Source organism: Limosilactobacillus portuensis (genome assembly GCF_014838735.1).
GTDB classification, from domain to species: Bacteria; Bacillota; Bacilli; order Lactobacillales; family Lactobacillaceae; genus Limosilactobacillus; species Limosilactobacillus portuensis.
The window spans coordinates 1-55,417 of record NZ_JABUXQ010000011.1 but is presented as its reverse complement, the minus strand read 5'-3'; the positions used below and the strand labels follow the sequence as shown (position 1 = coordinate 55,417).

The 55,417-nt window shown below is 33.8% G+C and carries 76 protein-coding genes and 2 pseudogenes (1 of these 78 cut by a window edge); 71 read left to right on the top strand and 7 right to left on the bottom strand.

Going from position 1 to position 55,417, the window contains the following annotated elements; all coding sequences use genetic code 11:
* Positions 1-104: pseudogene (locus HUK49_RS05105) on the top strand (IS256 family transposase); its annotated part reaches 61 nt to the left of the window's first position; the annotation flags it as partial.
* A 233-nt stretch (positions 105-337) separates the two neighbouring features.
* On the opposite strand, the gene HUK49_RS05100 reads toward HUK49_RS05105, so the two are convergent.
* The 4 genes from HUK49_RS05100 to HUK49_RS05085 are packed head-to-tail and all read right to left on the bottom strand — an operon-like array spanning position 338 to position 2,745.
* The gene (locus HUK49_RS05100; protein ID WP_191912920.1) at positions 338-703 is read right to left on the bottom strand and encodes a PX domain-containing protein; all 366 of its coding nucleotides are present in this window, start codon (positions 701-703) and stop codon (positions 338-340) included.
* 10 nt (positions 704-713) lie between these two features.
* A complete protein-coding gene (locus HUK49_RS05095) occupies positions 714-1,823 on the bottom strand; it encodes a site-specific integrase (RefSeq protein ID WP_191912919.1) in 1,110 nt (369 codons plus the stop codon).
* A gap of 31 nt (positions 1,824-1,854) precedes the next feature.
* Positions 1,855-2,334: an ImmA/IrrE family metallo-endopeptidase gene (locus tag HUK49_RS05090; protein WP_191912918.1), complete on the bottom strand. Its 480-nt coding sequence runs from the start codon at positions 2,332-2,334 to the stop codon at positions 1,855-1,857.
* A gap of 21 nt (positions 2,335-2,355) precedes the next feature.
* The gene (locus tag HUK49_RS05085; protein WP_191912917.1) at positions 2,356-2,745 is read right to left on the bottom strand and encodes a helix-turn-helix domain-containing protein; all 390 of its coding nucleotides are present in this window, start codon (positions 2,743-2,745) and stop codon (positions 2,356-2,358) included.
* Positions 2,746-2,884: 139 nt separating this feature from the next.
* Between HUK49_RS05085 and HUK49_RS05080 the strand changes: the two genes are divergently transcribed.
* Together HUK49_RS05080 and HUK49_RS05075 are read left to right on the top strand one after the other, a co-directional pair.
* Entirely contained in the window at positions 2,885-3,100 is a 216-nt protein-coding gene (locus HUK49_RS05080; RefSeq protein WP_191912916.1) for a helix-turn-helix domain-containing protein, read from the top strand.
* A 93-nt stretch (positions 3,101-3,193) separates the two neighbouring features.
* Positions 3,194-3,403 carry a toxin-antitoxin system HicB family antitoxin gene (locus HUK49_RS05075; RefSeq protein ID WP_191912915.1) on the top strand — a complete coding sequence of 70 codons (210 nt, stop codon included), beginning with the start codon at positions 3,194-3,196 and terminating at the stop codon, positions 3,401-3,403.
* Here HUK49_RS05075 and HUK49_RS05070 read toward each other — a convergent pair.
* Both HUK49_RS05070 and HUK49_RS05065 read right to left on the bottom strand, forming a co-directional pair.
* A complete protein-coding gene (locus HUK49_RS05070; protein WP_191912914.1) occupies positions 3,339-3,521 on the bottom strand; it encodes an Arc family DNA-binding protein in 183 nt (60 codons plus the stop codon). The two genes, HUK49_RS05075 and HUK49_RS05070, sit on opposite strands and share 65 nt — an antisense overlap.
* A 173-nt stretch (positions 3,522-3,694) precedes the next feature.
* The gene (locus HUK49_RS05065) at positions 3,695-3,841 is read right to left on the bottom strand and encodes a hypothetical protein (RefSeq protein WP_191912913.1); all 147 of its coding nucleotides are present in this window, start codon (positions 3,839-3,841) and stop codon (positions 3,695-3,697) included.
* 308 nt (positions 3,842-4,149) lie between these two features.
* On the opposite strand from HUK49_RS05065, the gene HUK49_RS05060 reads away from it, so the two are divergent.
* From HUK49_RS05060 to HUK49_RS05050, 3 genes are read left to right on the top strand one after another with little or no spacing between them, the layout of a single operon-like run.
* Positions 4,150-4,497 (top strand): DUF771 domain-containing protein, encoded by a 348-nt coding sequence (locus HUK49_RS05060; RefSeq protein WP_191912912.1) that lies wholly within the window; start codon positions 4,150-4,152, stop codon positions 4,495-4,497.
* Positions 4,498-4,531: 34 nt separating this feature from the next.
* Positions 4,532-4,795 carry a hypothetical protein gene (locus tag HUK49_RS05055; RefSeq protein WP_191912911.1) on the top strand — a complete coding sequence of 88 codons (264 nt, stop codon included), beginning with the start codon at positions 4,532-4,534 and terminating at the stop codon, positions 4,793-4,795.
* Positions 4,796-4,809: 14 nt separating this feature from the next.
* Positions 4,810-5,142 carry a hypothetical protein gene (locus HUK49_RS05050; protein ID WP_191912910.1) on the top strand — a complete coding sequence of 111 codons (333 nt, stop codon included), beginning with the start codon at positions 4,810-4,812 and terminating at the stop codon, positions 5,140-5,142.
* A 94-nt stretch (positions 5,143-5,236) separates the two neighbouring features.
* On the opposite strand, the gene HUK49_RS05045 is transcribed toward HUK49_RS05050, so the two are convergent.
* Positions 5,237-5,569 (bottom strand): hypothetical protein, encoded by a 333-nt coding sequence (locus HUK49_RS05045; RefSeq protein WP_191912909.1) that lies wholly within the window; start codon positions 5,567-5,569, stop codon positions 5,237-5,239.
* Between the two features lie 136 nt (positions 5,570-5,705).
* Between HUK49_RS05045 and HUK49_RS05040 the strand changes: the two genes are divergently transcribed.
* The 65 genes and pseudogenes from HUK49_RS05040 to HUK49_RS11205 all read left to right on the top strand — a co-directional run.
* Positions 5,706-5,870, top strand: coding sequence for a hypothetical protein (locus HUK49_RS05040; RefSeq protein ID WP_191912908.1), 165 nt, complete (start codon positions 5,706-5,708; stop codon positions 5,868-5,870).
* Positions 5,871-5,905: 35 nt separating this feature from the next.
* Positions 5,906-6,181 (top strand): hypothetical protein, encoded by a 276-nt coding sequence (locus HUK49_RS05035; RefSeq protein WP_191912907.1) that lies wholly within the window; start codon positions 5,906-5,908, stop codon positions 6,179-6,181.
* A 9-nt stretch (positions 6,182-6,190) separates the two neighbouring features.
* The gene (locus HUK49_RS05030) at positions 6,191-6,709 is read left to right on the top strand and encodes a hypothetical protein (RefSeq protein WP_191912906.1); all 519 of its coding nucleotides are present in this window, start codon (positions 6,191-6,193) and stop codon (positions 6,707-6,709) included.
* Complete coding sequence (locus tag HUK49_RS05025; RefSeq protein WP_191912905.1) at positions 6,675-7,598, top strand: DnaD domain protein; 924 nt, start codon at positions 6,675-6,677, stop codon at positions 7,596-7,598. Before HUK49_RS05030 ends, HUK49_RS05025 begins: the two co-directional genes overlap by 35 nt.
* Positions 7,595-7,855, top strand: coding sequence for a hypothetical protein (locus HUK49_RS05020; protein ID WP_191912904.1), 261 nt, complete (start codon positions 7,595-7,597; stop codon positions 7,853-7,855). The genes HUK49_RS05025 and HUK49_RS05020 overlap by 4 nt, the downstream gene beginning before the upstream one ends.
* A gap of 93 nt (positions 7,856-7,948) precedes the next feature.
* Positions 7,949-8,215, top strand: a complete 267-nt coding sequence (locus HUK49_RS05015; RefSeq protein WP_191912903.1) for a hypothetical protein — start codon at positions 7,949-7,951, stop codon at positions 8,213-8,215.
* A 2-nt stretch (positions 8,216-8,217) separates the two neighbouring features.
* Positions 8,218-8,568, top strand: coding sequence for a hypothetical protein (locus HUK49_RS05010; protein ID WP_191912902.1), 351 nt, complete (start codon positions 8,218-8,220; stop codon positions 8,566-8,568).
* A complete protein-coding gene (locus HUK49_RS05005; RefSeq protein ID WP_191912901.1) occupies positions 8,543-9,733 on the top strand; it encodes a coiled-coil domain-containing protein in 1,191 nt (396 codons plus the stop codon). The genes HUK49_RS05010 and HUK49_RS05005 overlap by 26 nt, the downstream gene beginning before the upstream one ends.
* A gap of 2 nt (positions 9,734-9,735) precedes the next feature.
* Positions 9,736-10,143: a hypothetical protein gene (locus HUK49_RS05000; RefSeq protein WP_191912900.1), complete on the top strand. Its 408-nt coding sequence runs from the start codon at positions 9,736-9,738 to the stop codon at positions 10,141-10,143.
* Between the two features lie 12 nt (positions 10,144-10,155).
* Positions 10,156-10,371, top strand: a complete 216-nt coding sequence (locus tag HUK49_RS04995) for a hypothetical protein (RefSeq protein ID WP_191912899.1) — start codon at positions 10,156-10,158, stop codon at positions 10,369-10,371.
* 27 nt (positions 10,372-10,398) lie between these two features.
* Positions 10,399-10,725, top strand: a complete 327-nt coding sequence (locus tag HUK49_RS04990; RefSeq protein ID WP_191912898.1) for a YopX family protein — start codon at positions 10,399-10,401, stop codon at positions 10,723-10,725.
* A gap of 12 nt (positions 10,726-10,737) precedes the next feature.
* Entirely contained in the window at positions 10,738-11,028 is a 291-nt protein-coding gene (locus tag HUK49_RS04985) for a hypothetical protein (RefSeq protein WP_191912897.1), read from the top strand.
* A gap of 13 nt (positions 11,029-11,041) precedes the next feature.
* Entirely contained in the window at positions 11,042-11,311 is a 270-nt protein-coding gene (locus HUK49_RS04980) for a hypothetical protein (protein WP_191912896.1), read from the top strand.
* 14 nt (positions 11,312-11,325) lie between these two features.
* Positions 11,326-11,610, top strand: coding sequence for a hypothetical protein (locus HUK49_RS04975; RefSeq protein ID WP_191912895.1), 285 nt, complete (start codon positions 11,326-11,328; stop codon positions 11,608-11,610).
* A 25-nt stretch (positions 11,611-11,635) separates the two neighbouring features.
* Complete coding sequence (locus HUK49_RS04970) at positions 11,636-12,265, top strand: hypothetical protein (RefSeq protein ID WP_191912894.1); 630 nt, start codon at positions 11,636-11,638, stop codon at positions 12,263-12,265.
* 25 nt (positions 12,266-12,290) lie between these two features.
* Complete coding sequence (locus HUK49_RS04965) at positions 12,291-12,608, top strand: hypothetical protein (protein WP_191912893.1); 318 nt, start codon at positions 12,291-12,293, stop codon at positions 12,606-12,608.
* A gap of 23 nt (positions 12,609-12,631) precedes the next feature.
* Complete coding sequence (locus HUK49_RS04960) at positions 12,632-12,931, top strand: hypothetical protein (protein WP_191912892.1); 300 nt, start codon at positions 12,632-12,634, stop codon at positions 12,929-12,931.
* A 22-nt stretch (positions 12,932-12,953) separates the two neighbouring features.
* Positions 12,954-13,604: a hypothetical protein gene (locus HUK49_RS04955; RefSeq protein ID WP_191912891.1), complete on the top strand. Its 651-nt coding sequence runs from the start codon at positions 12,954-12,956 to the stop codon at positions 13,602-13,604.
* Positions 13,604-14,122: a thioredoxin family protein gene (locus HUK49_RS04950; RefSeq protein ID WP_191912890.1), complete on the top strand. Its 519-nt coding sequence runs from the start codon at positions 13,604-13,606 to the stop codon at positions 14,120-14,122. The genes HUK49_RS04955 and HUK49_RS04950 overlap by 1 nt, the downstream gene beginning before the upstream one ends.
* A gap of 17 nt (positions 14,123-14,139) precedes the next feature.
* Complete coding sequence (locus HUK49_RS04945; protein ID WP_191912889.1) at positions 14,140-15,150, top strand: hypothetical protein; 1,011 nt, start codon at positions 14,140-14,142, stop codon at positions 15,148-15,150.
* A gap of 201 nt (positions 15,151-15,351) precedes the next feature.
* Positions 15,352-15,936: a DUF7679 family protein gene (locus HUK49_RS04940; protein ID WP_191912888.1), complete on the top strand. Its 585-nt coding sequence runs from the start codon at positions 15,352-15,354 to the stop codon at positions 15,934-15,936.
* Between the two features lie 751 nt (positions 15,937-16,687).
* Positions 16,688-17,050 (top strand): hypothetical protein, encoded by a 363-nt coding sequence (locus tag HUK49_RS04935; protein ID WP_191912887.1) that lies wholly within the window; start codon positions 16,688-16,690, stop codon positions 17,048-17,050.
* Complete coding sequence (locus HUK49_RS04930; protein ID WP_191912886.1) at positions 17,028-17,510, top strand: hypothetical protein; 483 nt, start codon at positions 17,028-17,030, stop codon at positions 17,508-17,510. Before HUK49_RS04935 ends, HUK49_RS04930 begins: the two co-directional genes overlap by 23 nt.
* Complete coding sequence (locus HUK49_RS04925) at positions 17,507-17,926, top strand: hypothetical protein (protein ID WP_191912885.1); 420 nt, start codon at positions 17,507-17,509, stop codon at positions 17,924-17,926. The genes HUK49_RS04930 and HUK49_RS04925 overlap by 4 nt, the downstream gene beginning before the upstream one ends.
* A gap of 10 nt (positions 17,927-17,936) precedes the next feature.
* A complete protein-coding gene (locus HUK49_RS04920) occupies positions 17,937-18,662 on the top strand; it encodes a class A sortase (protein WP_206705625.1) in 726 nt (241 codons plus the stop codon).
* A gap of 34 nt (positions 18,663-18,696) precedes the next feature.
* Positions 18,697-19,059, top strand: a complete 363-nt coding sequence (locus HUK49_RS04915) for a hypothetical protein (protein ID WP_191912884.1) — start codon at positions 18,697-18,699, stop codon at positions 19,057-19,059.
* A 10-nt stretch (positions 19,060-19,069) separates the two neighbouring features.
* On the top strand, positions 19,070-19,396 hold the full coding sequence (locus HUK49_RS04910) for a hypothetical protein (RefSeq protein WP_191912883.1): 327 nt from the start codon (positions 19,070-19,072) through the stop codon (positions 19,394-19,396).
* 278 nt (positions 19,397-19,674) lie between these two features.
* Positions 19,675-20,097, top strand: coding sequence for a hypothetical protein (locus HUK49_RS04905; RefSeq protein WP_191912882.1), 423 nt, complete (start codon positions 19,675-19,677; stop codon positions 20,095-20,097).
* A 16-nt stretch (positions 20,098-20,113) separates the two neighbouring features.
* Positions 20,114-20,506: a hypothetical protein gene (locus HUK49_RS04900; RefSeq protein WP_191912881.1), complete on the top strand. Its 393-nt coding sequence runs from the start codon at positions 20,114-20,116 to the stop codon at positions 20,504-20,506.
* 127 nt (positions 20,507-20,633) lie between these two features.
* Entirely contained in the window at positions 20,634-20,915 is a 282-nt protein-coding gene (locus tag HUK49_RS04895) for a type II toxin-antitoxin system RelB/DinJ family antitoxin (RefSeq protein ID WP_191912880.1), read from the top strand.
* Positions 20,905-21,099 (top strand): hypothetical protein, encoded by a 195-nt coding sequence (locus HUK49_RS04890; protein WP_191912879.1) that lies wholly within the window; start codon positions 20,905-20,907, stop codon positions 21,097-21,099. The genes HUK49_RS04895 and HUK49_RS04890 overlap by 11 nt, the downstream gene beginning before the upstream one ends.
* A gap of 223 nt (positions 21,100-21,322) precedes the next feature.
* Positions 21,323-22,057, top strand: a complete 735-nt coding sequence (locus HUK49_RS04885; protein ID WP_191912930.1) for a DNA cytosine methyltransferase — start codon at positions 21,323-21,325, stop codon at positions 22,055-22,057.
* Between the two features lie 200 nt (positions 22,058-22,257).
* On the top strand, positions 22,258-23,268 hold the full coding sequence (locus HUK49_RS04880) for a hypothetical protein (protein ID WP_191912878.1): 1,011 nt from the start codon (positions 22,258-22,260) through the stop codon (positions 23,266-23,268).
* Between the two features lie 302 nt (positions 23,269-23,570).
* Positions 23,571-24,596, top strand: a complete 1,026-nt coding sequence (locus tag HUK49_RS04875) for a hypothetical protein (protein ID WP_191912877.1) — start codon at positions 23,571-23,573, stop codon at positions 24,594-24,596.
* Between the two features lie 499 nt (positions 24,597-25,095).
* Complete coding sequence (locus tag HUK49_RS04870) at positions 25,096-25,629, top strand: type III toxin-antitoxin system ToxN/AbiQ family toxin (RefSeq protein WP_191912929.1); 534 nt, start codon at positions 25,096-25,098, stop codon at positions 25,627-25,629.
* A 73-nt stretch (positions 25,630-25,702) separates the two neighbouring features.
* Positions 25,703-25,843, top strand: coding sequence for a hypothetical protein (locus HUK49_RS11235; protein WP_235980992.1), 141 nt, complete (start codon positions 25,703-25,705; stop codon positions 25,841-25,843).
* 87 nt (positions 25,844-25,930) lie between these two features.
* Positions 25,931-26,083 (top strand): hypothetical protein, encoded by a 153-nt coding sequence (locus HUK49_RS11230; RefSeq protein WP_235980990.1) that lies wholly within the window; start codon positions 25,931-25,933, stop codon positions 26,081-26,083.
* Positions 26,079-26,681, top strand: coding sequence for a relaxase MobL (mobL, locus tag HUK49_RS11225; protein ID WP_326515789.1), 603 nt, complete (start codon positions 26,079-26,081; stop codon positions 26,679-26,681). The genes HUK49_RS11230 and mobL (HUK49_RS11225) overlap by 5 nt, the downstream gene beginning before the upstream one ends.
* Positions 26,682-26,908: 227 nt before the next feature.
* Complete coding sequence (locus HUK49_RS04860; protein ID WP_191912876.1) at positions 26,909-27,271, top strand: type II toxin-antitoxin system RelE/ParE family toxin; 363 nt, start codon at positions 26,909-26,911, stop codon at positions 27,269-27,271.
* A 2-nt stretch (positions 27,272-27,273) separates the two neighbouring features.
* Entirely contained in the window at positions 27,274-27,549 is a 276-nt protein-coding gene (locus HUK49_RS04855) for a helix-turn-helix domain-containing protein (protein WP_191912875.1), read from the top strand.
* Between the two features lie 123 nt (positions 27,550-27,672).
* Positions 27,673-29,700 carry a relaxase MobL gene (mobL, locus tag HUK49_RS04850; protein WP_191912874.1) on the top strand — a complete coding sequence of 676 codons (2,028 nt, stop codon included), beginning with the start codon at positions 27,673-27,675 and terminating at the stop codon, positions 29,698-29,700.
* Between the two features lie 33 nt (positions 29,701-29,733).
* On the top strand, positions 29,734-29,919 hold the full coding sequence (locus HUK49_RS04845; protein ID WP_191912873.1) for an LPXTG cell wall anchor domain-containing protein: 186 nt from the start codon (positions 29,734-29,736) through the stop codon (positions 29,917-29,919).
* Positions 29,920-30,034: 115 nt separating this feature from the next.
* Positions 30,035-30,262: a hypothetical protein gene (locus HUK49_RS04840; RefSeq protein ID WP_191912872.1), complete on the top strand. Its 228-nt coding sequence runs from the start codon at positions 30,035-30,037 to the stop codon at positions 30,260-30,262.
* Positions 30,262-32,640, top strand: coding sequence for a hypothetical protein (locus HUK49_RS04835; RefSeq protein WP_191912871.1), 2,379 nt, complete (start codon positions 30,262-30,264; stop codon positions 32,638-32,640). Before HUK49_RS04840 ends, HUK49_RS04835 begins: the two co-directional genes overlap by 1 nt.
* A 1-nt stretch (position 32,641) precedes the next feature.
* Complete coding sequence (locus HUK49_RS04830; RefSeq protein WP_191912870.1) at positions 32,642-32,824, top strand: hypothetical protein; 183 nt, start codon at positions 32,642-32,644, stop codon at positions 32,822-32,824.
* 12 nt (positions 32,825-32,836) lie between these two features.
* Positions 32,837-33,658, top strand: coding sequence for a DNA/RNA non-specific endonuclease (locus HUK49_RS04825; RefSeq protein ID WP_191912869.1), 822 nt, complete (start codon positions 32,837-32,839; stop codon positions 33,656-33,658).
* A gap of 130 nt (positions 33,659-33,788) precedes the next feature.
* On the top strand, positions 33,789-34,073 hold the full coding sequence (locus HUK49_RS04820) for a type II toxin-antitoxin system Phd/YefM family antitoxin (RefSeq protein ID WP_191912868.1): 285 nt from the start codon (positions 33,789-33,791) through the stop codon (positions 34,071-34,073).
* The gene (locus tag HUK49_RS04815; protein ID WP_413230865.1) at positions 34,054-34,335 is read left to right on the top strand and encodes a Txe/YoeB family addiction module toxin; all 282 of its coding nucleotides are present in this window, start codon (positions 34,054-34,056) and stop codon (positions 34,333-34,335) included. Before HUK49_RS04820 ends, HUK49_RS04815 begins: the two co-directional genes overlap by 20 nt.
* A 138-nt stretch (positions 34,336-34,473) precedes the next feature.
* A complete protein-coding gene (apf, locus tag HUK49_RS04810; protein ID WP_191912867.1) occupies positions 34,474-35,265 on the top strand; it encodes an aggregation-promoting factor in 792 nt (263 codons plus the stop codon).
* 448 nt (positions 35,266-35,713) lie between these two features.
* The gene (locus HUK49_RS04805) at positions 35,714-36,358 is read left to right on the top strand and encodes a hypothetical protein (RefSeq protein WP_191912866.1); all 645 of its coding nucleotides are present in this window, start codon (positions 35,714-35,716) and stop codon (positions 36,356-36,358) included.
* A 550-nt stretch (positions 36,359-36,908) separates the two neighbouring features.
* Positions 36,909-37,598, top strand: a complete 690-nt coding sequence (locus HUK49_RS04800; protein ID WP_191912865.1) for a hypothetical protein — start codon at positions 36,909-36,911, stop codon at positions 37,596-37,598.
* A 25-nt stretch (positions 37,599-37,623) separates the two neighbouring features.
* Positions 37,624-39,126: an SEC10/PgrA surface exclusion domain-containing protein gene (locus HUK49_RS04795; protein WP_191912864.1), complete on the top strand. Its 1,503-nt coding sequence runs from the start codon at positions 37,624-37,626 to the stop codon at positions 39,124-39,126.
* Positions 39,108-41,321: an SEC10/PgrA surface exclusion domain-containing protein gene (locus HUK49_RS11555; RefSeq protein ID WP_328797258.1), complete on the top strand. Its 2,214-nt coding sequence runs from the start codon at positions 39,108-39,110 to the stop codon at positions 41,319-41,321. Before HUK49_RS04795 ends, HUK49_RS11555 begins: the two co-directional genes overlap by 19 nt.
* Before the next feature lie 119 nt (positions 41,322-41,440).
* Complete coding sequence (locus tag HUK49_RS04785; protein WP_191912862.1) at positions 41,441-41,692, top strand: type II toxin-antitoxin system RelB/DinJ family antitoxin; 252 nt, start codon at positions 41,441-41,443, stop codon at positions 41,690-41,692.
* A 14-nt stretch (positions 41,693-41,706) separates the two neighbouring features.
* Positions 41,707-42,006, top strand: coding sequence for a type II toxin-antitoxin system RelE/ParE family toxin (locus tag HUK49_RS04780; RefSeq protein WP_191912861.1), 300 nt, complete (start codon positions 41,707-41,709; stop codon positions 42,004-42,006).
* Positions 42,007-42,225: 219 nt separating this feature from the next.
* Positions 42,226-44,583 carry a hypothetical protein gene (locus HUK49_RS04775; protein WP_191912860.1) on the top strand — a complete coding sequence of 786 codons (2,358 nt, stop codon included), beginning with the start codon at positions 42,226-42,228 and terminating at the stop codon, positions 44,581-44,583.
* 543 nt (positions 44,584-45,126) lie between these two features.
* The gene (locus HUK49_RS04770; RefSeq protein ID WP_191912859.1) at positions 45,127-47,493 is read left to right on the top strand and encodes a restriction endonuclease subunit M; all 2,367 of its coding nucleotides are present in this window, start codon (positions 45,127-45,129) and stop codon (positions 47,491-47,493) included.
* A 445-nt stretch (positions 47,494-47,938) separates the two neighbouring features.
* Positions 47,939-48,205, top strand: coding sequence for a type II toxin-antitoxin system Phd/YefM family antitoxin (locus HUK49_RS04765; protein WP_191912858.1), 267 nt, complete (start codon positions 47,939-47,941; stop codon positions 48,203-48,205).
* Positions 48,205-48,471, top strand: a complete 267-nt coding sequence (locus HUK49_RS04760; protein WP_191912857.1) for a Txe/YoeB family addiction module toxin — start codon at positions 48,205-48,207, stop codon at positions 48,469-48,471. Before HUK49_RS04765 ends, HUK49_RS04760 begins: the two co-directional genes overlap by 1 nt.
* A gap of 158 nt (positions 48,472-48,629) precedes the next feature.
* Positions 48,630-51,056 carry an N-6 DNA methylase gene (locus tag HUK49_RS04755; protein ID WP_191912856.1) on the top strand — a complete coding sequence of 809 codons (2,427 nt, stop codon included), beginning with the start codon at positions 48,630-48,632 and terminating at the stop codon, positions 51,054-51,056.
* A gap of 280 nt (positions 51,057-51,336) precedes the next feature.
* A complete protein-coding gene (locus tag HUK49_RS04750; RefSeq protein ID WP_191912855.1) occupies positions 51,337-51,615 on the top strand; it encodes a hypothetical protein in 279 nt (92 codons plus the stop codon).
* A gap of 438 nt (positions 51,616-52,053) precedes the next feature.
* A complete protein-coding gene (locus HUK49_RS11550) occupies positions 52,054-54,045 on the top strand; it encodes an HsdM family class I SAM-dependent methyltransferase (protein ID WP_191912854.1) in 1,992 nt (663 codons plus the stop codon).
* A complete protein-coding gene (locus HUK49_RS04740) occupies positions 54,032-55,033 on the top strand; it encodes a restriction endonuclease subunit S (RefSeq protein WP_191912853.1) in 1,002 nt (333 codons plus the stop codon). The genes HUK49_RS11550 and HUK49_RS04740 overlap by 14 nt, the downstream gene beginning before the upstream one ends.
* Before the next feature lie 69 nt (positions 55,034-55,102).
* A complete protein-coding gene (locus HUK49_RS04735; protein WP_191912852.1) occupies positions 55,103-55,306 on the top strand; it encodes a hypothetical protein in 204 nt (67 codons plus the stop codon).
* Positions 55,270-55,417 (top strand): annotated as a pseudogene (locus HUK49_RS11205) (RNA-guided endonuclease TnpB family protein); the annotation flags it as partial. The gene HUK49_RS04735 and the pseudogene HUK49_RS11205, both read left to right, overlap by 37 nt.

Here is a 55,417-nt window from a genome sequence, read left to right as displayed (position 1 = left end):
AAAAATGGGCTGCTAGTCCACGGTACTTAAACATGACCGTTTACCACGGGATTGAAAAAGATGACAATTTAGAAGAAGCCGGTATGCTTAAGCTTGTGAAATGATAAATTCGCGGAATTTAATTTACACCAACATTTTGGACTTGACCCTGCATAATATAATATGTTTTTTTAGTAATTGCGAATTACATTAAATAATTCTAACCTAGCAATTTAGAACTATGGATAATACAAAAAAACAGGGAACATCGGTGATGCTCCCTGTCAATCAATACTTAACACATAATTATAATATCATACAAATATGTGATTTACAATTGTTGGTTGTTGTGCATTAGTTAGTAGTTCTTATTAATTACAACATCATCTCTAATGATGAAGCTGCCAAACTTGTCTCGCAAGCTATTAATTACCTTTTTGGGAAAATCATGAAAAAGAATTGGCATATGTGGCCATGACTGATGAAGTTGGTTAATAACCTTTAAAAACTCTTCGGGATCTAGTTCATTAGTATCTCTGGATAAAATTTCAAAAGAAGTAATTGCACCACCAAAATCATGAACAAGTTCTACACAGATAACATAGTGCGGATCAATTACAGACTTGGTAACCCATAAGTTAATGGCAGAAGAATAGTGTTCATAATAGTGTTTAATTTTAGTGTTAGTTTCATTAATTAGTCGATTTAACTGAATGTTATTCATAGGTTGCTCCTTATTTAGATTCTGAATCAACGTTATTTAGGATTTTTTCAATTTCATCATCGGAACGAACTCGATACTCGTCGATTAAGTATGAGTAGACCTTACTAGTGGTTGTTATATCAGCGTGACCGAGCCGTTTAGCAATAATATATAGATCGATATGATGGGCGAGTAAGAATGCTACATGAGTATGGCGTAAGCTGTGAAAGTGGAATCCTTTTTTCTTAATATTTAATTCTTTTAATACCTTGCGTAAGACTTTATTAACTGCTGATGATGAGGGAATGGTATTAAATTGTTGGAGGAATACTTGATCTTCGGGTTGAGTATTCTCTTTTTTTAGTTGACTTAAAATTCTTAAAAGCTTTTCATTAACCCGGATAATTCGTTTTGAGGATTCATTTTTAGTTGATTTAAAAATATTCTTTGTTTCTAACCAGGCACGATTGATCGTGATGGTATGGTGAGCAAAATCTATATCTTTCCATTTCAAGCCTTGAATTTCTCCAAGACGAGCACCGGTAAATAATGCAGTTATAATCATGTACTTAGACGTATAACGTGGATTCAATGAATTCTCCAAGTAATCAGTTAAGTGTTGCATTTCTTTAATATTTAGATACTCGATGTGCTTTGTACGTGATGCGTCATAAACAATATCAGTATTTCTGATAAAATCTCTTTTAACGTCGCCATCATAGATTGCATCTTTAATACAAGCGTGGTACAGGGTGTTGTATTTTCTAACTGTCGATTTAGCATGGGATTTACCGAAGTCCGCAATGAATTTACGGTATAATCGACGATCCATTTGGGCTATTGGGACACCATCTAAGTATTTCTTTAGATTATGACAAGCGTTCAAATATGTGTTATAGGTACGATCAGCTACATTAGCTTCCTTATACGTTTCAAACCATTTCCAAAAGTAATCTGGGAATGGTTCATTTCCCCTCGTTGACAACATGTTCTTAGATTTATCAATTTGCATCTGCGCTTCATATTGTAAAGCTTCTGTCTTAAGACGGAATGATTTACGTTTGAAGTGCCTTTTTTTGGAACTGTCATACCAGGTAACTGTTACTTGCCATTTGCCGGATTTTAATTGTTTAATTGACATTTAATTACCTCCTCAATAAACATACGTTCGGTTAGAAACTTAAAGAAAAACGGCCGTCATTATAGAGCTTGGTCGAGTTAGGTAACAGGTTTATTTGTGCTTGATGCTTTACTACTAAGTCTAAGTCATGAAGCATGTAATCAGGAATAGCAAACGTTTCGGCCAGTTGCATTTCCGTTTCAAAACGTAAATCATGAAGATTAATATACTTTAATATTAACTGAATAGCAATTACATCAGCAGCATTTTCAATCTTAAGATTAAATGCTTCAGCGTTAAGTTGATTATAATCCGGTGATTTAGTAATTACATGGCCCATTTCATGAGCAAGTGATATTGGTAATTCATAACGTGGATTCCAGTTTGGATTGTAATAAATAAGTTTAAGACTAGCAAGGGAACGAGAAGGCCAATCGTTGAGCCATGAAGGCGAAACCATGACCTTTATATTTAATTTCTTGCAAACTCCAAGTAGCCAATCGACTACGTCATTCATTTGAGCATTATACATACAATCACCGCCTTATTGGTTTTAATTATCCATGCCTTTTAATATACCTTTCATGGAGGCTCTCAATGCAGCTCTTTGTGCTTCTGAAATATCACGTCCCTCAAAGGAACGCATACCATTGATAAGTCTATCTAAATCTTCATCACTTAGGTTATCAAATTTTACAGAACCATTTTCATCAGAATTCATCTTATGTTGTCGTTCTTTTTTTGAGCTAACACCCATTAGCCATCCTTCGTCAACATTAAGAACTTTTGCTAAATTATATAAATTGGTTTGCTTTGCTTCATATTTACCATGAATGTATCCACTGATGACTGAGCGGTCAATATGAGAACGTCTGCCTAATTCTGATTGGGAAAGTCCGGAATCTTTTAGGGCTTGATTGAGTCTTGATTGAAAGGTAGCCATTAATTACTCACTCCTTGGTACTAGTTTATCACATTTTCTTTTTTGTGGATCTTTCTCTACAAAAAATGTTGACAAAACTACTCAAAAGTTTTAATGTTGAGTAAACTAAACAACTAAACAATATAAGTGAGGTGATATTTTGGTTATTACTAAATTTCATTATGTTCGATTGCGAAAACAAATGAAAGAACAACGATACACAATAAAAGCTTTAGCCGCAAAGATCGGAATGGATAGAGGATCTTTAAGCGACAAACTAAATAGTAAAGTTGATTTTACACAAAAGGATATGATCAGCATTGCTACAGTTTTAGGAATTAATCTTGAAGAAATATCTAATTATTTTTTTGAATAATTTGTTTAGTTTTCTCAACAATATAATAAGTAATTTTACTGGAAAAAAGTAATGTCAGCAAATTTATTCAGGTACTAAAGAGGTGAATTCTTAATGCAAGAATTTCAAGAAATGCAATTGATTAATGGAAAACATCGCAAACAAACAACGCTTCGCTTACCGCTTAATCTTTATAAACAGATTGAAGTGGAAGCAAAGCGTCAAGGCATCAGTATTAATGCTTTTACAGTTTCACTATTTAATCATTATGTTTCTCAGTATCAATGGTTCCATGATGACTCTCAAAGGATTCAACATGTTTGATGATTAACTGTTCGATTTCTTTGTTAGCTGAGCGTCCATTGTAAGAAGCTATATATTTAAGCTTATTCATCAAATCAACAGGCACTCTTAGTCCAAACATTGGCAATTTGGATGCCATATAAATCACTCCATGTTATATGAAAGAGGTATGTTCTGTGAAAAGTAAACTTCTTGAAAATAAAAAAAGTATTAAGCAAGTTACATTACGTATTCCTATCAGTCTATTCAATCAGATTAAACGAGATGCTGAAACTGTTGGTGTAACTCCTTCTGAAAAAATTAGATCGCAACTTACTTTTGATTACCAACATAAAGCCTAAGAGCATATTCGATTTCTTTATTTACTGAACGAGCATGTTCATGAGCTAAAGACTTAATTTTCTTCATTAACTTTTTATCTATTCTCAAAGGATATGGATTAGCTTGATTTTCGGACATGAGATACAACTCCTAATAGTTATTTACGTTAAATAATATCAATCTGATATCATTTATTCAAAGATACAATTAGATATCAAAGAGATATTGATGAGCTCAGACTAATATGATATAAAGATATAAAGAGATATCAAATAGAATCTAGGTGAGAAGATGAAAACAACAAAGAAGCCTTTCCTATTCCGCCCTCCAGAGTACCTACTAGAGTACTCAAAAAGTGAGGCTAGAAAGAACGGAGAAACTATTTCAGGATTTATTTCACGTCTAATACGAGAAGACTATATGAAAAAGAAAGAGGTGAATTCTTAATGCAAGAATTTCAAGAAATGCAACTACCTAATGGGATCAAGGTTCAATTCCCTGAAGACGTTATTTTGATTTCTAAAGCTACTTTACGTGATTTAGAAGATCAGGCGTTGATGGGAAAGATGTGGTCGATTAAAGATATTCAAGAAAAACTTGGTGTTAATCGTCAATGGATTCTGGATAATATTCTTGCTAATCCTCGATATAGCAACGAGATTGAACGATTAAAGCAAGAAGGCATTGTCCAAAAAGGACCCGCCAAAAACAGTCCTTGGCATTTTAAGGCTCGGGAGTTCTGTGAATGGCTCGACCGTCATGAAACGGCATTCGATTTCACTAAGCGACGATAATGCTAGTAATTCTAAAGAGAAAGGAATGATTCCTATGATTACAGAGAAATTAACGTTAGAACAAGCCAGCAGTATTTTAAAAAGCTACCAAGAGAATGGCTGGCTGATTGAACTAGACGCTAATCCTAGTCGAATCGACTGCTTATATTGGGCTTATGTCTATCCTGCGGGTAAATGGCACGAAGAATACATTAAAAGGTTATGCAAGTCATTCTTCTCAACCAACGAATTGATTGTTTGGTTAGCAAGTCATTTAGTTGCTAACTATCCATTGAAAGAGATTAAGTCAAAAATTTAAGGAGAAGTATTTGTATGGATAACAACATTTCACGAGAAAACGAAAAAACCATTAAACGGGTTCAAAATGAATTAGACTATTTTGATTTTCAAGCCTATTTCTTAGTAGCTCATGCTGAAGGCGGTAAGAATTACGTGCTTTCTAAAGGGTATGTTGATGCGGGAATTTTGATGTCTGCAATATTAAAAAATGCTGAAGCTGGGAATGAAGCTAACAGTCTAGTTATTGCTCGTGATCAAAATAAGCTTTCGTTAGAAGAACTTTTAATCTTGACAGCAATTACTGCTACAAATTTAAGCCCTCGTTACTTGAAAAAGCTTCTACTGGGTATTGCTAATGGCCTTTAGGAGATTGCTATGAGTAAACAAAATAAAACAACGCTTCGTCTACCAACAGAGGTAAACGAAGCGCTTAAAAAGATTTCAGATGTAACTGGAATAACTATTTCAAACCTAGTTCTGCTAGCAGTTTTGAATAGTATTCGTAAGTTTTATTCGTGGCGTAAATTATCAGGGAATTAACGGATACTCCTCGACTTTTAGCTTGTTGCTGTAGAAGTTGCTTAAAAGTGCTGTTAAAACGAATTCCAGTCCGTTTGAAATCGCCACTTCCAATTTTAATTTCTTCAAAATTAGATAAATTATTTGTTGCTATTTGGCGCAATAAGGCAGCCTTAATTAGTTCCGTTTTAGTAAATCCTAATTCAGAACCAAGTTGAGTTATTTGATCGTCTAATTTACTGGGTAATCTAACTGTTGTTGGTCGAGAGCGCATTATTAATAACCTCTTTTTGATAGTGATAAGCCACATTTATACTATCAAAACACTCTATTTCTGTATTGACTACCAATGGCGGTCTGAACTATATTTAAAGCATCCAATGGTAGTCATGTATAAGGAGATCTAGAAAATGAAGCATAAAACAGGAATTGCCTTCCCCAAGAATATTAAGGGAATGCTAGAAGAAATCAGCAAGGTTACTGGTAAATCGGTTAACAGCATTGTTACTGATAGCTGTATTGATTATATTCGGACCTTTCGGGAAAAGAACAGCTTTTTATTTGATAAGAAATGATTGAAAAATACTAGGTATATATGAGGAGTGATAACGTGCCAAGAATTATAAAGATTAAGCATAAATCAGTTAGTACGAATCATACACGAATTCCAAATCGAGTGTTTGAAGAAGGACTAACCCTTGATGCAATTGGTTTATATAACTTTTTACTTTGTCGAAAACAAACAGAATTTAGTGTAGAAGATGTTAATAACAGGTCGAGTGATACCCCTGAGCATAACTTAAAAGTACTTAGTGAATTAGAACAACACCATCTAATTACTAACTCTCAGGCTAATTCTGCTTGGAAATTATGTCCAATAAAGTAGGTGCAACTTATGGCAAGGATTAAGCATCGAAAACATCAAGGTTACTCAACTGTAAGTAATGTTCCATATGATGATCGAAGATTGGAATTGGAAGCCATGGGAACTTTTCAACTTTTATGGCACCTACCTGATGATTGGTCATTTAATGAGATTGATATTGTTGGACGGTCGGCTTCTGGAAGAACCAAACTACGAAAAGCATTAAATCAGCTTGAAAAATATGGCTATCTAAAACGAAGCCGAGTACGTAATGAAAAAGGACAGTTAACATCGGGTGACTGGATATTAGATGATACCGGAACCCTTGGTGATAATTCTGTTAAAGCAAAAAAGCAGAGAAAATCTTCCGAGAAAAGTCAAATTAATAATTATTGGTTATGGGTTCAAAAACCTATGTTTGATTTTGTAACATTGGCTTATTTTGACTCAAAAACCTATGTCACGTTTTCCAAACATAGGCTTAATTTACCAAAAACCTATGTCACGTTTTCCAATGTTGGTAAACGTCCCACTACTAATTACTCATAGCACTAATTACTCAGTAAGTAGTAGTAAGCATGCTAGCAAAGCGTCGCTGACCGACGAAAAAATTCTTGCAAAGAATCAGTCGGAACATTCTCTTGATGACCCCGAAGGCATCTCTAAAGCATATAATCTTTGGAACGATATCTGGGGTAAGCCTTCTGCGTTCGTTGAAAAGCAAATAAGTCAATGGGTATCTGAGTTTGGCCTTGACGTTGTTCTACACGCCTTTAATTACGCTAAATGGAAAGTGGAGCGAGCAAGCAGTGCTGGCTCCTACCTAGCAAAGGTATTTAGCAATTATCGGCAAAATAACGTGAAGACTGCCACACAAGCGGATACTGCAGACAAAGACAATCTTAATCAGTCCTCGCAAAGAACTGGTAAAAATAAGCCAACAGTGCCAACTGTTGCTGAACCGTCTAGCAAAGATGATTCAGGAGCGCCTGATACTGGTACTAAGAGCACATCTAGCAAAGATGAGCTTGATCCGCTAACCCAGACTTGTTACGCCAAAGCGGTTGAAGTCGGCATAAAACTAACCCCTGCAGACCGGGCGCAATTAGCTTTTTACGTTCACAAATTAGGCAAAGAAGTTGTTTTATACGCAATTAGCGTTGCCAAACGGGAGACCCGATACGATCACCCATCGTGGGGATTCTTAAATTCGATTTTGAATCGTTGCTTAACTCAAGGTGTAACTAAACCAGAAACGAAAAAAAAAGCAACACCTACTTACAAGAAGCGAAAGGTAATTGAACACACTCCCGATTGGCTTTATAAGGACCCGACTCCGGCTGAGCTAAAAAAAACGAGTCCTCAGGACTTAGCAGCGCTTCACAAACGACTAGCAGAATATAAAGCAAAAAAACTAGCAGGAGGAAGTACCACATGAAAGAGATTAGTTTAGATCAGGCTAATAGCAGACTTATTGCTGTTGCAAAAAGATTAGCTAAGGAGAATCACTTTGATATTAAACGTGATAATTTCACGCTTGTTCAGCCGCTTACTGATCATCAGGCAATTATCTTGATTGCTTATGGACAAGGCAAACATCGAGAAATCAAGATCTACGGCAATGACTGCACGTTTATTTTGCCGGCTAAAGATGAATGGCTGGATATTTTTAAAAAGGAGAGTGAAGCCAAATGATGTGGTTGGGCTTATATGCAATCATCTCGCTATCATTTTTGGGCGGATATATCTGTTGTGGACTCTTTTTAGTTAATCGCAAGGATGAAAGGAATGAGAAACAGCATAATGACGACCAACGAGCTAGTTAAAGCACTTAAGAAAAATAACAAATTAATTGTTTCGGCTGATGACCAATATATTTACATTGGCCGGTTATCTTTTAACTATGGGAAACCATTTTTGTTTGTTCCGGTTAAAGCAAGCAAATTAGCGCAATGTGAGTTTAATGGTGGCTTACCAGAAGTCGACTTACAGAAATTCATTTGGTCTAAGTTAGATGCTTTCTTTACAACAAATATAAGCCAAGGAACGCAATAAAGATGGTACCAGTAGTTAAATTCTATTTTGTTCACGCTAAGCATGTAAACAAGAAGCCGTATTACTTGATCATTCCGTCAGCAAGCACCTTTCAGCGAATGGCTCCAGGTTCAACTTGGAAGTACGAAGGACAGACACTATACGGTCCAAGGTGGCAGTCGATCGTGATTGTTGAGCGATTTAACTATGACTGGATACCACGGTTTAATAAAGCGCCTGATAGTCAGTTGCAACCCAAGAAACTTAGTCGACGAGGGAACAAAGCTTGGCAGAAATTTATGCAGAAACACTGTTTGACTTATTTGGACGATACGAGGGGGGATCGAAATGAAGAAGAATCAAGTACCAGTTGATAACGCTGAACACAAAGAGCTTTCAGAACCACTTGATAATTTTTATAATCGCTTATCTGCTCAGGATCGCAATGATTTCCTGAAGATCGAAGCACAATGGGGAGACTATGAGCGTGATTTTGCAATTAAGTTTGGGGAGTTATTACGTCAGGTTCGTGACTTAGTTAAACGACCAGGGGTTCGTGATGGAATCACCTTTGAAAAATGGGTTAATGCTCATAATTTATCTCGTTCAGCTGCTTACCGAGCTATCAATGTAGCTAACGGTTACTTCAGAATCAAAGCGAAGAATGCTCCTGATGAAGAGCTTATGCTAGAGAATTTCATGAGTTTGCCGCAAAAGGTCCAAGAAAAAATTGGAACAGGTAATCTTGAACCAGAAAAAGAAGAAATTTTGCTACACACCAGTGAAGAAGTTCGAGAGAGTCCAATCTGGCAAAAAATGCTGAACGATATCTCCAAGAACCGCAAGACACAGCAAGATCAAGACGAAAAAATTAAGTCACTACAAGCCGAAAACCAGCGATTAAGCAATCAATTAGCTAATTCTGAAGGGCAACGAGCCGATTTAGCTACTCAATTAGATGATGCTAATAGTCAACGGCATCACCTGGAATTGCAGCTCGAAGAAGAGCAGAAGAATCAGCCTGAAGCAGTAATTGTTCCACCTGATGACTATGACGAATTAGCTGATGAAGTACAACAAAGTCGGAGTAAGTTAGCCGCTAAGGAAAAGCAGATTGAGGAGCTGAAGTTAGCAATTAGCAATGCCCCTAATGAAGATGATGTTGCTGAATATGAACGGCTAATTAACAAGCTTCAAAAACAAAATGAAGCGTTAGCTAAGCAGATTAACTCAATAAATGAGCAAATGGTTTCCAAGAAGGATCAACATGAAACTCATCGAAAGTCATACCAAAAAGTGGTTTCCATCACTTCACAGTGGAAACAGGCAATCAAACACCAATTGGATGTTCAGGAGTTATCTTCTGATGTTCAGCTCTTATCTCACGAAGAGTTGAGCCAAGCTGGGCTATTAGATGTGGCGGACTTGCTAGAAAACAAATCAAAGCAGCTTCGTGCTGAAGTAGGAAAGAAAGTGAAAGCTGGCTCAGGAAACGTTGTTAAGGGCAACTTTAATGATGATCTGAGGAAAAGAGGGTAAGAATGTTTGTCAAAGGTAAATTTGTGAATGCAGATGGCTTGGAAGAACATGATTTATTCTTCCTCCTCGAAAAGAGTAAACAACCTGATTTCTACCAAGCAATGGAGATAACCAAGCGAGCGAAAAGCAAGCAAGATCGACAAAGCTTTTTAGCGGTCTGCAGTGATCCTAAAGGATTAATTCGAGTAGTTAGTGTAGAACCAAGGATCTATCATCATTTGGCTGGTATTTCAGAAGAAAGCATGGGGACTTATTTTAATTCTCTTCGTCAGGATAATGGTATGCCGTTAAAGATGATTGATTTAGTTAAGCGACTTCCTGGACGAGTGACTGATGCCGAAATTATTAAATTAGCTGAGCTTCACTTAGCTGAAAACAATGGTAGTGTCATTGGTCACCGTAAAACTTAGGAGGGCAAGCTAATGATTATCCATTCACGACCAAGTAGGGAAGTTCAACGACACAGAGACTTAAAAAAGCAAATTAAAGGGAACTGGGGCAGTGAAGGAACCTCAGTTGATGATGAACGCAAGAATATCTTGGGTTACCAAGTAGTTAAATTCTTGATTATCTTAGTTGGTATTCTTGCGTTTATTGTCATGATAATTGGCTTTTGTCAGCCATTAACTAGTCCCTAATAAAAATAAATGAGGAGGGAATTTAATTTGAAGGTTATTAAATTTAGAAAATTTGATCAGTTACAGATAGATTTTTCTTATTCTCATCGGGTAGATGGTGATACTTCAACGGTCTTTGACTTTGAACCATCTGACGATACTGAAAATTGGGTAGGAGCTCGCAAGAGTCATGAACTGATGCAATATACCGGAGTTCATGATTGCGTTGGTAAGCCAATCTATGAAGGCGATATTGTGCAGATTAAAGGGTTAAACAGTGACGAGAGACCAGTTTACTTTGATCATGGAAAATTTGTTCCGGTTTATCAGTATTCGGCTAAGGACCTAAAGATAATTGGCCATGTTTTTCACTAAACGGAGGAAAAAATGAAAATTAATGAAGCAATCGACGAGATAGACAAAACGAAATATTGGAGAGCACTGCTTACGGTTGAAGATCATAACGGCAGTAATCCTCACTTAACGATTATTGAAAAAGCAAGTAATTTCATTGTTCTTAACTTTGATTGCACTTATCACAATGGGCACGCTATGACCTTATTTACCTTTCCCTTTGAGGAGAGTAATCAAATTGGCAAATCAGCATGGCAGGAGCTACAGAAAGTACTTGTAATTATTGGAAAACTAGTTAATACCCCAGCAGAGGAAAGAATTTAAGGAGCTGATGTCTATGCATTCGAGCCTTTATTCAAGTCTTAATGATCAAGAACAGATTTTATATAATTTCTTCATAAACTTTGGAACACCGATGAAAAGTATTGAGTATCCACTATCAATTCTAAATATTTGGGAAGAAATAGATGAGGGTGTTGAAGATGCAACTGATCCAGGAATTATGTATGAAAAAAGAGAAGCAGTGCTAAAAGCTTATCATTCCATTGGTAATTTAGATAAACCACTATATTTGGCAATTGGAAAGATAAAAGGCTGGAACAAATAAAGGTGGAGTAAGGTATGTGGATTTTTAGCCTTATATTTAAGGTAATTGCTGAAGCAGGAAATAAGGTTTCTTTTATTAAACTACTCAGATTATTAAAATGTCACGAGCAATTACTCAATAAGCAAATCATTATAACTTTAGACTTAATTAATAATATAAACATTTTGGCTGGTATCAGCGCTGTCATTGTTGTTCTCATAATTCCAATTAAATATGAACCTTTAGTTATGCTTTCCGTAACGGTTCTTATTGCCGTTTTGTGGCATATAGTTTGGAAAATACGGATAAAAAGTCAATAAACAAATAGTAGGGAGAAATAGAATCGTGCTTAGTAATAAAGAAGAAAAAAAGAGAGCTATAGCAAAAAGTCGAGACGAAGTGTTATTTTCGCTTGATACATTATCAAGTAGTATTTGGAACTTACAAGATCAATTAACTAAATTAACTGGTAAAGCAGTTAGTCAAGAAAGGCTTATGGATTTTGATATGTTTACTGAATTAGAGCCATATCTTGGTCACAAATCGGTGAATGTAAAAGAAGTCAATCAAGTCATTAGTAAATTTTTAAGTAGCTACTCCCTCTGGATAATCCAAATGACTAAGGAGTTAAGAAAATACATTAAGTATTCTGATAGCCCGTCTTCAAAAGTATTACCAATAAAAGATTTTCTTGAGAGGACAGTATTGTTTATTAACAAGTCTCCTGAAACCCGAGATTCATCATTATCATTAGGAATTTATCAGAGTGGTGCAATGTACTACGTAATAATTGAAAATTTGCCAGTACGGGAAACAAAAATAGATAATCTTGTTCTTTCAATTCATGAAGACACAAGTAATTTTAATGATATTCAATTAGGAAATAGTGCAACGTTATTAAAAGCAAAAGCATTAAATCAACTATTGAGATCTATAAGTTTGTATTTAGAAACCAAAGCTGAAAATTCAAAATAAGATATTTAGAAAGAGTGACCTGTAAATGACGACATCATATATTGTTGAAATTAGAGAAAGCAGTATTGATGATAGAGAAATTACGACAACTGAAAATTGCTTTCATAATACACATGAAGCAGTAAAAAATTGGATGAATTGTTTAAAAAACAACATTAATTTCTTTGTTGAAAACTCTAATGGAAATACTCATAAAGAATTTCTATCTTTTATGTTAAATAAGAAGTCTATTTTCAATAATGAAAAACAGATTGAATATGAACTAATAAATACTGGCTTAGTTTTGATAGGCACTAACAGTTCAACTAGAAAAATTGAAATCAGGATAACTCAAATTCCATAAATAAGTTAGACAGGAGATAGGATATGTGGATTATTGGTTTCATATTAATGATCATCGCAGAAACGAGATACATAAATTCTCTCGGTGTAATAGATAAAGAGATACGAGCAGCTAAGGACAATAAGCATTTTATTAGTAGATCCATTCTGAGGTGGAGAAGAGTAATTGATATTTTCTTTTGGTTAGGAAGTATTTCTTTTTGTTTTTCAGTAATGATTGTACCTGCAGCTTATCAGCCATTAATGCCCTTTTGCATGGCACTCTTTATGGCTATGTTATGGCAGGCTACTTGGAAACTAGTACAGAGTCAAAAAGATAATTGAATAAGAAGGAGAAAATAGAAAAATGTTTAATAAATATTCTAAAGCAGAAAAGAAATCTATAGTACAAAGCCAGGATGAGTTATTAGTTTATCTTGATGGCTTAACAAATCATTTTTATAATTTACAAGCACAATTAAATAAATTGACTGGTAAGGAAAATGAACCTGGCCTAGAAGAACGCATGAATCTTGATAGGTTTACAGATTTAGATTTTTATAGAACGAAAAAAGTAAACTTTGGTCATGGACCAATTGATGAGAAAGAAATTAATCAAGTTATTATTAGGTTCTTAAAGACTTATTCAGAATGGATAGGACAAATGGATATGGAGTTACATCGTTATATAAAAGATTTTGCTGATCCATCTTCAACACCGGTACCAATGAAAATATTTCTTGAAAAAACGGTAATATTGCTAAATAAGTTACCAGAAACTAAAGATTCATTGTCGTTAGGAGTTATTCAAGATGGCCCTACGTATTTTATCGTGATTAATGCACTTAATAGTCCATTGACGACTATAGATAATTGTGTTCTTGCCATTAAAGAAGATTCAAGAAATTTTTGTGATATTCAATTAGGGAACAGTGCAGTGCGATTAAAGGCGACTACATTGAAACGATTATTGGAATCTATAAAGGCATATCTAAGTGTTAAGGGGGAACAAAATTAATGAATAATTCAAAGTATGATCCAGAACGCATTCATCAAAGGAAACTAATTATTAATAGCTCAATTGCCATTCTCGTGCTCATATTAGTCCTTTGGGGTTGGATTCATGTAACACACCTACATCGGACTTCAACAAGCCAACAACAGGCTATGATGGCTTCTAATGAACCGGTGGTGGTAATGTTTTATTCTAAGACCTGTCCTGACTGTCATAAGGTAGCTTTTACAGCTAATAAAAGTTCCAAGCAAGGAGAATTAGATGCAATGTTAAAGAACGTTGCTGGTGACTCCTCAAAGCAACATAAGGTAATGTTTGTTGAATATCAGAACAAAGATGATCAGAAATTATTTGATAAATATAACGTTACGCAAACACCAACTTTTATGATTCTAAGGAACGGACAGCCTCAAGTTGTTAAGAATGAAAATGGGGTGCCATCTTATCAATATGCTGGAAATAATAAGACGCAAGTTAAAGCAATTTATCGTAATTTACAAGCTATTCCTTTTGTTAAATAGACCAAGGAGATCGACAAATGAACCTATTAATACAATTCATTAAATGGCTATGGAAATACCTTTCACTTTTGTTTAATTGGATTCGTTATCACATTGTTAAACCATTTAGTTCTTGGCATCAAGAAAACTTATTAAAGTCAAAGTTGCTCATTGTAGCAGCCTTTCTTTTTGTTATGACATTTATTTTTGTTGATGCTCGAATATCTGCTCCAATGCATTCAAAGTTTGAAAGTACTAGATTAAATGAGCCACAAACTTTAGGGCAAAATAGTCAAGCGGCTATGGCAATTACTTCTCGTGAATATAACCCTAAAAAAGATTTCATGGTTGTAAAAATGCACGCAAGCAGTACTGACTCAAAGCCATTGGATCCTGATAATGTAAAATTTAAAGCTCAGGCTTATGGAAAAAAGAAAATTCCAGTTCAAAAAATTGCTTTGACTAATAATGATTACGTCCTGCTTCTGAATGATTTAAAGCCTGGTTATCGTGCTATTCAACTTAGAGTAATTAACACTCAGGCTAGTACAAAAGCTTCATCAATTGATACTGGTGACGATACTGATGATGAAGATTCAATGAGTACAGCAAGTAGTAAATCATCTTCAGCTAAGGCCAACGGTGCTGGGCCAAATTATTTCAATTTTATTATCAATGAAGACGAAAAATTTGTTAATAATAAGCTAGCAAAACGGAGCCAATCTGATTACATGATTGAAGATATTGAGACACAGATTGCTCGGTTAAAGAGGAAAATTAAACAAAACAATTCAAGTATTGATTCTGATATTAAGCAGGCCAAAGCCGATCAAGTTGCTATCGATCAGATCAACAAACAAAGTCAATATTCTACTAACAAAGAAACTGATAGTAGCAAGATTCAAGATTATCAAAGTGATTTCCAAGAACAAGAAAATGAGATCACTCAACTGAATAAGGATAACGAAAAGAAGCAAGAACAAATTAAACTTTATCAAAAACAAATTCACGATATTCGGAATGGTCACTATCAATTTGATAATGACTAAAGGAGAAAATTAGCTTTGATAATCAGACAAGAAAATTTTAGAGAATTGGAGAAAAAGAAAGAGAGAAAGAAGCAAATACCTGTAATTCTTTTTGAAGATTTATTTATAGTGATTGGTTCGGGTTTAATTCTTTTCTTTCTTTTTTGTTTATGTTTCATGATAAAAACGATTATTCATTAATGGGTATGGGGTGAGATATAAATGGATGGTAAATTGCAAATTGATATAAGAGAACTTTCCTTTAGGGATCGGGCCTTATATGAATTAAAAGTTGCAAAAGTAACAGAAAAACGTACCTATTATTGGGTACAAGTTAGGTTAGTAAATGGTAAAAAAAAGTGGTTTCAATTACCAAAAGATTTACAAAAAGCAATGCATACATCAACGTTTGAACTGAATGAAAAACGATTAGTTGGTGCATTAATAAATGTTCCTATTTCAAAGTATAAGGAGAACGGAAAAGTAAAAATTGATTGTGGCATTATTTGCAAATTAAGTTTAAGAAATTATCATGCTAAGAGACCAAACAAAATTACCAGAAGCCAATTTAAGCAACCAAATCGTCGATTTGGTTTTGCCAATACTTCTGAATTATTTGGTTACTTGAAACATGATTATGACCAAGAAAATCAACAAAGAATTCGTAAGTCTATTCATGAATTAATGGTCCCTGGTTTTGTTAGTTTTGTTAGTTTTGTTACTGAATTTCTTGTACTTCTTTGTGTGCTCTTCTTTGTCTTTTATTTGCTTCATTATGTTTCAACAATTGATTACCCTTTTCCCTAAATACATTACTAATTTGAATTTGTTACGTAATCAAACTGGAATATAGGTAATGGGACAAACGTAAACATTTGTATACAAACGTAAACATAATATGTAAACAAATGTATACAGCAGTAAACAAATAGGCGACAGCCGATAGAATTTAGGGCCTTTGGGAAACCCCGCCGTTGGTGGGTCGTCGGCTTGCCGATGACAGTTTCCCCTTATGCTCATTCATCAATATTAAGTAGAAAGGGTGGATTATAGGTGATTTTAACTTTGGGTTTAATATTATTTAGTGTTTTAACTACAGTGTTTTTGCTTCTTTTTATTTATATGCTAATGAGATTATGATATACAAATGCTACTAAAAAGTGGAGGAAAGTGACAGCTCTTCTTGAATGGTTTTACTGTTAGATATTTTATAAGTTTTTTTGTCACTTCCCTTAATTCCATTTATAAAAATGTTACAGATAGGGATACATTATTTTGACAAGAGAGAAAAAAGTGAAATGAATAATGTTATTTTAAGTGTAATTGGATTCGTTGGTGCGGGTGACATGTTGGTATGTTTTGTTTTCTTTTCATATTTTTTCTATCAAAGAATAGAGAAAAGACTAAAAAAGAACCAGCATTATGATAAGAAATTTTTGGATATATTATTTTTAACTATCTGTGTTAGTTTTATACCTTATTCAATTTTTCTTTTCCTTAAAGACTTAAGTATATTGACCGTGAATGTTGATAAATTATAAAAAATGAGGGATTTATTTTGGCAAGTAAAGTAAAAAAAGTTTCAACACATATTGAATTAGACGAACCAGATAATATTGAGTTAGTACAACAAGCAAAGGCAGAAAATATTTCAAAAAAAGAACTCATTCAAAATATTATTCATTCATATTTACATGAACAAAGAGTATCAGAGCTGTTACCAAATATGATTGATCAAAATCGTCGACTTGCAGAATTCTTAAATGATGTTAAAGAACTCTTAGTAACTAATTCTTTATCACTTAATCAAATAAAATCTCTGCTTTATGAACAGACAGGGTTGGATAATGATTTTACTAAAGAAGCTAAGATAATATTGAATGCAAAGGAGAATAACGATGACTCAAAATTCGATGATTAGATTAAATGCTACTAATGCTGAAAAAGTGGATCAGTTGTTTGCTTTCTTAAAAAACAATACGTATTTGATGGATGAAAATGTCAGAACAAAATCAGGGTTGGCTAATCAACTTTTAGGTGATTATCTATCAATCCTAATTCAAAAATGGAGCGATGATCCTAAATTGATGTACTCCGATTTTAAGAAGCTGTTAATCAATAAAAAAGTTGCTGATCGGAATAAAGAAGTAATTAAGTTAGAACGCGGCAATCGAGATTTGCTTAATATGATTTTCTACTTATTAATGGATACTAACCAAAGTATGATTCGTCGTGATATGCGGAGTTACGAGAAGTTAGATTCAATGTTTCATGCGGGAAATGCTCAAAATGAAATTTATGCCGCACTAGCTAATTTGGTTAAACAAGATAATCAAGAGTTGTTCAAAAAATTATCTAAAAATGGAAAGGGGCTTTTATGAAAAATCTTAAAAAGATCGATGGCTTTTATGAAGCTCTGCATGAACTTTATAAAACTGATCCGTTATGGTATCAACATGTTGGCGATGAAACTTCACCAGGAAATTATGTTGATGATGGTTCTTTAGAGGTTTCAGGTCGGTTAATCTTTAAGGAGCGAAAGCAACTTGCCAAGATAAGAGAAATGCTTGGGATTACTAAGAAAACTTATCGGAGTCTATCACAACGAGATGCGGTTAGACTGTTAGTAACTTATTACAGAAACTTTGGCTTAAATAACAATCAAATCTCTGGACTATTAGATTTCTCCGAGAGTACTTTACGGCATGATTACCCACCATTAAAACCAGACGATAAACTACATCCTGCATTTGTCCTAAAACTGCGAGATCGTCACGGACGAGTAATTCTTAAGTAGGTGAGTAATTTTGATTTTAAATACAAATGAAGATTCAAAATGGAAGAGAGTTTGGAAACAAAAATGGGTTAGGATTACTACTTATATTTTTCTATCATTAGTTGCAAACTTCTTAGTTTTTAATAAGCCAATCACTAATTATCTTGTTCGTTCTTACCAACCAATTATTAATCGTTCTACTATTCAAAATGCAAATAAAAACAATGGTAAGAATGATTATGCTTCGGTAAAAAGATTAACTCTTGCTCAGATTGCAAGAGCAAGGGTTAATGCTAAAAATATTCCGATTGTTGGTCAAATATGTGTTCCTGATGATGGTATTAATTTACCAATTGCTAAGGGTATTAATAATACTAATTTGGCATTTGCAGCAGGAACCTTTAGAAATAATATGGAGATGGGGAAGGGGAACTATGCATTAGCTGGTCATAACATGAGTAATCTAGGCCCTAAGGTTTTATTTAGCCCTTTATACTATCGAGCAAAAGTTGGTCAGAAGATTTATTTAACCGATATGAAGAATGTTTATACTTATAAGATTACTTCCAAGAAATTTGTTTCCAAGTATCGAGTTGGTTTAGTCAAGAACACTAATAAAAAACAAGTCACTTTAATTACTTGTGATGCAACTGGAGCTAATCGGTTAGCTGTTCAGGGCACATATATAAACTCAAGAAAATACCAAAAAACTCCTCAGAACGTGAGAGAAGCTTTGAGTCAAAAGTTTAATCAATAAGGAATATCTAAAAAGTACTAATTGGAGGGAAAATATGGAAGAATTTGTTTATGTAGTTGTGCATATAAAAGGAGAATATGATTCAGAAGTATCAACTACAATTGGAATTACTTGTGATTTGACTTTAGCAAAGAATTTTGCTGCCAAAGCAGCAGAAGGAATTAATGCTAAGAAGGATTATGATTTTGACCAAGATGAAATTTTGTTACGTCAATATAAGTTTAATTGTTATTTAGCTGAGGGTGATTCCAAATGGGATAGTTCTAAATTGGAAAGCAATGCACTAAAAGAAAAGACTTTATATCACTTGAAATATGATGTTGATGATTATGACTGTCTTACTTCGGGTATATTAAAGTTCTTAGAAGAAAATCAAAAACTAGTAAAGAAAGGATGAGATGATAAAAATGTCAAATACAAGTTTAGAAGGATTACTAGGTGTTATACTACTTTTTGTTATGCTCATAATTATTATTGGAGCAGTTATCTTTGCTGATAAGTATGGTGATGAATCTTCACCAATCAAGATCATGGGTGGAGTATTTCTGATGGCGCTCGGTTCACTTTCGTTAGTAGATGGATTTAATAAGTTGTTAAATACAAATGATATAGGAACTGCATTTGCAAAATGGGGCCTTTTTATTATCATGATTATTGGGCTTGGCATTGTTTTAAATGGTGTATATGAGGCTTACAGTGGCTTTAGAAATAACAAGCGGTCCCTCAAAAAGTAGAAGTTTGTCTCCAAGTATCGAGTTGATTTAGTCAAAAATACTAAAAAAACAAATCAATTTAATTACTTGTGATGCGACTGGGGCTAATCGTTTAGCTGTTCAGGTCAAATATATAAGTTCAAGAAAATATCAGAAGACTCCTCAGAAAGTGAGAGAAGCTTTGAGTCAAAAGTTTAATCAATAGAGGTTAAAGATCAATCAAATCAAGATTCAATATGATAATTATGCAAGAATAATAAAGATGATATGATGGAAATATAGAAAGAGAGGATAATAAAATGACTAAAAGGAGAAAGAAAAAGTTAAATAATTATCTGGAATTTTCCGGTAATGTTCCTTTAAAAACATTTAAGTCTAATTTAAATAGAATAACTGATAATGATAAATTATTAGAGTTAGAGTTAAAATTTGAATCAAAAAAAAGAAATATAGATTTAATTCAAAAAATATATTGGTGGGTTCTTACAGTTCTTTCCGCTGGTATTGTTGTTAGTGGTCTTTATTCACTTAGATTACTTTCCGAAAATTTTGGTTCCTTTTTCCCAAAAATTATTGGAAATTGGTTTATCTTTTTATTCGCATACTTTGTATTGATGGTAGTTATTGAGATAGTCATACAGACAGAAAAGAACACAATATATACGCACTTATCATTAATTAAAGATAAGGTTAATAAAGATAGCAATGAACAGGGAAAATGATGTTAGGGGTATTTGTATGAAGCACTGGTGGAACAATAATTGGGGAAAAACAATAACTTTATTTTGTTATTTAGTTATATCTTTTATTTACAGTATTTGTTTGGTTGAATTTAATAAGAAAATTGCTGGATGGTCATATTTCTCTATAGTAACTGATTCAGGTGCAATTTATTTTTTACTTGAAGCAGCTATTTTATTAAGTGTAGGATTACTGTATCTCTTTTATTTGTATAGAAATTTATGGCGAGTAGGAACGGAACCATATACGTTGGTGACGCTAGTTACGTTTGCAATAATTACTTTGATATGTATGATACTGATTATATATTTTATTCAAAATCCAGTACTGCGGGCGTTCTTTAGTCTCTATATAATAGGCGGAGCTGCAATCTATGCTTATAACAATTAAACATATAATAAGGTGCTCGCTTATGCGATCACTTTTTTTATTTACCAGGATAACGAAACTTTCGTTGCTATTATAATATAACAGAGCATAATAGAGTATGAAAGATGAGCTGATAGGAGGAATTTACATGAGTGGAAAAGCGACAACTAAAGTCCAAGTTAATGTTGATCAAAAAGTTGTAAATCGGGTTAATCTTATTTTAAAGTCAATAGGACAGTCACCGACTAGTATTATTAATAGTTTGTATCATGCTATTGATAATACAGGGAAGATTCCATTTGAAATTGGACTAACAGCTAAGCAAAAGGCAGCACTTGATATTCAACAGATAGCATCTAATCAACCAACAAAAGTAATCCATAATGCTAAGAAATTTGAAGAGATATGGGCTGACGAAGATGAGGATTAACGATATTTATTTAGCCTATGTCTCTTGGGGTAAGGCTGGTAAGCAACGACCAATTTTAATTGTTGATTATGATGATCAAACACTTACTTTTTATGCAATTACAAGCAAATATCATCATAAGTCTAAAGCAATGCAGGCAATTCGTTATCCTCTAGTAGACTGGCAAGGGGGAAGGATTGGCTAAGCAGTCTTATGTAGTAATTGATCCTAAGTACCAGATGTTAAGGTTTGGGAGTCATTTTACCCGATTAAGTTCCTTATCAGCACGAGATGTAATCGAATTACGTAACTTTCTTAAACAGCAGAGAAAATAACTAATTATAATAATAAAAAAGTTCCGATCTATTCGGAGATTTTTTAGTCGTTCGTATTAATAGATTTAATTCCACGGCTCGATATAATAGCGCATATTATCAGGAGTAGAGATTGATCCTCGTAATTTTTTGTATATTCATTATATTAGAGCTCTACTAGATTCTCAGGCTAAGTTCTTTATTGCAGAGAACGTGAAAGGCTTGATGACTATGGCTAAAGGTAAGGTTTTACAACAGATTCGAGAGGATTTCACGGCTGCTGGGTACCATGTTGATATTAACTTAGTAAATGCTAAAAATTACGGAGTTTCACAATCTCGGGAAAGGGTCTTTATTATAGGAATTCGGAATGATATTTATTCGCATGGAACCAAATATACTCTACCGGAAATAACAAATAGTGAGGTTGATAAAAGCAAGAAGCCGCTAGTAACACTTAAAGAAGCTATTTCAGATCTTCCCAAATTTCCTAATGATTATTACACAGGATCTTATAGTTCAATGTACCTTTCTCGAAATTGCAAAAAAAATTGGAATGATGTTTCATTTACCATTCAAGCATCAGCAAGGCAAGCACCTCAATATCCTGGAGGTTTACCAATGAAGAAAATTGATAAAGATCATTGGAAATTCCAGGGGAAAATTAACAGGAGATTATCGGTCAGAGAATGTGCCAGGATCCAGTCTTTTCCTGATTGGTTTGAATTTTCTGATAGTGGTAAAGATACCGTTAGTCGTGCTAATCGTCTTAATGAAAAATACAAACAAATTGGAAATGCAGTTCCAGTTATTTTAGCTGAAAAAAATAACTCGTCCAGTATTATGTAATCTAATTACAGAACTAATGTCTAAAAAATTAGATAAGTGAGTTTAATCATTCCATTTACTCTCAAAGGTAATACTAGAACTACAATAATTTTACCTAAATATAAAGGTGATCGTTTTTGGCGGTCACCTTTTTTTATTTTGGCAAATGTTGAATTTAATGAAGCAAATGTAATAGTCATGGTAAGTAGGAAGGTGTAATTATGGGTAGGATAATTTCATATACAGGATACCAAACTAACATTGAGCATTTTAATAATAACAAGCACTTAACAGAAAACCAGCGTCAAAAAATATTTAATCAATTAACGCCTGAGCAAAAGAAAGTACTAGAAGAATTTAAAAAGTATCAAGTAAATTCAAGGCTATTAACGAAGATCAATGCAGAGGGCGGTAACTTTGAATTTATTGGCTATGATGAATTCACAGATTTTGATAAGCACAATCCTAGTGCTTCACCACTCAAATGTGAGTGTGGGAAGCATGTTAAGTATTTATATTATTGTGTTTCAAAAGATAATCACAAAAAGTATAAATTTGGCATTAATCATCTGAAGCAAGAGGCAGGAATATCACCTGAAGTAATTAACGAGATTAAGAACGGTTACCATAAAATCGACCTTGGAATTGACGAGATATTACAGAATATTGAATACGGTGAGTTATTTCCAACAAGTGCTTATGAATTATGTGTTCAAAAGAATTTATTGAAAGATATTTTTAGCAAACCTCAAATTCGGTATCTTCAGAGTTTTTACCAGGTTAAGCTTCCGCTTTATGATAGAGATCGTGAAAAGGTTCTAAAGATTGCTGAGTGGTACCTTAGTGGTCAAATTGAGAAAACTAAAGAAGAACAAAAAAAGCAATTACGAAAAAGACAATTATCTAAACAGAAAAGTGAAAAAAGAAAACTCCGTACAAAGATTAATCAGCGTAATAAGGTATATAAAGATTGGTTTGGTAAACTTGATTACCAAAAAAAGCTTAACTGGCGGCATAAAAAAATGACTTACGAAAGAGTATTACGTTACTTTCCTAAGTTGGCAGCTAAGGGAATCTTGGATTCAAAAAGTATTGTACAAACCTTAATTGTGTCTACTGTTTTTGATGATGGTCAATTAAAAATGGGAGCTGAGATAGATAGTAAGTCATTAACAATGCAAAAGATACAACCGATAATTCAGAAGTACCCTAAATTCAGACTTGGATATTAATAAATATCGTGAATTGCCTAATAATGGGACGAGAGAGCATCAAATTATTTCTGATATTAGAAAAACTAAAATTAAGGAGTTACTTCAATAGGGGTACTGTACCCTGTTATTTAGTTATATCTTTTATTTACAGTATCTGTTTGGTTGAATTTAATAAGAAAATAGCTGGATGGTCATATTTCTCTATAGTAGCTGATTCAGGTGCAATTTATTTTGGCGGATCTTGCATTTCTTTAGTCAAACTTCATAATCAGTCACAAATTGGATAAAATATGTAATCTTATTTAGGAGGATTAGAGATAATGATTGAAAATGAAATAAACAGTAAGTCTTATATAACTCGAAAGGCCTTGGATTCTTTAGGATTGGGAAAATATTACTTATTAGAAGAAAAACCATATATTAAAATTTATCATTTGGATAACTATAATAAAGCAAGATATTTTTATAAGATGAGTGAACTATTGATTGCTCCAGTATTTAGAATAGCATTAGCCGTTAATTGGGAAAGAATTAGTTTTGATCCATCAATGGAACCATCATATAAAATTACACGAGATCTTATTGAAAAGCTATTAGCTCCTTATGAGAATGAAACCAGTAGATGGATTTACTCGTTAAACTTAAGATCAGTGGGACAATTAGTTAAAGTAATTAATGATTTTAATCATTTTGATGAATGGTTAAATCAATTTCTAAATATACTAAACAAGGCTGATCAGACCATCATACCTGAATCCTTAGCTGGTATTATTGCTTACCTTAAGCGTGCTTATTCTATGACCAGTAATTTAACTAATAGCTCAACAGAAAGGACACAGGATAGCATAGTTATAAAATTTGCGGAAAATTCAAATAAATTATTAACACAAATGGCTAACCAATTCTTTAATGATTTGGATGATGCAGTAAATAAAACTAATGATTTTGGAGAAGAATTAGCGAGAAAAGCTAACGATTTTAAACGATTACTAGATTATCATGCTAACTTAGAACGAAGTGAGTTGATTTCAATTAGTTTAAAATCAACAATAAAGCCATCTTCCGACGAGGAGCTATCGATTACATTATTGAAAAACCAAAAGACTTCTAGTTTACTTTATGATAAGGTTAAAATTAGTGATCTAAAGGAAAATGAATGTAACCAAAATACTACTGACTTTAGGAATCGTGATATAGTAGATGATTCGTTTGACAGACAATTTACTGATAAAGAGACTGTCAATGATGAGAAAAAAGATACAAATTTACCATCAGATGCAATAGACATTGACCCCGAAGGATTGTTTGATGATACGGCCTTTAGCGATCCTTATGCAAAAGGTTAATAACTGCTATGATCAGTTAATTCAACTATTGATACGGAATTGGGTCATTGTTTATGTAAATAATCGCTATGTATCAAATATCCGTTTAACAAAGTAGATTTAGACCAAAGTTTTTATTATGCTACAGGGTCTATTTTAAGAAATACTAAATCGTTTTCTAACATTCAATAACCTAGTTCTTTCAGGGTTAACTGACTTTCCATCCATTTTTTCTTTTAAAATGCTATGAATGGAGGATTTATTGTTAATAATATGGAGAAGTATTTAAGTGGCTTTTTTATTTGGATTATATATATTGAAACTACTTTTCTATTTTGTTAATATATGAGTGTAGGATATGAGGTTGCAGAGCCTATCAAAACTGTTTTATATAGAGGTTAGGGAACCTATCAAAACCCTTTTATATAGAGGTCACAGAGCCTATCAAAACTGTTTTTCCTACAAAAAATATTTGCTTGGCTGGTGCAAATAACTAGCCTTTTTTTTGGAGTGAAAATCTATTCATTGGTGTCAAATCTATAAAAGTTACTTAGATTATTTAAGAAACCATGAGAAGCGGATTCCTTATTCGGATTATGGTTCAGAACACTATAAGCCTTTCTTTCATTCTCTGTTAAAACTCGATAATGGACTTGAGTATGTTGCACAATTGAATCATGCACAGCGAAGGCATCGTAAGATGAGAGACATGCCAGACTTTAAGCGGATCTTTATACCTGTTAGAAGGAGAAATGGTGAAACTACTAAGCATTTGGCAGCTGTTGTAAACCTTAATTATATGTTTCCCGTTCCAAGTAAACTTCTTATTAATGTTTATCCTTCAAATATTGAAAAATTTAGAGAATTTAAAAATGAAAAAGTTAAATCAAAATACATTGATTTGCTAAATAAGGAATTAAAAGTATTAAATAACTCAGGTTTAGAAAACAAAGCACAAAAATTATATCAATTGAGATTAAATTATCCTGATAATAAAATTTGCAAACGATGCTTTGATTTTAAGGAACTTGAATCGCTCGCTCAAAAATATTAAATAGCATTTAATCTAGTGCATAGATAAGGGGAAAGTATTGAGTTACTCTCCTCTTTTATTTTGAAAAAAATAAATGGGACTATTTACTAAGACTGGTGAAGATTCTCCAGATATTATCTATACGCAAGAATTTCGGGTTGCTAACGGGGTTCGCTATCTTGGATATATGGAACGAGAAAATGCAGTTTCTCCAGAACAAGAGAACGATTTATAAAGAGAAAGAAATATTCAGAATGATCCGGATGTTGGTAAAAACTTTAAGGGGTACTTAGGTTACACAGATCGTAAAGCAGCTACCAAAATGGAAGATGATCTGACAAATGAAGAAAAGGGTGATTATCCAACTTTTACTCAAGGAAGTTACGAGTTAAGTGAAAAGCAACATCAAGAGTTAATCAACAACTTAAGACAGGCACAAAAGAACAAATCATTACTTTGGGGCGGGCGTTATTAGTTTTAGTCCTGAGTTCATTGAAAAATCTGGATTAATGAATGCTGATGGCTCCGTTAACCAGAAAGCAATCAAAACGGCCGTTATGAATGCCATGCCCGATTATCTTAAAGCAGAAGGGCTAGATAATCCTCAGACTTTCTGGTGGGGCGATATTCACTTAAACACTAATCACGTCCATGTTCACTTGGCAATTAGCCAAAAGAAGTTAAGTTACGGTAATAGCATTAAGGATACTGTTCAGCCACGAGACGATAAGCTAAGAGATCAATTAGTAAACCTACTATTTGCTAATCTAAGGGACTATGAGTCAAAGAGAAAACTATATAAAAAAGATCGGTTACAGATCCTTAAGGAACAAGGACCAGAACTAAATAAAAGGATTATGAAAGCCGAAGAAACAGCATTAAAGAGTATGGATGGCTCTTCTGATGTTGCTAGGGAGATCAGGATGCGCCTAGGGCTTCGACGGTACTACTTGAAGCTCTATAACCTGGATCGACAAATAGACGATTTAACTAAAAGGATCGATGGTTTATATAGCCTAGGTGAATTAACCAAGTTAATACGCAAAAGGTTAATAACTGCTATGATCAGTTAATTCAGATATTAATACGGAATTGGGTCATTGTTTATGTGAATAATCACTACGTATCAAACATTCGTTTTCAAGAGTAGAGACGAAAATATTAGCATCAGAATTAAAGAGCTAAAAACTACTAAATGAAAGTGTTTTAGAATATTTCGCTATAAATAAGTAATAATTTAATAATTTCTCAATGATAGCATATATTGATATATTCCTATATATATGCTATCATTTAATATATGGAAGAACTAGATTTTGAATTTTACACTCGTCCAAACGGGCATACAGAGTTTTTAGAATACTTAGATAGTCTTGATGTTAAAAGTAGGGCAAAATTATTGGCTCGTATCAATATCATTTCTGAAAAGGGAATTAGTATTAGCATTCAACATAATTGGGTTAAACCTCTTGAGAAAAATTTGTATGAGGTTCGTTCTAGAATTAGTAATAATCAACAACGAGGACTTTATTTTCATGTTGATGGAACTCATTATGTAATCACTCACGGTTTTACTAAAAAAACACCGAAAACCCCTTTAAGGGAAATTAAACATGCTAAAGCTTTACGCGCTGAATATTTTACTAATCGAAAGGAGCAATAACTATGAGTAATATTGATTTTAAGGACTACTTAAATGAACAATTGCAAGATCCTGAATTAAAAAAAGAATTTGAAAACGAAACTACAAAATTAGAAAGTGCCGTTGCATTAGCAAAAGTTAGAAAAGCTTCAGGACTTTCTCAACGTGATTTGTCTTCTATTTCTGATGTTCCACAATCAACAATTGCACGAATTGAAAGTGGCTCTAATACCAGTATCGATACTTTAACAAAGATTGCTAATGCGTTAGGAAAGAAATTAACAGTTACATTTTTATAAGACTATTAAGTTGAATTAAGAGAGTTACCTAAATAAAGGTAGCTCTTTTTTTTGGCGAATCTTGTGCAAAATACATAACTCTTTTAATTAAGTAATAAAGACTTAATTAGGAGAAAAAAATAGATGGGACTATTTACTAAAACTGGTGAAGATTCTCCAGATATTATCTATACACAAGAATTTCGGGTTGCTAACGGGGTTCGCTATCTTGGATATATGGAACGGGAAAATGCGGTTTCACCAGAACAAGAGAACGATTTACAAAGAGAAAGAAATATTCAGAATGATCCGGATGTTGGTAAAAACTTTAAGGGGTACTTAGGTTACACAGATCGTAAAGCAGCTACCAAAATGGAAGATGATCTGACAAATGAAGAAAAGGGTGATTATCCAACTTTTACTCAAGGAAGTTACGAGTTAAGTGAAAAGCAACATCAAGAGTTAATCAACAACTTAAGACAGGCACAAAAGAACAAATCATTACTTTGGGCGGGCGTTATTAGTTTTAGTCCTGAGTTCATTGAAAAATCTGGATTAATGAATGCTGATGGCTCCGTTAATCAGAAAGCAATTAAAACGGCCGTTATGAATGCTATGCCGGATTATCTTAAGGCAGAAGGACTGGATAATCCTCAGACCTTTTGGTGGGGCGATATTCACTTAAACACTAATCACGTCCATGTTCACTTGGCAATTAGCCAAAAGAAAAATACCCGCCCGTTAAAGGAGAATGGGGAACCTAAGGGAATGTTCCACACCAAATCTATTCGTAAATTAAAATCAATTCTGCATCATGAACTGGCTAACGAGGAGAGCCGGACCAGAACGATTGCCCTGGAGAAATCATTAGATTATCACAAGGGCGTAATGAAGAACTTGGAAAGTCGGTTAATAAAGCAGGATCAACATTTAGAGAAGCTATTAGTCAATCTTCAACAAACGTTACCTGATTACAAGGATAAACGGAAATGGCGAGCTTCTAACCATAGTGTTGATTTTAAGGAATCAAGAGAACTAGCTTATGATCTAGTCGATTATCTACTTGATCATCAATTAAGCAGTTCCTATGCGTTTTATACGAACAGTTCACAGCAATTAGATGAGGTGGCCAAAGTAAGTTACGGTAATAACATTAAGGATACTGTTCAGCCACGAGACGATAAGCTAAGAGATCAATTAGTGAACTTACTATTCACCAACCTCAGGGACTATGAGTCAAAGAGAAAACTATATAAAAAAGACCGGTTACAGATCCTTAAGGACCAAGGACCAGAATTAAATAAAAGAATTATGAAAGCCGAAGAAACAGCATTAAAGAGTATGGATGGCTCTTCTGATGTTGCTAGGGAGATCAGGATGCGCCTAGGGCTTCGACGGTACTACTTGAAGCTCTATAACCTGGATCAACAAATAAACGATTTAACTAAAAGGATTGATGGCTTATATAGCCTAGGTGAATTAACCAAGTTATCACCATTTATTCATTACTATCAAGAGCAACAAGTATTATTAAAAATTGAAAAGAAACCGCAGAGAGGACTGACTCAACAGGAGAAGGAGCTGCAAGCTGTCCTTAGAGGTAAATACCAAGATGTTAAGAAACTGTCAATAGAGAAAGCTACTCCTGATAGAATCAGTAAACGATTAGAGCAACTAAAAAAGGAGCAACAGCTGCTAAAAAGCAATCGGAAGGATCCGGGAATTAAATATATTACTTCTGATTTAAAACAGCTATTAAATCAGTATCAAGATGAAATAAAGGTGCTACAGCTCAAAGGGCAAATTCATAAGAATAATAACTTACCGCTGGATGAAAGAAAAAGAGTGAATGGTCCGCTTTTTCAGGAATTAAAGAAGATTTACTTAAGAATTGAAGATCCGGCAAATCATCCAAATAGACCAGTTATTGATTACCTGGATAAACACTTGTTTAATAAGCAGTTACCGAAAAGTAAAAAATCAACCAAACGAGAACCGCCAAAGAAATCAGCTGTCTTGGCACAAGGGATTACTCGTAGCCTAAGTAATTTAATTGAATCTTCAAAATCGAGTTCTAAATATCGCTCCAAACGAGCATTACGTGAACGTTTGGATAAAGATGATGATCTTGAACGTGAAGATGAGAAGGAACGGCGGAGAGAAGAAAGATAAAAAGAGCCTACAGAAAAAGCAGGCTCTTTTTTTATGGCAAAGAATGCTAATTCTGGATTGAATACTGATAACCTGCAGGAACGGCTTTTTGGAAATGACGGTTATGCAGTTCAAGAACTACCACAAACTGGTAATAATCAAAAGACTGGATTAATACTTTCATTTGCAGGCTTGCTAATGATTATTGGTGCTATCGGAGCTCGTAAGAAAAAACATTAATTAGAAGAAAAGACTGCAAAAATGCAGACTTTTTTATTATGGCGAAAGTTGCCCCACGTACTCTTTTAATATATTTTGCCTAAGAAACCACTTGAAAGGAGTGCACAAAGTGTAAATGGAGGGTAAAAACAGACAGTTTGATCTGGGAATCATTACCAAGATAAAAAGTGGGGTTGCTGAAGGGGTGGTTCTCACGAGTAAAAATCGAGAGAAATTCAAAATTAAATTTAGAAGTGAAGTAGGTACGTCCCTGCGAAAGTATATGGTGCTTGGGATTACCAAAGATCATCAAAACTTTCTCTATGAAAAGGGAAAAAAGAAAGTGAAGGGTAGGCTAGAGTAATGAGCGAGGTTCAAAATCCTTTAACGACTTTAATGAAAAAGAAATTTGGCATAACTCGTCAAAGTTCGCTGACAATTACAGAAAATGATACACCATTTACTACCTTTAGAAAGGTTGCTAATTACATCTACAAAAATGGTGACTGGTCAGAAAATGATATTACTGAATCAATCAAAAACTATTTAGAATTATCACATTTAGAAAATGAAGTCCTTACGGTAAAACGAACTACTCTCGGTGAAAGTAAGATTGGTGGTAGTGCCAAAGGAAAGGATATCTTTGAACTTCAAGTCAAGGATGAACAAGGCAAGACTAAAACTAAGTATATGGCTTTAGATATGGACAATAAGTCTTGGAGTACTCAAGGGGATCAATGGCAACATAGACATAATGATGGTGTGAGTTGGTATACTGGTAATCTAAATTACACCGTTGGTTATGCTAAGTTATTGAAGAATATGTATCAAAATTGGCAATTTGACACAATGGCAAAGGCTGAATTTGATACGCCTCGGGATATATTTACCTCACAAATGCAAAAATTTGTTAAGCATACTTATAGTGGCAAAAAGTGGGAATTCCTTTTTAAGCCAGATTTAATCGGTACATTAAATCATGATGAATTTCTTAAAGCTACTGAACCAGTAGATAATACATTTAGAAAACTAACTGATAGGTTTCTTAAAAATCATCCAGAATTTGCCGCTGAATATGGACTTGACCGTAAATTTAGTGATAGTGAACGTTCTTACGGAATGTTCAGAAGAGATACTTATGTACTGAATTTTGTTAATAAGTACTTACGAAATACCTATAATATTGTTCGGCAACAGCGCTATGAGCACGAGTTAGGTAAAGAGGTTCATGCAAAATCGTGGGAAACCAAGAAAAATATTAATAAGGCAACCCAACAAATTATGGATAAGACTGTCCTACATCAGTATTTCAATAAGATTGAATTAGATAATGACGTTGATTTGGCCCTGTTTAAGAAATTTGAAGATGAAGCAATGCAACTGATGGCTAAAATGCCAGAAAATAAGGAACAGCCGGTATTACGGTTACGCAAGTTAGGTAATCATAAAGCAGCTGGAATGTATGTCCCGATGCTTAACACCATTATTGTTGACTTCCGGAAGCCTAGTGAAATTTATGCTAATCGCCGGGAAAGCAAGAAAGAAGAAGCTAGTTTTTCTTCATTTATCCATGAATATGGTCACTATTTAGATCATCAATTGGGTTTAAGGAAAAATTTAAGTCTCGATTATCGGAAACCACAAAATTTTGTTGAAGCTCCTACTTTATCTTTACAACCAGATTTTGCTAATATCTTGCAGAAATATACTGATAATCTAAAAGCAATGGGAGTTAATAGTAAAAAATTGGAATACTTCAGTACCCCTTCTGAGGCTTTTGCTCGGGCGTTTGAAGTATATACTTACGAACAGTGCGGTCTAAGAGGCAATTTGAATCATAACCAGGACGACTATAAGACTGTTCAATTTACCGCTTTTAATCCAAAACTAAGAAAACAGCTAACGGAATATTTTGATCATATTCCAGCAATTAACCACTTGCGAAAGGCTCTTAATGTTGATACTTCAATTAGTCAAAAACGCCATATTAGTGATGAACGACAAAACCAAGAAATCCTTAAAGATCGAACCCAATTAGCTAATTTCTCAATTGATTTATTACGAAAGTGGACGCAAGATGCCCATCAAGTAGAGAATCTAATAAGCACTACTGGTAAACAATTAAGTGTGTCTAACCCAACAAGAGTAATTGCTTATGATAAATGGGGAGATAATTTACCTGAGTTGGTAAGTCTTCATGCTTTACATACTAAAGGGATTGCAATTAAGAAGTATCGAGAGGTAGACCATATTCAAGCTTACTCACGACAAAATGGTCATTGGTACCCGGACAAAGTATATAGCGTACCCGATCTAAAAGAAGCCATGATTAATAATAATCATGACTTAGATTCACTTCATGAGCTGCAGAAAGCTAAGGAGTTTGCTAAAGGTGATGATAAAAAACTAGAGGAAGTGGTATCAAAGCAATTAGAACAGGAACACCCTGAGAATTCAGAAGATCAAATTCAAAATAAAATTGCAAAGTATATTCTGATAAGTGCTCACTCATTAAAGGAAGAACAACCGCCGTTCAAGTTTACAGATGAGGAACGAAAGGTAGTTAACGGGTTAGAAGAGCATTCACGATCTAACCTATATGCACAATCGTTTAAATTAGCGCAAAAGTATGAACCAAAATTACAACAAGAAATTAAATTTGGTATTAATCATGTTGCTAGTAAGAGCTTAGAAGTAGGTAAACAATTAAGCTTAAGCTTTAATAAACCAAAGGAGCATTAATATGACAGGAATAGTTGAAGATAAGGATTTAGCATTAGTCGAGTTTATCTTATATGGTGTTGCTCAAGTAAAACTTTTTCCTTCTAATGAACGAACCAAGGTTATTCTTCCTCCCAAAAATAATGTAAAAGTTGGGGAAATCTATAGTATTAGTAATGACCATTCACAATTAATTTTGAACTAGGCGAGAAGATAAATGAGATTTGTAAAAAGAGTTGGTGGCTTCCTAGCAATTATTTTAGGAATTGGATTATGGGGAGCTTATTATAAACAGTCAAAGGCAGACTTACATTACTATCCAAAACGGATTGAAAGAAACTATCATCAACAGCCCCAAGCTCAAAGCTTCCCTACAAAAGGGCGAGCTGATAGCGTTCTGAGTGATAATGTCAGAAAACAAGTTGGCAATCAGATCGTATGGAATGGTTACGGTGCATATGTTGTTAATAACAACCAGACTAATCTAAACGCTAATATTAACAGTGCTCCTTACGCGGTTAATCATTTAGATAGTCGTGGCCGAGCTTGGCAAGGTGATAGCTGGTTAAATAAAACTACCCGCCAGTACCAAAATCGGAACCAAACGGGTAATGGTGTTACTAATTGGAAGCCAGCCGGATTTAAACAGGTTTACCATTTAACTAATGGTTATTCACATGCGTATGACCGTGGCCACTTGTTGGGATATGCACTAGTTGGTGGCATTAAAGGTTTTAATGCATCTGAAGCTAACCCAGCAAATATTGCTACGCAAACCGCTTGGGCGAATGAAGCAAATAATCCTAAGTCAACTGGTCAGAATTACTATGAAGGATTAGTGCGGCAAGCATTAGATGAAGGTAAACAAGTACGTTATCGGGTAACTGATGTGTATGATGGTAATAATATTGTCCCCTCAGGTGCTCATATCGAAGCAAAATCAAAAGATGGCAGTTTAGAATTTAATGTTTTTGTCCCAAATGTGCAGAACAACATCTTGATTAATTATGCTACTGGGAACGTAAAACCAATTGAATAAATAAGATCCCCGTTGAACTTTGAGTAAGTCAACGGGGATTAATTTTGATGATAGTATAAGATTGTTAATATTTGTACACAAACGTGTACAAATATTAACGAAACTGATATACTATTGTTGAGGTGATACTATGATCCAAGCAGTTACTACCAAAGATTTTAGAAAATCATTTAAGAAATATGCCGATGATGTGGCAGAGTATGGTGAAGTAATTATCGTTGCCCGACCAGAAAAGAAAAACGTAGTCATGATTTCAGAGAAAGAATACAATTCTTGGCAAGAAACTAATTATTTATTAGGATCCAAGGCAAATCAAAAAGCATTATCGCATTCAATTAATCAGTTGGGTGATCCCGAAAAAAATCATTTGTTGACTCCTGAGGAGTTTGAAAGGATTGCTAACACAAATGACTAGGCTTAATATTAGTTTTACACAAGATGCTTGGCAGGAATATTTGGCTTGGAAAAAGGATGATAGAAAAATGGAAAAGCGAATAGATAAGATTATTAGCGACACAATTCGCCATCCATTTACTGGTATTGGTAAGCCAGAACCTTTACAGCATAATTTATCTGGCTTTTGGTCCCGTAAGCTAAATAGTGAGCATCGTATGGTATATGGGGTAACAAGTAAAGAGATACAAATAGTGCAACTTAAATATCACTATGATAAATAATTATAAGGAGTAAGAGGGCTGTTAATAAAAAGCCCTAATTTTATTTATTGTATTAATTTTCGGGGTGGCAGAAGTTGATCTTTTCTTTTCGGTAGAAATAATACAAACAGACTACTAGAAAAGGAAGGTACTAAATTTATGGAAAGAAGTAAGTCAAAGTTCAAATATTTATTATCAACAGCAGCCTTAGCTGGTATGCTATTAGCTCAAAGCGGTAATGCATTAGTTGCACATGCTGATCAGGTTCAACTGAAACCAGGCGACACTTTATCGGCTCTAGCACCACGCTTCAAAACAACTGTTAATGACTTGGCTTCTCGGAATCATATTGATAATCCAAACAAGATCATTGCTGGTCAAACGATTGATACCAGCAATCAAGCACAAAATACTGATTCAGCTACTAAGATTGTTGTGGTTAAAGCAGTTGATACAGTTAGTTCTTTAGCTAAACAATACAACACGACAATTAAGCAAATTGCTAAAGATAATGGACTAGATGCTAACTATACAATTATTGTGGGTCAGCAATTGAAGATTAATCCAGATGACGGACAAAATAACGATACCGGATCATCAACTAATAATGCTCAAGCTGCAACTACCTCAACGACAACTACTAATTCAACCACAGTAAATCAAGCTACCACGAGTGCTCAAACTACTAGTGTAAGCAGCAATAGTAGTTACAGTTCACCAGTTCCAGGCAACGAAGCAGCAGCCAAGGCATGGATTGCTGGTCGTGAATCAGGTGGCAATTACAATGCTCGAAACGGTCAATATATTGGTAAATACCAATTGTCATCTGCTTACTTAGGTGGTGATTATTCACCAGCTCATCAAGAACAAGTAGCTGATCAATATATTCAAGGCCGATATGGCTCTTGGACTGCCGCTCAGCAATTCTGGCAAGCAAATGGTTGGTATTGATTATGAAAAACTTTATACAATTTTTGCATGACAAGAGAAAAGTAATAATTCGATGGTTTTTTACCATACTATTGCTTATAAGTTTTCTAAGTTGTTGCGAAATAATAATTAACTATTCTGCCTTTCTAAAGTCAATAGAACCGCAATTAAAGCAAGTGTCAAAAACTATTGATAATATAACCATAACTAATAGTTTTATGTATTGGGTTGAAGTTTGGTTCGTGAGCTTATCGACTTATCTTATTTGGTCGATTTGCTATATTTGGGATACTACCGCAAAACATAAATCAAGCAACCAAGACAAAGAACACTAGTATTTTAACTATTATTAAGGATGCATTTCCGGTGTTTAATAAAAGACAAGGGGATATATTCTTTGCATAACAGCTAAGCAGCAAGCCTTTCGTAGCCTGCTGCTTTTCTAATACTTATATAAATAAGCACGTGTATGTTGAAAAAAACGTTTATATTCTATATAGTTGTTATAAGAAATGACTTTGGGGATTTCTTTATTTATAGCTTAAGTGATTTTAAAAGAATTTATAGTATAGCATCTTTGATGTTAGCAGGATATAACATATTTGATTTACAAAAGAGCTCAAGTATTGACTTAATCGTTTTAATGTTTATGGTATCTAATATACTTACCGTAGTAGGTGCAAAGTTTTCTAAGAGATGGAATACAAAACGTAATAATAGAATTAGAAAGTTTATAGAATATACTATTGCTGTTTTATTTTTTGCAATACTAATTGATGATAGTAATAGTATTTTAATTAATTATGTTTCACTAACAACTTATCGAATTATATATTTTTTAATTCTTTTATCTACCTTTCTCTACTGTATAATTATTTCTTTCTTCTTGGTTAATCAACAAGAATTAGAAAAAGAAATAAAAGAATCGGCTAAAACACTTGTCAAAAGTTTTGATGATGCGGTAAAACAATTTTCGAACGAGGTTGATGATCTTGGAGGTTGGTCTGAATTTATAAAAACTGATGTTGGCCACCAATTTGCTGAGGAGGTAAAAGCCAGATCGAAGATTAAAACTCCTACGGATTATAGGAAACATAAGAGAAAAAAACGTTGACGATGGTTGAAAGTTAAAATGGAGTTGCTCTTATTATGATATTTATAGTTATATTATTGAGTTGTATAATAGCTTTTGGATTGAGAATTTTCGATGTTTTAGTAGTTTTTGCTGAAAATAATATCTACCTGAATTTGAAGGAATCCTTTCAAGTATTTTGGATGTTAAATAAAAATTTTTTTGACTTAATAAAAAAAGATTATTCCAAGAAAGAATGGAGTTCAATTAAGCTCCTATTTAAATCGTATATATTTCACTATAGATTACTGTTAGTATTATTAAGCTCTTTAACGTATGAAATAATTAGAGTGAAAGGAATCGAACTTTCGAGTAAAACAAAGAATACTAGTATTTTAACTATTATTAAGGATGCATTTCCGGCGTTTAATGAAAGACAAGGAGATATATCCTTTGCATAACAGCTAAGCAGCAAGCTTTTATTGCCTGCTGCTTTTCTTTTAAACAAAAAATACAAATAGATACAATAAAATCATTGAATTAATATCAAAGTGTGATATTATAATAAGTGTAAACGGAACGAGGTGATAAGGTGTTAACTAAGGGAGGTAAGGCACGAAGAATTCTGAAGTATCCTGATGGATTCTTTAAGGACGATTTCCGTGTTTTGACCGAAAAAGATCTTGCAAAGTATTTAAGAATTTCAGATCAAGAGCTTTCACATTATCAGAAACATACTTCTGAGTTGACTGACGCAATGATTACTAGTTTAGCTGAATTATATGATGATTTGGCCGGTAATGGAGTTGCCGTTAGCGAAGAGAATGATGCGGACGATATAGAGGAGAAAGCTATTGGATTACTCAATAATTGGAAAGGCTTTTTAGATGAGGAAGGAAAAGTTTTGACTGGTGATAAGTTAGCCGAATTATTAGGAGTAAAAAGGCTACAAATATATCGGTGGAAAAAAGACTATTCTAAAATTCCTAAGGCTATGAAGTCTAAATTGGCAAAGCTTTATGATACTTTACTAAGGGTTGACGACATTCCAACTCCTCACGATGACTTTCTTCAATTACTACGGAACATTAGAACCGAAGACGAAATGTTTGAAACTGTTCAAGGTGAAATTGCAGAGGTGGTTAAACAAGGACTAAAACAAACAGAAGTAACCTATTATACTCGGCAGGTATTAGATACTTTTACCGAAGGGATAAAAGCCAAGCAATCGACGCTGTTAAGGATTATAATTACTAAGATGAACGAAAATAATAGGAATTAGGTAGTTTATTATTAGGAGGGTATTAATGATGACTAAAAAAGTAGATTCTAAAAAGATTTTAAGTTTAACTGGAGTTGGTCTTGCTACTGTAGCTGGGGTTTCTGTTGCTAATGAAACTGTTAAAGCTGATACAACTAACAATAGTGTTACTATTCAATCACAAGCTACTGATCATGCAGCTAAGCAAGCAGCAGTTGATCAAGCACAACAACAAGCTAATCAAGCAACTGTAGACGTTAACAATGCACAAAATGATGTTAACAACGCTCAAGCTAATGTTACTAGTGCTCAAGGAGCTGCTGATACTCAACAACAAGTAGTTAACAGTGCTCAAGCAACCGCTAACTCTGCACAAGGTCAATTAGATACTAACAATGCTACATTATCACAAGCTCAAAAGAACGCTGATAACGCTACACCAGAAAATATTCAAAAGGCTAAGGATGCAATCAGTGATCAACAAAAGACTATTGATCAAGATAACCAAAAGGTTACTGATGCTCAATCAGATGTAGCTACTAAGACAACCGCTGCTGACCAAGCTAAGAACGATGTTACTGATGCTCAAAATAAGGTTAACGATCAACAGAAGGCTGTTAATGATGCCAAGACTAACCTTAATAATGCTAAGGATGTTTTGAACAACAGCAATTCTGGTAAGGCTCAAGAAGCATTGGATAATGCTAAGGCTCAAGTAAGGGCTGACCAAGATACTATTACTAATGACCAACAAGATATTGCTGGGAAGTTTAATGCTAAGAATCAAGCGCAACAAGATTTAACTGATGCGCAAGGTAAGGTAAAGCCTGCTGAAGATGCGGTTAAGAATGCTCAAAATGATGCTCAAAAGGCTCAAGGTACTCGTGACCAAGCCCAAAAGAATGTTGATAATGCTAAGGCTGATCTTGATGCTAAGAACAAGGCCAAGAGTGATGCTCAAAGTAACTACGACAATGCTAAGGCTATTCTTGATGGTAGTGATTCCGGTAAGACTCAAAAGGCTTACGATGACGCTACCACTCAAGTAAATAATGATCAAAAGTCTGTTGACGCTGCTCAACAAATCGTTGTTCAAAAGCAAGGTGCTTTGGACGATGCTACCAACAATCAAAAGGCAGCTGAAAAGACTGCTACTGATGCTCAATCAGATGTAGCTGCTAAGACTGCAACTGCTGATCAAACTCAATCAGCACTTGATTCTGCAACTACAGCTAAGAATGATGCTCAAAACAAGGTTGATGACTTGAATGATCAAATCAGTAACTTCAATACGATTACACTTCCAGCCGGTTATAAAGAAGCCTTAACAAAGTACAAGGATACTACTACTCAAACTGATGCTAATGCTGCTAGTAAAGAACTTTCAAGCATTGCTAGAGCTGGTCTATCAAGTAACAGCTATAAGCATAACGCTGCTGAAGCTAAAGAAAGCGTTGACTATAACCACTTAACTGCAGAACAACAAAAAGAATTAACTATTTTTGCTACAGGATTAGTTAACCAGATTCAATCTCAAATGGGGGGGTAGATAAGACCAAAGCTACACCACAGGCAATTGAGCTTACTAATTCCATCATTAAGAATGGTTATAATGATCCTTCATGGGATGCGTTTGGAGAAGACATGGAAAGTGGCAAGGGTCACAATAATGATGCACTTCAGCAAGCAATGAATGATTACCAAGCCAATGGTATTGGTGAGAATATGGGTTCCTCTCTTCATAATTATCAATTTGCTGAAGATGGAAGTAATAAACTTATTTCAGAACCAATTCCTGCTCAGACCATGGATTCAATTAAAGAAGCTATCTATAATACAATTTCTCAAATGATGTTTGATGATAGTGATTCAGGTTGGGGACATGCAAAAAACTTTGTTAACTTTCCAGGTAACGTTGTTTCTACTATAGACAACAAAGTAATGGGTGTAGGCTTTGATAAGTATGGTTACTCACACTTTGATTTTGCTGGTGCTACTTCAAGTAATGGCCTTGGTGACAATGCCTACACTGTTCCTGATGTTGAAGCATTAAAGAATCAATTAACCACTGCTCAACAAGACTTAACTGCTAAGCAATCAGCATATGATCAAGCTAAAACAGCTAACGATCAAGCTCAACAAGACTTAACCACTGCTAAGAGTACCTTAACCGATGCTCAAAATGCTGCTAGTGCTGCTCAACAAGCTGTTGCTGATGCTCGAAATGACTTGAGTAATGCTCAATCAGCTCTTGATCAAGCAACTACTAAGTTGAATGATGCCAAGACTACTCAAAGCCAAGCTAAGCAAAACCTTGATGCTTACCAAGCCGACCTTAAGACTAAGCAAACTAATGTTGATAATGCACAAAAGACTTTAGATAATGCTAAGGCTGCTGCTAATGAAGCAGAAGGTAAGCTTTCAACTGAAACTGATGCCTTGACTCAAGCTCAAAGTGTCCTTGATGCTAAGAACCAAGCCGTTACCGATGCTCGATCAGCTCTTGAACAAGCTAATGCTAATGTAATGACTGCTCAAGATAATCTTGACTCTGCTATTACTGCATTAACTAACGCCCAAAATAAGCTTACTAATGACCAAGCTAAGTTAGCTAATGACCAAAAGTCTCAAGAACAAGCACAAAAGAACGTTGATAACTTTGCTGCTGACTTACAAACTAAGCAACAAGCGGTTAAGGACGCTCAAGCTAGCTTTGACAACGCTAACCAAGTATTAGTATCTCTTAATAATGACTTGACTACTAAGCAAGCTAAGGCTAAGGAGGCTAATGATGCCTTAACTAAGGCTCAAGCAAATGTTAAGACTGCTCAGGATCAAGTTACTAAGGACACTAATAAACTAACTAACTTGAAGCAGAACTTAACCGACTTGCAAAATGCTCCAGCATTACTTGCGAAGGCTCAACAAGCGGTTAAGGACGCTCAATCTCAAGTTGATAGTGCTAACCAAGCATTAGCAGATGCTAAGACAAAGCTTGCTCCATTAGCAAGTGCCGTTCAATCAGCTAATGATGCTTTAGCTGCAGCTCAAACTAAACTTGCTAGTGCTAAGGTCAAACAACAAACGGCTGAATCTAACTTGGCCGCTGCTAAAGAAGCTCTGAAGTCTGACGCTGAAAAGTATGCTAACAAGGTAGTTATCAACCAAGTTAACTTAACCGAAGGTGATCAATTACCAGAACCACAAATGGCTAATAGCCTTGTAATTCCCGTCAATCTTCACAGTGCCGCTAATAAGACTTTGATGGTCTTAGCTGCAACTGGTAATGGCTCTGCTGCTGATTTACCAGCTGGAACCACTGCAACCTGGGCTAACCGGGCACAAGTCCTTGCTGATATTCAACATGCTGGTAACTACACTGAAGATGTATTAGTAACCTTCCCAGATGGTTCTTCAGCTATCGTTAAGGCTAATGTTAAGGTTGCTGCTAAGAATGCCGCTTCATTCGTAACTCCAGGTAACGACAGTCAATCAGCTGGTAAAACGGCTACTAATGGTTTAACTACTAATACTGTAAATGGCAAGGTTGCCTTTAGCGGTAATGGAACTTCAAGTGTCGTTTCCAACAATGCTGAAGGTACTACTAGTAACCAAACTTCTGCTAAGCAGAATGCTGATGCCAAGGCATTACCACAAACTGGTAACAACAACTCAGCTGCGATTATTGGTTTAGGTTTAGTATCAGCCTTCGCTGGACTTCTTGGCTTACGTAAGTTTAATTAAACTTCTTAGAATCCATCAATTATTTACCAAGCCAAGCAAAAAGACTCCCATTAGGGAGCTTTTTTATTCACTTTGTATATTTTCTGTATTACAATGTAAATACAGAAAGGGTGATAATTATGACAAAACCATATAGTTTACGGCTTGATGAACAAACCCACGATGATGCCCAAGACGTTTTTACTGATTTGGGAATGGATTTTTCGACTGGTATCAAAATTTACTTAAAGAAAGTTATCAAAACTAATGGTATTCCATTTAAGGTCACTAATGAAACAGCAAGTCTTGATCGTTCGATAGAGGAACTAAAAGATGGTAATTACAAATCATTTAACTCTGTCGATGAGCTATTTGATGACCTTGATAACTAGGAGGAAGATTAACATTGATTATTAATCGAACTCCTGAATTTAAACGTAATTACAAACGTCTTAAGCGAAAACATTATGATATGGATAAGCTAAAACATGTTATTAAGCTTCTAATTGCCGATGATAAGGAAGAACTGTTCAAAAAACATAAGGATCACAAACTACACGGTAAATATAAGGATTTACGTGCATTACATGTTGATCGTCAGTATGATGATAATTGGGTTCTAGTTTATCAAATTCATAATAATGAAATTGATCTTCATATTTTAGATTTAATCCGTACTGGAAACCATGATAAGAGCTACCGTTAAGACTATATATTACGGTAGCTTTTTATTTTGGATTAAGCATGTTAGAATTTCAGATGATTTAACATTTATGAGGTGTATAGAAATGAACCATAAAATCGTATTTATGAAAAATCTGATGGGGGGGGGGTAAAAGTCCGCTCCTAATTACTGGTAAGACTTTGTCTTTATTACAATTTACTTATAGTAAAGTCATCGCTTATCGAAAGGCGGTGGCTTAAAATGTTGAAAAAACATTATGAAATCGAACGTGATGGGCAGATTGATTTCTTTGATAACTATCAGATTCCTTGGCAAAATGATAATTCGATACTTGTAGATAATACTGACGGTATATGGCATGGTAATTTACTTGAATTTAAGTTAAATATTAATAATACAGGTAAAGTCCTTTTCCAAGCAATTAAGTATTTATCATATATTAGGATTAAAGGGGAATCTGTGCCTGCAAGGATTATGCTTATAGATTTAAACGCTACTAAAGTCTATGTATATAATTCATCTGATTATCTTGATGACATTCAAAAAATCTATATTGGTGCTGCTTCCAAAAATGATGATAACTTTAATAAAAATGTAACGGCTAAGGCAGAGTATGATTATAGTGATATGTTTCAGTCCGCTGAGGTTAAGAAACTGCTTATAAACAGAGTTAAAGATGAGACAAATTGGTTTGTTCCGATTGATCTCGATGAGAACTGCATAGTTGGTTGGGCAAAAAGGTACTATAAAGAGCTTCCTAATGCCTCTAAAGGTGATTTCCTTGGAGATGATACTGGGCAAGTAAAGATCATTGGGGAAATTAGAGAGCCAAGGCATTTTAAAAATCTAATTAACCCTTATAGAGAAAAGACGAATGAAAAGTTTAAATATTTAATGGATTGTCTGAATGCTGATTTAAATAAAAAGGATTTAGGGGCTTTCTATACTCCTGTACCTTATTGTAAGAAGGCTACTGAGTTGGTACAAAAGGCAGTAGCTAGGGTACCAAAGGGAAATAACTATATTATTTTAGATCGATGTGCGGGCACAGGAAACTTGGAGTCTGCTTTATTGGGCTTATATGATGATAATGGTGATGAATTAATTTCACATTGTATAGTAAGTACATATGAATACTATGAATATAAGGTGTTATCTGAGCGCTTGGGTAATAAAGTCCTTAATATTATACCGCCTAGTGAAGTGAATGTTATATATGAAAACGGTATGGTTAGTAACGCAGATGCTTTAAGTAAAGAGTACATAGATAATCCGCTAATAAAGCAATATATCGAAAACAAAAATTATACGGTTATTTTGTTTGAAAACCCACCATATTCAGATAGCTCCGCCATTACCTATGTTGAGGATGGCGATATTTCAAAGCGTGCTAAAACAAGAAGAAAAGGCTCATTCGTTTTAGAGGAATTTAAAAAGAATATCAGCTCATTTGGTGGTCAACAAGCCGTTGCTAGAGAAATTTCCAATCTATTTATCTGGTCAGGATTTAATTATTTTCTAAGGCAGCCAACAGATAGCTATGTTATTTTTTCGCCAGTTAAATATTATAAAAATATTCACTTGATTGAAAAGAAATTTTGCGATGGCTTTGCATTTAATAGAAAGTATTTTCATGCAACTAAAAGTGTAGTTTCATGTATACTCTGGTCCAATGAAGAATGCTCAGAAACATTCATCACACTTAAAACTTTTGATATAAAAAATAATGATGTAGTTAGGTTAGCGGATCATGATATATTTGTTCCGCAAGTTAAGAAAAACATCTCTGATTATTCTGATAAAAGAAGATTTACAGATGATCTTGAATCAGAAGATAATATTGCAGTTGTTGGATCTGATGGATATGAAAGAAGAGATTGGAAATACGTGAAGGGTAGGAAGCCCAAATTTAATTCAAACATTATCGGCTACATGGTGGCAAAGAGCTTTATGATTGACCCAAAACATTATAATTTAGTCAGGACAAATTTTGATACAGCTTTAAAAAACTCTTATGGATTTTGGCTAAGAAAAGATAATTATCTATATAAATTACCCATGTTTGTAGCAAAATTGTTTCCCGCTGATAAATGGTATGATAAGGACGTTTATTTCACTACAGCAGATGGTGGTGACGCATATACTCAGGATCAACAATTCTTAAAAATGTGTTTGATATACACTTGCTTATCTAATAAAAATAAATGTATATCGTTTACAGGTGCCGATAATCGTTATTATCGCAACGAATTATGCTTGGATTCTTCAATTAAGCAAACTTATGCAACAATGGATCTTGGAAAATGTATTAATTCAAGTAAAACTGAAGTTAATAACGATGAAAAAGAACTTCTTAGTTTATGGGATAATATTCTTAAAGAAGCTAAAAAGTGTGTTAATTATAATAGTGACTTAACTTATGGTGTGTATCAGATCTCTAACGAATTAAATACTTCACATAAGGAAGGTAATATGAAAAAGAAGATCTATGATTATCCAACACTGAATGGATATCTTGTATCCATGCGAGGAAAATTAAAGGATTATTATAGGAATTACATTTTTGATAAAATGTTGCAATACAAATTATTAAGATAAGGAGCAGATAGTTGATGGAAACCGGGGTGATGATTATCTGTCAGCCTTAATGAAAAATGCTTTAACGTATAGTTGATCACTTCATTTACTCTCAGAAGCAATGATGGATTTATGAAATATTATCTAATTAGGAGACTGGGAAAAAACTAATAGTTTGCCGGCTTCCAATAAGAAAATCCGAACTGTAATTTTCAGTTTTATGAAAAAAGAGAACACTCTTAAGTGTTCTCTTTTTTTACTAATGGCAAAAGTTGTCCCAAATCAATTACTAAATAAACTAATAGGTAAATTGATAATTTATTAATCAGGAGTCTTATTTTGAATGGCTCCGTCCAAGCGGAGTCTTTTTATTCTGGATTAAGCATGTTAGAATTTCAGATGATTTTACAATTATGAGGTGTATTAAAATGAACCATAAAATTATATTTATGAAAAATCTGATGGGGGGGGGTAAAAGTCCGCTTCTAATTGTTAGCAGGACTTTACCCTTAGATCAATTTGACTACAGCAAAACCATCGCTAATCGAAAGGCGGTGATACAGAATGGCTAATGAAGAGCTTTGGAAGGTAAGAAGAGGGAAAGAACTTCATTCAGAAGAAGACGTTAAACTAAAAATAATACTTCCTTATTTGAGAACAATCGGATATACAGAAAATGATATGAGGTTTGAAAATCCAATTAAAGTTCAAGTCGGTTCACGTCAAGTTACTGTTTATTCTGATATTGAAATACTAATTGATGGGAAACCACAGATTATTATTGATACTAAAGAGCCAACTAAAACTTTATCCTCAAAAGATGTTCTTCAAGCGGTTTCTTATGCTAAATTGGTTAATACTCCGGCCGCAATGCTTGGCTTCGCAACTAATGGAACAGACTTAGAAGGAATGAATGCAGCTTCAGGGGCTCAGGTATATAAAATTCCCAATAAAAAGGAACTAATAGCGAATATTCAGAAAAATGCGGGTCAAAGTTACTCGGAAATTGAATTAAAGGAAGTTAGGAGTACACTTTTAACAATACTATCTGTTTACGATCTTTATGAAGTTATAAAAAAGTGTAAAGTTGTAATCGAGAACGAAGGTTTAATTAGGTCAGATCAGTCATTCAAAGAAATGACCAAAATCCTTTTAGTTAAAATGAATGAAGAACGTAGAGCAGCTGTTGAGAAAAAGCCAAACAGATTTAGTTTGAATTATCTTATTGAGAGTGCTAAATATAATAAAACTTCTGAGTTAAAAGTCTTCAAAAGACTATTTAAGGAGGCTACAAAACGTTACAAGGGTATTTATAGAGCTGATGATCCGGGATTGTTGATAAGCAGTAGTAATATTTTAATTGAAATTGTGAAGTTAATTGAACCATTTTCATTTTTGGGAACCGGTGACGACATTAAAGGTGTTGTTTACGAAACATTCTTAAAAGCAAATTTGAGAGGAGATTTTGATCAATACTTTACCCCTCGCCAAATTGTTGATTTTATGGTGAAATTAGCGGAGCCTAAATACAAAGAAAAATTTGTTGATCCTGCTGCTGGTTCTGGAGGCTTTTTAGTAAATGCTTTCAATTATGTGTCTCGAGAACTAAAGAGTAATAACTTAGCAGCTCATGATTATGAAATTGCAATGAAAAAATTAGTTGAGCATTGTATATGGGGGCAAGAGGCCGATTATGACCTACATGTTCTTACAAAGATTAATATGATAATGCATGGTGATGGATGGAATAATATTAAGCAAGGTGATTCCTTAAAAACAAAATATCTACCAGAAAAATATTTCGATATAGTCTTAGAAAATCCGCCCTTTTCGACTCTATATACTGATAAAAATGTTCTTAGTAACTATGAATTAGGTCATGATCGAGATTCGCAGGAACTTGATTTGTTATTTATAGAAAAATCGTTACGTCTTTTGAATAATCATGGAAGAATGCTGATAATAATACCTGAAGGTTTATTAAATTTACCAAAATATCGTTATTTTCGTGAGTGGCTTCTAAGTAAGACTTATATCAATTCTGTGATTTCATTACCAGCAGGAGCATTTCAGCCTTTTGGACGTTCTGCTTCTAAAACATCAATTATTGAAATTAGAAAAAGAAAAGGAAATTCACAACCAAAGTATACATTTGCAGCAACAGTTAATAACATTGGATATGAAACAGGTAAATCAGATTACAGGGAGACTAATATAAATGATTTTGGATGGGTATTAGAAAGAAGCAAGACTCTTTTTCAACATGTTGAAGAAATTCATGGCAGCAGAGTAAGCTGGATTCCTTATCCAGAGATTAATAGTTTCAGGTTAGATGCGGGTGGTTTAATTGGCACTAATGTTTCAAAAAATGAAGAAAGATATGTAAGTCTAGGAGAACTGTTTGATATCGTCTCTCCTGGAAAGAAATTAAATAATGAAAGTAGATATTACTATGTTCAAGTACCATATTTTTCAGATTATACTGGGGCCTTAGAAAAGTATGATGAAGTTTTAGGTAAAAATATAAAGGGTAGCTCATTAAATTGCATTAATCCAGGTGAAATTTATTTAACAAGAATAAATCCAAGAAAAAGAAGGATTGGCATAGTACCAACGATTCTTGAAAAACCTATCTATGTTTCTAATGAGGTCTATGCCTTAAAATATAAAACTAATAGTTATTTTGATAAGAGTGAACAATATGCTATTTTGCCAATTCTCAGATCAAAAGAGATAACCGAGAAGATTATGTTAATGTCTACAGGTTCATCATCTTCTCGAGCCAGAGTCTCTATAGAAAGTATTTTAAGATTACAGATACCGGTTAAGCTTATAAATAAGGAACTATCTAAGGGAAAATCAGATGTGTTACTTGAAACAGCAAATAATATATTGGGATCTGTTATTAATTATCAAAATCTATTTAGGTAGATATTCATGCCTCTCAGCCTTAATGAAATTTAGTTTAACGTATAGTTTTGATCACTTCATTTGCTCTCAGAAGCAATGATGAATTTATGAAATATGCAGTTCAGAGAATTAATTACTTACTTTAATTCAAGAAATAATAAAGAACTAGTGGATAAGATTGCTATTAGTAGTTCGCCGGTTTGGTTAATTCAAATTACATTAGTTCTTAGCTGGTTTAGTAAAAAATAAGGAGAACGTTTCCAGACGTTCTCTTTTTTGCTTTCATATGGTCAGCTTCTATAAGAAGTAAACTATGATTGTCAACACCGATTTAGAATTAGGTAATTAAATTTGCCGAACTAAGCAAAAAGGCTCCCGTTAGGAGCCTTTTTATTTGTGATAAAATTGACGTACGCTAATACGTACGCTATAATAAAGGTAAAAATAGTGAAAGGTGGAAGTATAAATGGATAATGTAATTACACCAACTAATGCGAGAAATAACTTATATAATTTGATAAAAAAAGTGAATGCAGATCATACTCCAGTAACTATTTCTTCGTCAAAGAACTCCGGCAGTGAAGATGCTGTGTTGATCAGCAAGAAAGACTGGGATGCTATTCAAGAAACCATGTACCTAGAAGAAACCGGAGTTGGCGATATTGTACGACAACGGGAATCAGATAATAGTGGGTTTACTGATGTTGATGAAATTGATTGGGATAAGCTGTAATGATGTATAAAGTTAGAATTAAAAATTCCGCTAAGGGAGATTTAAGAAAACTTAAACATAGTAATCTGAAGGATAACTATAAAGAGATTGAAGAACAACTGAAAAAAAATCCTTATAAACCTAATCAGGGGTTTGAAAAGTTAGAACCACCATTATTAAAAAAATATTCTCGTAGAATTAATATTCAGCATCGTGTTGTTTATACGGTTGATGAGCAACATAAAACAGTAAATATCTATTCTGCTTGGTCACATTATGAGAAGTAGTAATAATCAACTATAGTTTAAGTAAGAAAAAATAAGGTGTTAATGATGAGTTATTATATTAATAATATGAATAAATTGATGGGGGGGGGGGCAAGACGCCCCTTCTAATTGCTAAAGTAAGTAATGCATATGTCGCCTCAGAGAAGGAGGTGGCATAAATGTTATTGACAGAAGATTATGTTAGAAAACAAGCTGGTAAAATTTTGGAATTGTCAAGTTCAAAAGCTGCCTTTTCGGGTACGGGACAGTTAACTACATTTAATCAGTTAAGTCAAATGTTAAATGATTCCGTTTGGAAAGGAATTCTTGATAAACCTGATGGATGGTACTTGCCAAAGGATAAAAGTGAAGTTGCTTTAATTTTAGAAACTAAAAATAGCAATGTCGATATTTCGGGTAATTCAGCATCATACTATGAAATTCAAAAGAATTGCAGAATTACACTAGATAGATATGATTATGTAATTGGTGTTTTATATAATGGTTCGGATATTCGAATTTTTAAGAGCAATGGTAAATCTATGGATGAAATTCCTAACGTAGCTTCGCTTCAGAGTAAAAATTATTATATCAACTACTTTAAAGAAAAAAAGATTAATGTTCATCAAATATATTTATTAACTAAGCAGATAAATGATGCTTTACACATAAAATTTGGAATTGATAATTTATACCAAAGAATGATTTTTACAGCTAGTGCACTTGTGGCAAAGCGTTATGGTGCAATGCTAGTAAAAGGCATGTCGTATCCTGCAATGCAATCTGAGATAAAAAGTGTATTAAATAAATCATTAGAGCATGATAAAATGCAAAACAGTAAGCTTGATCTTTTGACCACTGTATTTGATGAAATAAAAATGAATATTTCTGACAATCAAGAATCAATAGATTTATTTATAAAAAATATAACCAAAATATCAGACTCTCTAAATTCTAGAAATTGGAATGGCGAGGATGTTATGGCGATATTTTTTAATGAATTTAATAGATACAAGGGAAAATCTGAGAGAGGACAAGTTTTTACACCTGATCATATTACGAGCCTAATGTATAGAATAATTAATGTAAATCAAGATTCTGTTGTTCTTGATGCAGCATGTGGTTCTGGAGCTTTCCTTACAAAGGCGATGGCAAATATGATAAAGGAAGCAGGAGGAATGGAAACATCTAAAGCAACCGAAATAAAGAAGCGACAATTATATGGTATTGAGAAAGATAAGACGATATTTGCTCTTGCATGCGCAAATATGATGATTCATAAAGATGGAAAAACAAATTTAACGCAAGAAGATACAACAAGTCAAAGGGCAAAGCAATGGATAAAAAACATTTCACAAAAGCGATGGCCAGTGGACAATGTATGTAAAAAAGAATTTTATCCTGTAAATAAAGTTCTTATGAATCCACCATTTGAAAAGAAATATGGGTGCTTAAAGATTGTTAAGGCCGTTTTAGATAATGTCCCTATGGGAACAGACGCTGCCTTTATTTTGCCTGATAAAAAGTTAGAAAATGATTCTAAAACTTTAGTTAAATCTATTTTTAAAAATCATTCCTTAAAGAAAATCATTAAATTACCTGAAAAAACATTCGAAGGTGTTTCAGCTTCTATTTTCATATTTAAAGTAGGTGAACCTCAAAAAGATAAGTTAACTGAAAATAATAAGGAGATTTTTACTTGCTATATAAAGGATGATGGACTGGAGACAGTAAAAAATCAGGGACGTCAAGACATTCATGATAAATGGAAAGCTATAGAAAGTTATTGGGTGACTATAATTAATAGACAAGCCGGAGATGATACGTGTCACTGGATAACCCCAGATTTCGAAAATATGATGAATCTAAGCTATCCTGTCCCCAAGAAACCATTAAATTTAACAGAGGATGATTTTGCAAGAACTATTATGAACAGAATGCTTGCTGTCGATAAAATTGATCAAAAAGTATTTAAAGAAAGCATTGCAAGTCAAATCATATATGGAATTTCTGAAGATAGTGTTGACTATGTAAAGAGTGTACAGACTATTAATATTGCTGCTCAACAATTTATAAAAATTAATAAGGCATCTTGGAATGATGTTCCTATATCAAATCTTTTCGACATACATCCAACTAAACATTACAATTTAACCAATAAGGATTTAATGGAAAAAGATGGTATAAATCCAGTGATTGTAAATTCTGCGTATAATGAGGGAGTGGGAGGATATACAAATAAAGATAACAATGAAAAGGGGAATATAATTACCTTTAGCGATACAACAGATGCTAATGCAGTTTTTTATCAAGGCAAAAGCTTTGTAGGATACTCTCATGTGCAGGGCATGTATCCTAAATTTTCTCATGCTACAGAAAATACCATGTTATTTATAGCAACAGTTTTTCGGAAAGAGGCTCTTACCATGGGCTTTAGTTATGGAAATAAGTTTAGGAGAACCATTGCTAAGAAAATGGTTCTGAAATTACCAACCACTAATGATGGTAAAGAGCTAGATTATAATTTTATGGATAAATTTATAGAAGAAATTAAACATATTTCGACTAATAGATTACGGTTATTTAAGAATATAGAAAATCATTAAAGATATTTTGGAAAGTAAACTGAGTAGAATTAAGGCCACTGGAATAGTTTTAATTGAATATATATTTACCTCTCAGCCTTAATGAAAATAACTTCAACGTATAGTTGTTGATCACTTCATTTGCTCTCAGAAGCAATGATGAATTTATAAATATTATCTAATTAGGAGAACACTCTTAAGTGTTCTCTTTTTTTACTAATGGCAAAAGTTGTCCCAAATCAATTACTAAATAAACTAATAGGTAAATTGATAATTTATTAATCAGGGGTCTTAAATAAGAATGATCGATAGCTTAAATGAAGATGAGATAAAAGAAAAGTTAGGTAATATTGGAATATGGCTAAATCAGCAAGATAAATTTCTTAAGGAGCCCAATAATGGATCTCTTTTATACTCAGTATTGAATTTACCATATTCGGGGATAAAACCACTTAACTCATATAATGCGAATAGCACCGTCAATGAATTATATGGATATGGAAATGATGTAAATTATGTTTTTTTCTATGTTCCAAAGGACAAACGAATTTTGCGCAATGAGAAGCAGAAGATTTCTTAAATATGCAGTTCAAAGAATTACTTACTTACTTTAATTCAAGAAATAATAAAGAACTAGTGGATAAGATTGCTTATGGAAACGTTAACACTTGTGTGGACGACGAACTATACTTGTCAAAAATCTTGCGATGTATAATATTCTTTATATATTTACTTGATAACCCTAGTTTTATAGAAAATTTGACAAAACATATTGTTAATAAATAGTCTTATTTTGAATGGCTCCGTCCAAGCGGAGTCTTTTTATTCTGGATTAAGCATGTTAGAATTTCAGATGATTTTACAATTATGAGGTGTATTAAAATGAACCATAAAATTATATTTACGAAGAATCTGATGGGGGGGGGGGGAAAGCCCACTTCTAATTACTGACAGGACTTTACCTTTAGATCAATCTGGCTATAGTAAAACCATCGCTAATCGAAAGGCGGTGGCTTAAGTGGCAAATGAAGATATTATTAAACAGTGGGTTATTGACGAGTTAAATAAGATTGGGTTTTCATTAGTCAGGAATAACTTAGCAAAGGAATCTGTAGAAAATATATTTCCATCTTTGTATGACGCCATGAGACACGCGTCAAAAAAACAAAATGATAATCGAGGTGTAGCAGATTTTTCGTTTATAACCCAAGGTGTTTCGACTAGTAATAAATATTTGGTTTTAATAGAAACTAAAGAAGATATATCTAATACTATTAACCTGAACAATCAGATATTAATTCTTGATGAAAAATCAACGGAGAATTATGCAGTAAACGGTGCTGTATGGTACGCAAAACAGATTCAAAAGGAATCTAAGTTATTTCCTCATATTTTTGCAATAGGAATAGCCGGAAACATGAACCGCCAATCGATAATTCCATATTATATAAATGAAACTGGTGGTTTTATCCCCTTACCCAAGACTAATGGATTATCGGAATTTTCTCCTGAAAATATTGATGAATATTATCGTGTCAATGTTAAACATCAGACTCCGCAAAGTGAAATAAAATCAGAGGAACTAGCCAAAATAGCAAGTAAATTACACAATGATATCAGGACTTATACCAGCTTAAAGAATTCTTTGAAAGCACCTTTAGTGGCAGCTATTCTACTGGGAATTCATTCCAAAGAACTAAGCTTAAGTGACCTAAAAGGTTCTGATACGATGAATAATAATGACGGAGTTGTGATTTACAGAGCGGTACAGTCTTACTTGGAACAACGACAAAGAGAAGAACCAGATTTTGATGATAGTAAAGTACAACCTATCCTTTCTGAATTTAGTTTTCTTAAAATTAATAAGGTACTTTATATGCCTAACAAAGAATTAGCAGATCATTCGCCATTATATGAATTCACATCGGTATTATTTGATGTATATAACAAAGTAAAAATAGGTGAGGATGCTGATATCCTTGGTGATTTTTATTCAGAATTTGTAAAGTATAATGACTCAGATGGAAACGTTTTAGGAATCGTCTTAACACCTAAACATATAACATCCTTAATGGCTGAGCTTATAGAGATTTCACCTAAGGATTATTTACTCGATCCGACAACGGGTTCTGGCTCCTTTTTAGTTGCTGGAATGAACAGAATGATTAAATCACTCTCTCACGATCAGAGCTATCAAGAAAAATTTAATGAGATTGTTAGTAATCACCTATATGGGGTTGAAAATGAGCCATCCATATATTCTGTTGCGGCCTCAAACATGATTCTTCGAGGTGATGGCAAATCAAATATGACTTATGGCGACTTTTTTAAATATGTAAGAAATGTAGAAGAAAAAGAGAATAGTGATTTTATTGTATCTAAAGCACCACACATTACCAAAGTATTGATGAATCCACCTTATTCACAAGGAAAAAAGGCACCGGAGTATAAATTTGTAAAACATGCGTTAAGTTTAATGGATGATGGTGGTAAATTGGCTGTAATAATGCCTATATCTGTGCTTGTTTCAGGTGGGAAAGGTGTAAAAACTTCAGAACTGAAAGAATTTAAGCAATGGCTACTCGATGATTATTATATTAATAGCATTATTACAATGAATCCTTTAACGTTTTACCCAACTGCAACTCAAACGGTAGTAGTAATAATTGAAAAAAGAGTAGGTGTTGGTCAGGGGAAAAAGAAAACAAAATTAATTAACTTTACTGATGATGGCTACACGTTAATACCTAAAAAAGGGTTGGTGCCTAATGGAACTAATAAGCAAAAACGGGAAAAATTAATTGATGTTGTTGTTAATGGGGCTGACGCTCCTGAGGATTTTTTGATTAAAGCAGAACTTACTGTTGATAATGAATGGCTACATAATGCACATTATACAAATCCAGATAAGCCTACTGATGGTGATTTTATGCAAACAATACAAGATTATGTTGCGTTTAAACAAAATATGATCCTTCATGGAAGAGGTGATTTGTTTGACGAAGATTAGGGTCGGTGACTTTTTTAAAGTAAAAAGGGGAAATGTGAAGAGCTTAACTGGGAGACAAAGTGTTGGGAAAACTGGTGTTAGATTAATTAGTGCAACAGGGTTTAATAATGGGGGAGAAATTAGTGTTAAACCTAAGCAAGGAGAAACCATCTATGAAAATAAATTGGCAATAGGAAATAATGGTAGTGTAGGTTTAGGCAAAGCATTTTTTCATCCTTATAGATTTATAGCTACTTCGGATGTAACTATTATTTCGCCAAAAGACGGCCATAATCTAAATCTAGATGAAGGATTATATTTAGCTACTTCTTTAGAACAACAAAGAACAAAATTTGCGTATGGTTTTAAACTAAGTAATGAAAGACTTAAAAACTTAATTATTAATCTTCCCTTAGATAGTACTGGAGAATTAGATTGGATTAAGATGGGTGAAAAAATAAATAGTGTTAAGTCTGGAATTCATCAGTTCCCTGTAACTAAAAATAGAATGAAAGATTCAATTTCTCTGAATAAAAAGAAGTGGAAGCAATTTACTATAGAGAAAGTTTTTGGTTCACCTGAATCTGGAAAAGATTATCCGCAGTATTTAAGAATAGAAGGATTGACTCCATTTATCGGTTCTTCCTCTCAAAATAATGGAATAACAGGATTTATTAATCTAACTGATAATAGTCCTAAGAGCTTTGGCAAAAACGTAATTAGTGTGAATCGTAATGGTAGTGTTGGCTATTCTTTTTATCATCCATATCTTGCTTTTTTCTCAGGCGATACACGATATCTTAAATTACCAATTCAGGATAAATACGTCGCATTATTTTTGACAACAGTGATAATGCAGCAAAAAGCCCAATTTGGATATGGTTTTAAACTTGGAACTAATCGGCTTAAAGAATTACATATAAATTTACCTGTTAATGAAATGGGAAAACCGGATTGGAAATTTATTAAGAAATATATGGAATCTTTACCGAATGCTGATTTAATTTAATATATATTTTTAAGTCTTAGTTGATAAACACGGAGTAAATGATAAAAAATATTAGGAGCCCTAATAAAAATGAAACTTGAAGATAGTGATACTCGAATGCTTGAAGAAATTCTTAATGGCAATCCACCATTAAATGAGGAAAAAGTTGACATTTCAATTAGGCACGCTACGAATAATGCAACTAGCAATTTTAACAGTAAGCTAGTTTCAAAACAATTTAGTGAAAGGTATCATTTAGAAAAGGAAAGGCTGTTGGCCTTGATGTTGGTATAGCTGATTTGGCTATCAGCTCTGATGGAATCAAGTATGGTACTTTCCACACTAAATGGTTAGAGAAACAAGACACTAAGTGGCAATCCAAGTATAGTAAACGTAAGTATCGAG

What these genes read in the sequence shown, in the direction of transcription:
- HUK49_RS05100 (WP_191912920.1), bottom strand. Translation starts at nt 703, where the DNA reads ATGAATAACATTCAGTTAAATCGACTAATTAATGAAACTAACACTAAA.
- HUK49_RS05095 (WP_191912919.1), bottom strand. Translation starts at nt 1,823, where the DNA reads ATGTCAATTAAACAATTAAAATCCGGCAAATGGCAAGTAACAGTTACC.
- HUK49_RS05090 (WP_191912918.1), bottom strand. Translation starts at nt 2,334, where the DNA reads ATGTATAATGCTCAAATGAATGACGTAGTCGATTGGCTACTTGGAGTT.
- HUK49_RS05085 (WP_191912917.1), bottom strand. Translation starts at nt 2,745, where the DNA reads ATGGCTACCTTTCAATCAAGACTCAATCAAGCCCTAAAAGATTCCGGA.
- HUK49_RS05075 (WP_191912915.1), top strand. Translation starts at nt 3,194, where the DNA reads ATGCAAGAATTTCAAGAAATGCAATTGATTAATGGAAAACATCGCAAA.
- HUK49_RS05070 (WP_191912914.1), bottom strand. Translation starts at nt 3,521, where the DNA reads ATGGCATCCAAATTGCCAATGTTTGGACTAAGAGTGCCTGTTGATTTG.
- HUK49_RS05065 (WP_191912913.1), bottom strand. Translation starts at nt 3,841, where the DNA reads ATGTCCGAAAATCAAGCTAATCCATATCCTTTGAGAATAGATAAAAAG.
- HUK49_RS05060 (WP_191912912.1), top strand. Translation starts at nt 4,150, where the DNA reads ATGCAAGAATTTCAAGAAATGCAACTACCTAATGGGATCAAGGTTCAA.
- HUK49_RS05055 (WP_191912911.1), top strand. Translation starts at nt 4,532, where the DNA reads ATGATTACAGAGAAATTAACGTTAGAACAAGCCAGCAGTATTTTAAAA.
- HUK49_RS05050 (WP_191912910.1), top strand. Translation starts at nt 4,810, where the DNA reads ATGGATAACAACATTTCACGAGAAAACGAAAAAACCATTAAACGGGTT.
- HUK49_RS05045 (WP_191912909.1), bottom strand. Translation starts at nt 5,569, where the DNA reads ATGCGCTCTCGACCAACAACAGTTAGATTACCCAGTAAATTAGACGAT.
- HUK49_RS05040 (WP_191912908.1), top strand. Translation starts at nt 5,706, where the DNA reads ATGAAGCATAAAACAGGAATTGCCTTCCCCAAGAATATTAAGGGAATG.
- HUK49_RS05030 (WP_191912906.1), top strand. Translation starts at nt 6,191, where the DNA reads ATGGCAAGGATTAAGCATCGAAAACATCAAGGTTACTCAACTGTAAGT.
- HUK49_RS05025 (WP_191912905.1), top strand. Translation starts at nt 6,675, where the DNA reads ATGTTGGTAAACGTCCCACTACTAATTACTCATAGCACTAATTACTCA.
- HUK49_RS05020 (WP_191912904.1), top strand. Translation starts at nt 7,595, where the DNA reads ATGAAAGAGATTAGTTTAGATCAGGCTAATAGCAGACTTATTGCTGTT.
- HUK49_RS05015 (WP_191912903.1), top strand. Translation starts at nt 7,949, where the DNA reads ATGAGAAACAGCATAATGACGACCAACGAGCTAGTTAAAGCACTTAAG.
- HUK49_RS05010 (WP_191912902.1), top strand. Translation starts at nt 8,218, where the DNA reads ATGGTACCAGTAGTTAAATTCTATTTTGTTCACGCTAAGCATGTAAAC.
- HUK49_RS05005 (WP_191912901.1), top strand. Translation starts at nt 8,543, where the DNA reads ATGAAGAAGAATCAAGTACCAGTTGATAACGCTGAACACAAAGAGCTT.
- HUK49_RS05000 (WP_191912900.1), top strand. Translation starts at nt 9,736, where the DNA reads ATGTTTGTCAAAGGTAAATTTGTGAATGCAGATGGCTTGGAAGAACAT.
- HUK49_RS04995 (WP_191912899.1), top strand. Translation starts at nt 10,156, where the DNA reads ATGATTATCCATTCACGACCAAGTAGGGAAGTTCAACGACACAGAGAC.
- HUK49_RS04985 (WP_191912897.1), top strand. Translation starts at nt 10,738, where the DNA reads ATGAAAATTAATGAAGCAATCGACGAGATAGACAAAACGAAATATTGG.
- HUK49_RS04980 (WP_191912896.1), top strand. Translation starts at nt 11,042, where the DNA reads ATGCATTCGAGCCTTTATTCAAGTCTTAATGATCAAGAACAGATTTTA.
- HUK49_RS04975 (WP_191912895.1), top strand. Translation starts at nt 11,326, where the DNA reads ATGTGGATTTTTAGCCTTATATTTAAGGTAATTGCTGAAGCAGGAAAT.
- HUK49_RS04965 (WP_191912893.1), top strand. Translation starts at nt 12,291, where the DNA reads ATGACGACATCATATATTGTTGAAATTAGAGAAAGCAGTATTGATGAT.
- HUK49_RS04960 (WP_191912892.1), top strand. Translation starts at nt 12,632, where the DNA reads ATGTGGATTATTGGTTTCATATTAATGATCATCGCAGAAACGAGATAC.
- HUK49_RS04955 (WP_191912891.1), top strand. Translation starts at nt 12,954, where the DNA reads ATGTTTAATAAATATTCTAAAGCAGAAAAGAAATCTATAGTACAAAGC.
- HUK49_RS04950 (WP_191912890.1), top strand. Translation starts at nt 13,604, where the DNA reads ATGAATAATTCAAAGTATGATCCAGAACGCATTCATCAAAGGAAACTA.
- HUK49_RS04945 (WP_191912889.1), top strand. Translation starts at nt 14,140, where the DNA reads ATGAACCTATTAATACAATTCATTAAATGGCTATGGAAATACCTTTCA.
- HUK49_RS04940 (WP_191912888.1), top strand. Translation starts at nt 15,352, where the DNA reads ATGGATGGTAAATTGCAAATTGATATAAGAGAACTTTCCTTTAGGGAT.
- HUK49_RS04930 (WP_191912886.1), top strand. Translation starts at nt 17,028, where the DNA reads ATGACTCAAAATTCGATGATTAGATTAAATGCTACTAATGCTGAAAAA.
- HUK49_RS04925 (WP_191912885.1), top strand. Translation starts at nt 17,507, where the DNA reads ATGAAAAATCTTAAAAAGATCGATGGCTTTTATGAAGCTCTGCATGAA.
- HUK49_RS04915 (WP_191912884.1), top strand. Translation starts at nt 18,697, where the DNA reads ATGGAAGAATTTGTTTATGTAGTTGTGCATATAAAAGGAGAATATGAT.
- HUK49_RS04910 (WP_191912883.1), top strand. Translation starts at nt 19,070, where the DNA reads ATGTCAAATACAAGTTTAGAAGGATTACTAGGTGTTATACTACTTTTT.
- HUK49_RS04905 (WP_191912882.1), top strand. Translation starts at nt 19,675, where the DNA reads ATGACTAAAAGGAGAAAGAAAAAGTTAAATAATTATCTGGAATTTTCC.
- HUK49_RS04900 (WP_191912881.1), top strand. Translation starts at nt 20,114, where the DNA reads ATGAAGCACTGGTGGAACAATAATTGGGGAAAAACAATAACTTTATTT.
- HUK49_RS04895 (WP_191912880.1), top strand. Translation starts at nt 20,634, where the DNA reads ATGAGTGGAAAAGCGACAACTAAAGTCCAAGTTAATGTTGATCAAAAA.
- HUK49_RS04890 (WP_191912879.1), top strand. Translation starts at nt 20,905, where the DNA reads ATGAGGATTAACGATATTTATTTAGCCTATGTCTCTTGGGGTAAGGCT.
- HUK49_RS04880 (WP_191912878.1), top strand. Translation starts at nt 22,258, where the DNA reads ATGGGTAGGATAATTTCATATACAGGATACCAAACTAACATTGAGCAT.
- HUK49_RS04875 (WP_191912877.1), top strand. Translation starts at nt 23,571, where the DNA reads ATGATTGAAAATGAAATAAACAGTAAGTCTTATATAACTCGAAAGGCC.
- HUK49_RS11235 (WP_235980992.1), top strand. Translation starts at nt 25,703, where the DNA reads ATGGGACTATTTACTAAGACTGGTGAAGATTCTCCAGATATTATCTAT.
- HUK49_RS11230 (WP_235980990.1), top strand. Translation starts at nt 25,931, where the DNA reads ATGGAAGATGATCTGACAAATGAAGAAAAGGGTGATTATCCAACTTTT.
- HUK49_RS04860 (WP_191912876.1), top strand. Translation starts at nt 26,909, where the DNA reads ATGGAAGAACTAGATTTTGAATTTTACACTCGTCCAAACGGGCATACA.
- HUK49_RS04855 (WP_191912875.1), top strand. Translation starts at nt 27,274, where the DNA reads ATGAGTAATATTGATTTTAAGGACTACTTAAATGAACAATTGCAAGAT.
- mobL (WP_191912874.1), top strand. Translation starts at nt 27,673, where the DNA reads ATGGGACTATTTACTAAAACTGGTGAAGATTCTCCAGATATTATCTAT.
- HUK49_RS04845 (WP_191912873.1), top strand. Translation starts at nt 29,734, where the DNA reads ATGGCAAAGAATGCTAATTCTGGATTGAATACTGATAACCTGCAGGAA.
- HUK49_RS04840 (WP_191912872.1), top strand. Translation starts at nt 30,035, where the DNA reads ATGGAGGGTAAAAACAGACAGTTTGATCTGGGAATCATTACCAAGATA.
- HUK49_RS04835 (WP_191912871.1), top strand. Translation starts at nt 30,262, where the DNA reads ATGAGCGAGGTTCAAAATCCTTTAACGACTTTAATGAAAAAGAAATTT.
- HUK49_RS04830 (WP_191912870.1), top strand. Translation starts at nt 32,642, where the DNA reads ATGACAGGAATAGTTGAAGATAAGGATTTAGCATTAGTCGAGTTTATC.
- HUK49_RS04825 (WP_191912869.1), top strand. Translation starts at nt 32,837, where the DNA reads ATGAGATTTGTAAAAAGAGTTGGTGGCTTCCTAGCAATTATTTTAGGA.
- HUK49_RS04820 (WP_191912868.1), top strand. Translation starts at nt 33,789, where the DNA reads ATGATCCAAGCAGTTACTACCAAAGATTTTAGAAAATCATTTAAGAAA.
- apf (WP_191912867.1), top strand. Translation starts at nt 34,474, where the DNA reads ATGGAAAGAAGTAAGTCAAAGTTCAAATATTTATTATCAACAGCAGCC.
- HUK49_RS04805 (WP_191912866.1), top strand. Translation starts at nt 35,714, where the DNA reads ATGTTGAAAAAAACGTTTATATTCTATATAGTTGTTATAAGAAATGAC.
- HUK49_RS04795 (WP_191912864.1), top strand. Translation starts at nt 37,624, where the DNA reads ATGATGACTAAAAAAGTAGATTCTAAAAAGATTTTAAGTTTAACTGGA.
- HUK49_RS04785 (WP_191912862.1), top strand. Translation starts at nt 41,441, where the DNA reads ATGACAAAACCATATAGTTTACGGCTTGATGAACAAACCCACGATGAT.
- HUK49_RS04775 (WP_191912860.1), top strand. Translation starts at nt 42,226, where the DNA reads ATGTTGAAAAAACATTATGAAATCGAACGTGATGGGCAGATTGATTTC.
- HUK49_RS04770 (WP_191912859.1), top strand. Translation starts at nt 45,127, where the DNA reads ATGGCTAATGAAGAGCTTTGGAAGGTAAGAAGAGGGAAAGAACTTCAT.
- HUK49_RS04765 (WP_191912858.1), top strand. Translation starts at nt 47,939, where the DNA reads ATGGATAATGTAATTACACCAACTAATGCGAGAAATAACTTATATAAT.
- HUK49_RS04760 (WP_191912857.1), top strand. Translation starts at nt 48,205, where the DNA reads ATGATGTATAAAGTTAGAATTAAAAATTCCGCTAAGGGAGATTTAAGA.
- HUK49_RS04755 (WP_191912856.1), top strand. Translation starts at nt 48,630, where the DNA reads ATGTTATTGACAGAAGATTATGTTAGAAAACAAGCTGGTAAAATTTTG.
- HUK49_RS04750 (WP_191912855.1), top strand. Translation starts at nt 51,337, where the DNA reads ATGATCGATAGCTTAAATGAAGATGAGATAAAAGAAAAGTTAGGTAAT.
- HUK49_RS04735 (WP_191912852.1), top strand. Translation starts at nt 55,103, where the DNA reads ATGAAACTTGAAGATAGTGATACTCGAATGCTTGAAGAAATTCTTAAT.